Below are 45320 nucleotides of genomic sequence, written 5' to 3'. Positions count from 1 at the left end.
ATCTCGGCATAACCCCATAAACGCACTGTCGATCAGGCGCTGCTGTTGCGCCAGGTTGCTCCACTCATTGAAATCTTTCACTGCAGACTCCTTATTGTTGTTCGTTGCTGCACAGGTACTCGGCCAGACGGTCCATCAGCCGGTCACAGGCCGCCATCTGCTCGACACTGACAAATTCATCCGGCTTGTGGCCCTGGTCCATGCTGCCCGGCCCGCACACCACCGCCGGGATCCCGGCCTGGTCGAACAAGCCGCCTTCAGTGCCGAAGGCCACGGTGCTGAAGGCATCGCTGCCGCACAGTTGCGCGACCAGTTGTGCCGCAGCGCTTTCAGGCGCAGTGGCCAGGCCCGGGTAGGCTGAAATCGGCTCGAAGCGAATCGCTGTGTCGGCCTTTACCGCTTGCATGGCCGGCAGCAACGTTTGCTGCGCATAGGTGTGCAACTCATCTACCACCGCCTGCGGCTCGAAGGCCGGCAACGCGCGTACTTCAAAGTCGAAACGGCAATCGGCCGGGACGATGTTCAGCGCCGTACCGCCCTGGATCACCCCGACCTGCACGGTGGAGAACGCCGGGTCAAAGCGCGCATCCTGATGCTCGGGCGCGGCCAGGCGCTGGCCGATCTCGCCCAGGCAGCCGATCAGCCGCGCCGCCTGCTCGATGGCGTTGACGCCATAGGGCGCGTAAGCCGAATGGCAAGGCGCACCCTGTACATGGCAACGCATGGCCAGCTTGCCCTTGTGGCCGAGTACCGGCTTGAGCTCGGTAGGCTCGCCGATCAAGCACAAGGCCGGCTGTGGGATGCGCTGGGGCAGCACGTGCAACAGGCTGCGCACGCCCAGGCAGCCGACCTCCTCGTCATAGGAGAACGCCAGATGCACCGGCCGGCGCAGGGGGCTTGCGACAAACAGCGGTACCGCCGCCAGCACCGAGGCCAGGTAGCCTTTCATGTCGGCGGCGCCGCGGCCGTACAGCTTGCCGTCGCGCTCGGTGAGGCTGAACGGCTCCAGCGTCCACGGCTGACCGTCCACCGGCACCACATCGGTATGCCCCGACAACACCACCCCGCCGGCCACCGCCGGGCCAATGCTGGCCAGCAGGTTGGCCTTGCTGCGCTCTGCGTTGTAGATCAGCTCGCAGCTCACCCCCAGGCTGTGCAGGTAGTCGCGGACGAACTCGATCAAGGCCAGGTTCGAATCGCGACTGACCGTGGCAAAGCCGATCAGCTTGGCCAGTAACGCACGGCTGCGCAGCTCACTCATCGCCCGGCACTCCGTAGCTGGGCGCAAGCGTCGGGTTGAGGGCGCGGGTCAGGTAGTCCTGCAACTGCGGCTGGTAAGCGCGCCAGAGTTTGTTCAGCTCGCCGATCGGGTTCTCTTCAGCCCAGTCCACGCGCAGGTCAACAATCGGCCAGACCAGCTCGCCAACCACCGACAACGCCGCCGAGTGCACCGCCCCCGCTTCGCCGCCAGCGTCCTGGCCGGCCTGCAAGGCGCTCAACAAACGCGTCGCCAGGCAGCCTTCACTGGTCTGGAAGGCCTCTACCATGCGCTCGATCACGGCGCTGTTGGCCAACAGGTTGCCCGCTGCCACGCACTGCTCGCCGGCCACGGCGTTGTGGATGCCCAGCGCGTGGTTGCCGCTGAACAGTGCCGTACGCCCCTGGGCATCGATGACGGCCACCTGGCGATACTGGCTGTAGCCGTTGCGCGTCAGGGCGTGGTCCAGCGCCTGGTGCGGCGCCAGCCCCTGGTCCAGGCCGTCAAGAATTTGCGGGCCTAGGGCCGGCAAGGTGATGTTCTGGCTCGACACCGCACCCACACCAGTGCGCAGCCACGGGCAGCGAGCGCCGACGGCAATGCTCGAGGAGCTGATGGCAATGCCCAACTGACCGGTTTCGGCGCAGCGGCCAACGATGGAAAAGGTCATGGCAGGCTCCTTATTCGGGGATGACCGCGATCACGTCGATTTCCATCAGCCACTGCGGCTGGCCGAGGGCACTGACCACCAGGCCCGTGGAGATCGGGAACACGCCCTTGAGCCACTTGCCGACCTCCTGGTAGACCGGCTCGCGGTAGCGCGGGTCGATCAGGTAGGTGGTGGTCTTGACGATATGGCTGAGGTCGCTGCCGGCCTCCTCTAGCAGTTGTTTGACGTTGCGCATGGCTTGTTCGGCCTGGGCCCTTGGGTCACCCAGGCCAACCAGCTGGCCGTTGAAGTCAGTGCCCACCTGCCCCCGCACGTACACGGTGTTGCCGGCACGCACCGCCTGGCACAGGTCGTTGTCCAGGGTCTGGTTGGGGTAGGTGTCTTTGGTGTTGAACATGCGGATACGGGTATGAGTAGGCATCAACGAGCTCCCATGAGGCTGACAGGTTGGCGTTCGGCTTGGCGCTGCGACGCGTCGCGGTAATCGAAGTAGGTGCGTTGTTTGACGATGTGTTCGCCGATGTGCCGGGCGTCGTGCCACACGCCCCAGATAAAGGCCGAGCCGCGCCGCGACAACCAGGGCAGGCCAACGAAGTAGATACCCGGCTCACTGGACACGCCGCGCTGATGACGGGGCTTGCCGTTGTCCTTGAAGGCGTCGACCTGCAGCCAGCTGTAATCCACCGAGTAGCCGGTGGCCCAGATGATGGTGCTGACACCGGCCTTGGCCAGGTCGAGTTCGAGAATCGGCTGGGTCAGGCACAGCGGGTCGGGCAACATCACCCGTGCTTCAGGCTCTTGCGGCAAGTCCAGGCCATTGCGGGCAATGTAGGCGTCGGCGGCGTCGAGCAGCGCCAGGTAGTTTTCGTCGCCGCGCGCGATGTTCTCGGCCAGGTTGGCCTCGAAACGCACCACACCGTTGTCAAAGCTCTTGGTCAGGCCGACCAGGGTCATGCCCTGTTGGGCCAGCTTGCGAAAATCCACGGTGTGGCCGCCGCGGGCCCCGCTGACGGCAATGGTCACGTGTTCCTTTCCCGGCTGCATGGCTTCGGCGTCCCACTCACCGAGCACCCCCAGCCACCAGCAAAAGTCGCGGTTGCGGTAGGCCCGCGGCGGGCGGTCGTGAGCACCGACCGAGAGGTACACCTGCTTGCCGGCGCGCTGCAGTTCATCGGCGATCTGCACACCGGAGGAGCCGGCGCCGACCACCAGCACCGCGCCCTCGGGCAGTTGCTGCGGGTTGCGGTAAGCGGCGGAGTGCATCTGCAGCACGCGCGAATCTTGCGGGGCAATCGGCGGGATCACCGGGCGCTGGAACGGGCCGGTGGCGACCACCACTTGCCGGGCCTCGATCACACCGTCGCTGGTGTGTACGGTGAAACCCGGGCGATCGCTGTTGCGCAACACCTGGGTGACTTCGACGCCGGTGCGGATCGGCGCATTGAACTTGCGGGCATAGGCTTCAAAATAGTCGGCCACCTGCTCCTTGGCGGCGAAGGCGTCCGGGTCCAGGCCTTCGAATTCCAGGCCCGGGAAGCGGTCATGCCAGGCCGGGCCGTTGGCCACCAGCGAATCCCAGCGGCCGCTACGCCAGGCTTCGGCAACACGGTTGCGCTCCAGCACCAGGTGCGGCACGCCCAGGCGGCTCAGGTGCTCACTCATGGCCACACCGGCCTGCCCGGCCCCCACTACCAGCGTATCGATCTTGGTTTTATTGATTGTCATGTCTGCGCCCTACTGAGTTGTCCCACGCAGGTGGCCGTGGGAGGGAGTAGGTCGCATTCTGGGAGCGCGCGGGCAAACGCGAAATTATGATTTTTGTAGTTGCTGGATAGTAAAAAACTGGGGTGCAGGATCCTGTGCCGGGACCAACCTGGTCAGTGAAGAAATGATCCAATCCCAACGCCGCTGCTAAGCTTATGGACAGCGTCTGACTCACACCTCAGCGCTCCGCCCCGGCTGACGTTTTCAGCGGCGGCTGGATCAATGTTCCATGCGCACAAACAAGCCCTGCTTGAAGTTTTCTCTGTACCACGGACCGGCGGCCAACCTTGTTTAGCCATGTTGCAACCTCGCTGCCCGCGGCGTGCCTGTGCGTGCTCGTCACAGTGCTCCAGGCCTGAGTGCAGCATTCCGAAATCGGTCTTGGGAGACGAAAAATGGCGGACAGCAAAAAAGGCGCAGTGATCGTACTACTCGGCGATCTGTCGTCCCACATGATGGTCGAGCGCGGTTCAGGCAAAAACGCCGATGAGGCCCCGTCCTACCAATTGCGCAGCAGAGATCATCATGAGCCGTTGCTGCCGACAATGATTGAGCATGCGTTGAAGGACGGCTGGCCCGAGTTCAAGGCGCAGATGATCATCCGGCACACCGACTCGAACGATCGCGGCATGTGCGACAAGCGTTTCAGCATACTTGACCGGTTTGCGCAGTCCTCCAAGAGCAGCAAGGACAGCCCCAAGGCGCTTAGAGTCAGGGAAGACTATATCGTCAGCGAAGAGAGTGGGCCTGGCAACGCGTCTGGCATCAAAAGCCAATCGGATTCCCTGTTCGCCAGCATAAAGGACATCCAGCAACAACTCGAAAAGCACGATGGGCAAAGGCAACACCGGATCACGGTGATCTACGACCAGCATGGGTGTACCCGGCATGCCCTTGACGAGCTGGCACAAGCCAAGCAGTCCAAACGGTTCAAGAACATTCGCGATGTTGTCGGAACCGATGACTTGGTGCTAGCCATCAATAGCGATGCCGAGAAATGGGCATCGACGCTCAAGTCGTTGTCGGACAACATCCTGTTGAGAAAAAAACGACCACACGCAGGCCCCAAAAGAGTCACCATCGTGACAACGGCCGACGCCTTGCGCAAAGCCGGCGTGAACATAAAAAAATATGGTGCATTGGAACACAGCATCCGCGACATCATGAAGGCGATGAACCAGAATCGGGTGCACAACCAGAGTCCCGTTTCAACATTTTTCGACTATGCCGATGAACTGGTGATTGTCTTCCGTGAGACCGGCAGCCTGCATATTCACAAAACAGCAAAGGGCCGCTGTAAGGCGGCACTGCATTACTGTCCGAATTTCGACCGTATCGCGCAATCTGATACTCGCCGGTACGGGCGCGTGCCCGGCAAGTTTGCGATTTTCCTCTGCGCGGTGATCAAGGGGCTGTACACCATTGCCAACGGGCGCAAAGCATCCATCGGCGTCACGTCTTCATCGGCCGATCAGGCTATCTTCCAGGGTGCGCTACGGCTGGCAGCAGTGGCTTTCAATCGCCACTTCAAGAATGGGCTGGCTTACGATGACCCTTTCAAATCCATCGAGCAGGCACTGGCCGATCCACTCGGCAACATGGCCAACGACTGCGAAAATGCGACCTCGCGAGAAGACCTAACGTGCTCGCTGGAGCTTTCGCAAGAGCAGGCAAGACGCCCGAAAAAATGGAGCAGGACCAGCGAATTTCTTGCCAGAGAGACGCTGGAGAGCGACCTGAGAGAAATCGTCATCAATGGCATGGACAGCGTCCTGAGTGTGACCTCACCCAGCGGGCCGAAAAAAAGCACCGGCCTCTACCGTTTCGAAGAAAGACCGTGGTTCCCGCGCAGCTTCATTACTTTTCCGTATGCCACCTTCGGCCAGCTCAAACTGCTGGATACCAAGGAAATCGCCGAACACTTCGAGCTTGCGAAAATCATAGGCAAATATATCCAGACGGCCGACTGGCGCGCGCCGCTGTCAATCGCCGTGTTCGGCAAGCCCGGTTCCGGCAAGTCGTTCGCGGTCAATCAGGTGCTTAAATCCGTCGACCCTGCGCGCAAGAGCGAGCCCTTGACCTTTAACCTGGCTCAATTCGCTAAGGAGGATCAGTTGACCGAGGCATTTCACCAGATTCAGGACCAGGCACTGGCCAGCGACGAAGTGCCGCTCGCCGTGTTTGATGAGTTCGACGCCTGCATAGGTTCGAACAAGAACGGCTGGTTGAAATACTTCCTTGCGCCGATGCAGGACGGGCTGTTTCGAGGCAAAAATGGTGACTATCGGGTGGGGCGCGCCATCTTTCTGTTTTCCGGCGGAACGGCCGCGACTTTTAAAGAGTTTGCCGGCCCCGCCAGTAAAAAAGCCAGCAACGACGAAACAAAACTAAGAGACTTTCTCAGCCGGCTGAGGGGCAATCTCAATGTAAGCGACATTAACACCAACTCGGCCAAAGCCCCGGAACAGCTGAAAACCCTGCGCCGCGCCGCACTGTTGCGAACCTTTCTGCAAGAAAAGGCAAAACCGATCATGGTCGAGTGCTCGGACGGCACGGTACGCGCACGTATTCACCCCAAGGTGATCGATGCGTTCCTGCATGCCAACTATGTGCACGGTGTGCGCTCGATGGAAGCGATCATCCAGATGAGCAACTGGATTGATGGGTACTTTGTCCCAGCCTCCCTGCCCTCTAAAGATCAATTGATGATCCACATCACGGACAAAAGTTTCCTGCGAGAGGATCCGCCAGCAAAGCCTGCGAAGAAATAAGCCCTTGCTCCCACAGTGGCCGCAACTGCGGGAGCGGGCTTGCCCCGCGAAGCGAGCGTCAATACAGCCGCGCCTTGACCAGCGGCCGGAGCAGGTAGTTCAGCACGGTGCGCTTGCCACTGAGGATATCCACCTCGGCGACCATGCCGGGGATGATCGGCAGTACTTCATCGCCGCGCTTGAGCACGCTGCCGTCAGTCTTGATCAACACCTGGTAGTACGACTCCTTGCCGCGCGGGGTGTCTTCTTCGATGGTATCGGCGCTGATCTGTTCCAGGGTGCCCTTGAGGTCGCCATAGATGGAGAAGTCATAGGCGGTGATCTTGACCTTGGCCGGCATGCCAGGCACCAGGAAGGCCACGTCACGGGGCTTGATCCTGGCCTCGACCAGCAGACGCTCCTCCACCGGAATCACTTCCATGATCGCTTCGCCCGGCTGGATCACCCCGCCACGGGTGTTGATCAGCACGGTATTGACCCGCCCGCGCACCGGCGACAGGATCTCGGTGCGGCGCAGCTGGTCCTGGCGCTGCTTGATGATCGGCTCCAGGGCGCTGAGGTCGGCCTTGCGTTGCGAGCGTTCGGTGTAGGCGTCCTGGAAGTAGGTGTTTTTCAGCTCCGTGAGCTTGCCGTTGAGGGTGGCAATGTCCTGGCTGAGCTTGAGCGCCTCCATCTGGCTCACCGCCCGCTTGGCCACCAGCGGCCGCACCAGGTCGAGCTGGCTCTGGGCCAGGCGGACCTGGGCCTGGATCGAGCGGGTGTTTTCCACCAGCTTGTCGCGCCGCGACTTGAACAGCTCGCGTTCGGAGCGTGCCAGCGGGCTGTCGGCATCGACGTCGGCGCCGAAGTCAATGTGCGCCTTGCCCAGCACTTCGGCATCCAGGCGGGCAATCGCTGCACGCAAGCCGTCAGCCTGGTTGGTCGATTCCTGGACCGTGGTAAGAAACCGCGTTTCATCCAGGCGTACCAAGGGCTGGCCGACCTCGACCAGGTCGCCCTCTTTGACCAGCAGGCGGTCGAGGATGCCGCCCTCCAGGCTCTGGATTTTCTGGATGCGGCTGTACGGCACCACCCGGCCATCACCACGGGTAACCTCGTCAAGTTCGGCCCAGGCTGCCCAGGCGATGGCAATCAGGATACAGGCCAGCAACAGCCACAACAGTGGCCGATAGACCGGGTGAGTGACCGCCAGCAGCGGGTCGGCCAGTTCGCGGCGCAGTTTGGCCGCCTTGCGTTCAGAGCCCATGTGCACCTCCTGCGGCCTGCGGCGCCTGTACCTGGCTGCCCTGCACCACTTGCTCGAGCGGACCATCCATGATCACCCTACCCTGGCGCAATACCACCGCGCGTTCGACCAGGGCGAGCATGCTCTTCTTGTGGGTGGTAATGACCAGCGTGCGTTTGCCCAGCCAGTGCTGCAGGTAGTCGAGCACCTGTTTTTCGCTGGTCTGGTCGAACGCTGCGGTGGGTTCATCCAACAGCAGGATCGGTGGGTCTTGCAGCAGCACCCGGGCCAGGCCCACGGCCTGGCGTTGCCCGCCGGACAGGCTGGCGTTGCCCTGGATCGGCAGGTCCAGGCCCAACGAATGGCCGCGCACGAATGCACCCAGGCCAACCCCATCGAGGGTTTCCAACAGTTCATCGTCGCTCAGGGCGGCGTTCTCCAGGTTGAGGTTGTCACGCAGGCTGCCCTGGAACAACGCCACTTCCTGGGGCAGGTAGCCAATGCCGCGCTGGCGGTCGGCCGGGTCGATCTGGCTGAGGCTGACGTCATCGAGCAGCAGGCGCCCGGACTGGGCATCGAGCAAGCCGCTGAGCAAACGCAACAGGCTCGACTTGCCTGCACCGTTGCCGCCCAGCAACGCCACGCGCTCGCCGGCCTGAATGTTCAAGGCCTGGATGTCCACCACCGGCGGGCCATCACCGAGGCTAAGGCGCACGCCTTCAAGCCGATAGTGGCCACGCAGCTGAGGCTTGTGTACGAAGCGCTTGCCCTTGGGCCGTTCCTGTTCGGCGGCCATCAACTGGTCGAGGCCTTCCATGGCCACCTTGGTGTGCTGCCAGCGGCCGAGAATGCCCGCAGCCTGGGACAGCGGCGCGATCGCCCGCGAGGCAAGGATTGAGCAAGCCACCAGGGCGCCGACAGTCATCGCCCCTTCGCTGATACGATAGACGCCGAACACCACCACGCCGACGTAGCACAGCTGCTGGACGATGCTCGAGGCATAGCTCAGGGTCGAGGCCAGGGCGTGGGTTTTCATCGCCGTGCTCGACAACTCGCCGGTCAGGCTTTCCCATTGCTGCAGGCAACGGCCTTCGGCGCGGCTGGCCTTGACCGTTTCCAGGTGTTCGAAGGCTTCCAGCAGCACGCCGTTCTTCATTGCCCCTTCGCGCAGGTTCTGCCGCGACAGCCGGCCGAGCAGGCGCTGGGTCAAAAGCCCTGGCAACACCATCAGCACGCAGGCGACAATCGGCACCCAGACCACCTGGCCGCCGATCAGGGCGATGATCAGCAAGAAAACCACCACGAACGGCAGGTCGCTGATCAGCGCGGCGCTGGACGAGGTAAAAAACTCGCGGACCGACTCGAACTCGCGGACCTGGGTGCTGAACGCCCCCATCGAGGCAGGCTTGGCGGCGATCCGCGTGCTCAGCACGCGTGAGAACAGCAGGCTGGACAGTTGCAGGTCAAGGCGCTTGCCCAGCACGTTGAGCAGGTGCCCGCGCATGATCCGCAGCACACCGTCCAGGACAATCGCCAGGGCCACGCCACCGGCCAGAATCCACAAGGTGTCGAAGGCTGCATTGGGCACCACCCGGTCATACACCTGCATGGCGAACAGCGCCGAGGCGATGGCCAGGACGTTGGCCATCAGGGCTGCGGCAGCCACTTCGGCATAGGAGCGCCAGAGCTTTTTCAGCGGGCCGAAGAACCAGTGTTCGGGCACCGCCCGGGCGTAGTCCCCTACCCGCTCGTCCGGCCGGAAACGACATTTGGCGAACACTGCCGTGCCGCTGTACAGCGCCGCCAGCTCGCTCAGCGCCAGGCACTCGACGCCGCCATCGCTTTGCGGCACCAGGACCTGGGCTTGTTCATCCTCGAGCTTGACCAGCACCAGGCTGCGCCCATCCGTGAGCAACAGCAGCGCCGGCAGCAGGTAGTTGTCCATCTGCGCCAAGGGCAACTGATCGACCCGTGCCGTGATATCGGCGCGGCGCAACGCCCGCGCTACCAGGCGCAACGGCAGGCGCCCGTGTTCCAGCGCCAAGCCATCAACCAGTTCGGCATCGCCCAGCGGGCGGCCCAGTTGCCGGCACAACAACAGCAGACCCTGGCGCAGCGGATCGTTGCCCGGCTCGTGATTGAGCGCGACGACCTTACTGGCAATCCTGTTCTCAGCTTCCATTCAACCGATTCTCCACCAGTGGGCCCAACAAGCCGACCTGAGCGGCCGCCCGGTATTCAATGCGCTTGCGTTCGATGTGCAGATTGATCAATTGCCGCTCGGCCTCGAAGCGTTCGCGCTGCACGCTGAGCAGGTCGATCACGTCACGCCGGCCCACTTCGAACTGCTCGCGGTACAGCTCGCTGACCTGCGCCGACTCCGTCACTTGCACCTGCAAGGCTTGCTCCCGCCAGCCCAGGGTTTCGCCATTGTCGAACAGGGTTTGCAGTTGCCGGCGGATATCGCGCTGCATGGCGTCGGCACTGAAGCGCGCCGACTCCAGGCGTTGCTGGGCAGCCGTCGGGCGGCGGAAGTTGGACAAGCCCTGGAAGGTGTCCATGCGCAAACGCAAGGCCACCACCGAGTCGCTTTCCGGGTGCCCGCCGACCTCCCGGCGCAAGGCTGTGGCCTCGATGTTCAGTTGCGGCAGCAACGCCGACTTGGCCTCGCGGACCTGGGCCTCGGCGACGTTGGCGTCTTCAAGGGCCTTGCGCTGCAAGGGCGCGTCGTGAATCACCCGGGTCAGGTCACTGCTGGCCAGGTAGCGCTTGAGCGACATCGGTTCGGGGTCGCTCAACGTATCCGGCTCCTGGCCGACCAGAATCAGGTACTGGTTGCGCGCGTCCTGCAGGTTGCCCTTCTCCAGTGCCAACTGCTCCTGGGCCCGTGCCAGTTCGAGGTTGGCGCGGTCCAGTTCGCTGCGGTCGGCATAACCATCGCCACCGCGGTCTTCGGTCATTTGGCGGATACCGCCCAGGCGCTGCAGGTGCGTGCGCACCGCCTCGACCCGGCGCTCGGCTGCCAGCACGTCGAGGTAGGTCTCGACGATATCCAGCGCCGCATCATCACGGGCCACCAACACCGCCTCCGACAGCTTGCGCTGGTTAGCGCTGGCACTGTCGACCTTACTGTTGACCCGGCCCCAGTCATAGAGCATCTGCGACGCGGTGAGGTCATAAACCACCTCGCCAAAATCAAACTCCTGGGGCCCGCCGGACATCGACAGCGAGGGGTAATAGCCGCCCTTGGCAATCTCCACTTCTGTGCCGGCGCGATCGGCTTCAGCCATCGCCGAACGCACCTCGGGGTGAATGGCCAGCCCGGCCCGGACCGCCTGGTCCAATGGCATGGCTGGCGTAACCATCGGCAAGCCCAACGCAAGCAGCCCCAAGGCTACTTGCGCGTGCCGCCGTCCCTTGCGCGCGTACTGCTGGCGCGCCGTCATCAAACCACGACCTGAACCGTGTTTTCCTCCACCAGCAGCGTGTTGACGCCAAATGCGTAGACGTCATACACCAGGCCATTGATTGTCTGCGTGGTACCCGTGTTGAGCGCACCCACCACATTCAGTGTGTCGTTGCTTTCGCCAGTGATCTGCAAGGTGTTGTTGGCATCGGTGATCAGCCCCACTTCCGCGGCGGTAAGGGTCAGCACGCTGCCCGCATCGCCTTTGCCCAGGTCGACCCGTTCAATGTTGCTCAGGGTGCCGACGCCGACGGCGTTGTAGTCCAGGTCGATACCATTGGCCAGCAACAGCGTGTCAAAACCTGCCCCGCCATCGATGTTGACGAAGTTGGTCGCGGTGATCTGGATGGTGTCGTTGCCATCACCGGCCGCCACATGATCGCCAGCACCGACGTTGAAGATCAGGTCGCTGCCGTTGCCGCCGTTCAGGTGCTCGGCGCTGCCATTGACCGCCGCCATCACATCGTCGCCTGCGGTGCCGTTGACATTGATCTGGCCGATGATCGACGACAAGCCGTTGGGCAACAGGCTGATGCCATAGGCCGCACTCTCGTTGCCCTGGCTGTCGGTGGCGACAACGTTGAAGGAGATCTGTGAGCCCAGGTTGAGGATGTCGGTGATGTTCAGCCCCAGTTGGGTGAGGATGGTCGGGCTCAGCAGGTTCACGGCAAAATGCCCACTACCGTCGGCGAGAATCGGCAACAACTGCACGTCCAGCGCCGGGGTGATGACGCGAATCAACAGGCTCGAACCCACCTCTGTGTTGCCGCTAAAACCAAAGCGCGGGTTCAACGGGTTGAGGCTGACATCGACGGCAAAACCGCCGATGGTCACTGGCTGTTCGATACCGGTCCCTACCGCAAGGGTCGCAACGTTGCTCGGGTTGCCGGCCGGGTCGCGGCCCACCACCGAGACCTGGGCGCTGAGCAACTGGTTCCAACTGAAGTCGATGTCCAGGTCGGTCAGCAGGTTCAGCGACGCCAGGCCGCTGTTATCGGCGGTCACTATAACCGTGCCGGTCACACCGCCGACAGTCAGGGTCACCGTCAATTCGGTACCGGGATCGGTGGAGATGGTCAGCAGGTTGCCCACCAGCGACAGCACCGGGGTCGCCGGTGGCACGGTGTCGATGGTGAAGGCCACCGGGGTCGACGCGGTACCGCCATTGATGTCGGCGGTGATGGTCGAGGCGCCTTGGGGAAACGGCCCGCCCGACGGGTTGAGGGTCACGCTGACGGTGCCGGCAGTGATGTCACCGGCGGTCAGGGTATGGCTGGCCTGGGCCAGATAGCCGTTCTGCCCGTTAAAGTTGACGGTGATCACCTGGCCGACCTGCAGGGTCGGCCGTACCGCGACACTGACCTGGATACCGTCGGCAACTTCGGCAGCGTTGATCCAGGTGTCGGCCGCTTCCGCCACGCTCAGGGTCGGTGGCGCCAGGTCCGGCGCGGTGACGCTGCTCGGGCCGCTGAGGTTGCCAGCGGCATCCACGGCCACCGCGGACACCGGCTGACCGGCAGTCAGCGCCGGTGCCAGGGGCAAGCTGAAATTGCCGCTGCCATCGACGTTGACTGTGATCGGGTTGGCGCTGTCGCCATTGATCACGATACGCACCTGGCTGTTGGCCTCGGCGGTACCGCTGAGCAAGGCGCCATCGCTGCTGATGTTCAGCACAGGCGCTGCCGGGGCGACGCTGTCGACCGTGGTACTGGCCGGCGGGCTGTCGTTGCCGGCGGCGTCTTCGGCCACCGCGTTGACCACGCTGCCGTTGGCCAACGGGCTGCCCGGGGTGAAGCTCCAGGCGCCACTGCCATTGGCCGTGGTTTCACCAATCGGGTTGCCACTGCCATCGGTGAGGATGACTTTCGCGCCAATCTCGGCGGTGCCGCTAATCACCGCGCCATTGCTGGCGTTGATGACCGGCGCGGCGGGTGCCAGCGAATCCACCGTGGTGCTGCCCGGAGCACTGTTGTTGCCAGCAATGTCCTGGGCCACGGCATTGACCACGGTGCCGTTGGGCAACGGGCTGGCCGGGGTAAAGCTCCAGTGGCCGCTGCCATCGGCGTTGACCTGGCCAATCGGGTTGCCGCTGCCGTCGGTAAGGGTGACCTTGGCACCCGCTTCCGCGGTACCGGCAAGCACGCTGCCATTGGTCGGGTTGACTATCGGCGCGGCAGGTGGCATTGCGTCCACAGTAGCGGTGGCGGGCGCACTGGTATTGCCGGCGGCGTCCTTGGCCACGGCGGTGAACACTTGGCCGTGGGGCAATGAGCCAATACCTGGGAGGAAGCTCCAGTTACCATTAGCGTCAGCAATCGTCCCCCCCATCGGCTGTCCGCTGCTGTAGGTGAAGGTGATGATGGCGCCCGCTTCCGATGTACCGGTGACAAGTGTACCGTTGACCGGGTTGATAACCGGCGCAGCCGGTGCCACCGAGTCCACAGTGGTGCTGATCGACCCGCTGGTATTGCCGGCGGCGTCCCTGGCCACGGCATTGACCACCGTGCCGTTGGCCAGCGGTGATCCTGGGGTGAAGCTCCAGATGCCGCTGCCATCGGCTGTGGTTTCACCAATCGGGTTGCCGCTGCCGTCGGTGAGGATGACTTTCGCACCGATCTCGGCGGTACCGGTAATCACCACGCCAGCGCTGGCGTTGATGACCGGCACTGACGGCGCCAAGGCATCCACCGTGGTACTGGCAGGCCCGCTGGTGTTGCCTGCCGCATCCTTGGCCACGGCATTGACCACGGTGCCGTTGGGCAACGGGCTGCCTGGGGTGAAGCTCCAGTGGCCACTGCCATTGGCGCTGGTCTGGCCAATCGGGTTGCCGCCGCCATCGGACAGGATGATGGTCGCCCCCGCTTCGGCGCTACCGCTGATCTCGGCGCCATTGCTGGCGGCTATCACCGGCGCGCCCGGTGCGACGCTATCGATGGTGGCAACCGCCGCGGCGCTATCAGTGCCTGTGGGATTGCGCGCAATGACTGTGACTACTGTGCCGTCAGGCAACGGCGCGCCCAGGATGAAGCTCCAGTTGCCGCTGCCGTCGACCGTCACCTGGCCGATCGGGGTACCATTGCTTTGGGCCAGGATGATGGTATTGCCCGCATCCGCCGTACCGCTGAGGAACACACCGTTGCTGGGATCGACATGCGGGATCGACGGCAGCGAGGTATCGATGGTGGTGGAGCCTGGCGCGCCGGTGTTGCCTGCCGCGTCAGTGGCGGTGACGTTGACCACGGTGCCGTTGGGCAACTGCGCACCCGGGCTGAAACTCCAGTTGCCGCCGGCGTCGGCCTGGACCTGGCCGATCGGGTTGCCGCTGCCATCTTTGAGGGTGATCGTGCTGTTGGCCTCGGCGGTGCCATTGACGGTATTACCGTTGCTCGGGTTGACCACCGGCGCCGCTGGCGGCAGGGCATCCACGGTGATGCTTGTCGGCGGGCCGATGTTGCTAGCCGGGTCCTGGGCCACGGCATAGACCACGGTGCCGTTGGGCAGCGGGTTGGTGGGCGTAATCGTCCAGTTGCCGCTGCCATCGGCGGTGGTTTCGCCGATCGGGCTGCCCCCGCTATCGGTAAGGAACACCTTGGCCCCGGCCTCGGCGGTGCCGCTGACGGTTGCGCCATTGCTCGGGCTGATCACCGGTGCGCCGGGGGCGACGATGTCGACTGTGGTTGCCGCCTGTGGCCCGGTATTGCCGGTCGGGTCGGTGGCCTTGGCAATCACCACGGTGCCATTGGGCAGCGGGCTTGCCGAGATGAAGCTCCAGTTGCCGTTGCTATTGGCGGTGACCTGCCCGATGGGGTTGCCGCTGCTGTCGGTCAGGGTCACGGTAGCGCCGGCTTCAGTGCTGCCGCTGATGACGACGCCATTGCTTGGGTTGATAATCGGCGCGGCAGGCGCCGAACTGTCGACGGTCACCGTGGCAGGGGCGCTGCTGTTGCCGGCGGCATCCTTGGCCAGCACATTGACCACGGTGCCATTGGCGATCGGTGACGCTGGGGTGTAGGTCCAGTTGCCACTGCCATTGGCAGTGACCTCGGCAATCGGGTTGCCGCTGCCATCAGTGATGATCACCTTGCTGTTGGCTTCGGCCGTACCGCTCAGGCTGCTGCCGTTGCTCAGGTTAACGGTGGGTGCAGGCGGGGCGACAGCGTCGACGATTGCGCTGGCCGGGCCGCTGGTGTTGCCAGCCGGGTCGGTGGCGGTGGCATTGACCACCGTGCCGTTGGGCAGCGGGCTTGCGGGGGTGAAGCTCCAGTGGCCACTGCCATCGGCGGTGGTTTCGCCAATCGGGTTGCCGCCGCCGTCAGTCAGGACCACCTTGGCTCCGGCCTCGGCGGTGCCGCTGACGGTTGCGCCATTGCTCGGGCTGATCAGCGGTGCGCCCGGGGCCACGCTGTCCACGGTCGTCGTCGCGGGCGTACCGCTGTTGCCGGTCGCGTCGCTGGCCGTGGCTACCACGACCGTGCCATTGGGCAGCGGGCTTGCAGGGGTGAAGCTCCAGTGGCCACTGCCATCGGCGGTGACCTGGCCAATCGGATTGCCGCTGCCATCTTTGAGCGTCACCGTGGCGCCGGCTTCGGCACTGCCGCTGATGCTGCTGCCATTGCTCGGGTCGAGCACCGGAGCCGCGGGTGCCGAGCTGTCGACGGTCATTGTGGCAGGCGCGCTGTTGTTGCCGGCCGCGTCCTGGGCCAGCACCTTGATCACTGTGCCATCGGCAATCGGCGTGCCTGGCGTGTAACTCCAGTTGCCGCTGCCATCGGCCGTGACCTGGGCAATCGGGTTGCCACTGCCGTCGGTGATGATCACCTTGCTGTTGGCCTCGGCCGTGCCGCCCAGGCTACTGCCATTGCTCGGATTGACCGTGGGCGCCGCTGGTGCGATTGCATCGACGCTGACGCTGCTCTGGCCGCTGGTATTGCCGGCCGGATCCTGGGCTACGACGTTGACCTGCGCGCCGTTGGGCAGCGCAATGCCTGGGGTGAAGCTCCAGTTGCCGTTGGCGTCGGCAATGGTCTGGCCGATCGGGTTGCCGTCGCCGTCGCTGAGCAAGATTTTCGCGCCAGCTTCAGCAGTACCGCTGAGCAACGCACCGTTGCTCGGATTGACCAGCGGCGCGGTGGGTGCCACGGCATCGATCACCGTGCTGGCCGGCGGGCTGCTATGGCCATTGGCGTTTTCGGCGACCACAACGACCACGGTGCCATCGGCCAGTGAGGTGCTCGGGGTGAAGCTCCAGTTGCCGCTGGCATCGGCCATGGTCTGGCCGATCGGGTTGCCGTCGCCGTCGGTGATTACCAGGGTGATGCCGGGTTCGGCAGTTCCCGACAGCACACTGCCGTTGCTGGCATTGACCTGCGGGGCATCGGGGTAGTCCGGCGCCTGGACACTCACCCCAGGGCTGCTGTTGCCGGCCGCATCGGTGATCACCACCGTTACGGTCTGGCCATCGGTCAGCGGCGGGTTAAGCGGGACCTGGAAATTGCCATCGGCGCCGATCACCAGGGTCACATCGGGCTGGCCATCGCCATTGGTATCGACCCCGACCCGTGCACCCGGCTCGCCCCTGCCGCTGACGCTGGTGCCATCGGCCGCTACTTCGACCTCGGTCGCAGGCGCCGGCGCGCTGGTGTCCGCAGCCTTGGTCTGGACACCCGTACTGCTGTTGCCGGACGGGTCGGTAACCACCACGGTCACGGTCTGGCCGTTGGTCAGCGGCGGCGTCAGCGGGACCTGGAAGGTGCCGTCGGGCGCGATCACCACGCTCACCTCGGGTTTACCATCGCCATTGGTGTCGATACCTGCAGTTGCGCCCGGCTCACCCTTGCCGCTGACGCTTGCGCCATCGGCAGCCACCTGGACATTGGTTGCCGCTGCCGGTGCGGTGGTGTCCGGGGCTTTGGTCTGGATCGCCGGGCTGCTGTTGCCGGACGGATCGGTGACCACTACGGTCACGGTTTGGCCATTGGTCAATGGTGGATTCAGCGGCAACTGGAAGTTGCCATCGGCGCCGACCACCACACTGGCGTCGGCCTTGCCGTCACCGTTGGTATCGACCCCGACCGTGGCGCCTGGCTCCGCCTTACCGCTCAATTTACTGCCGTCAGGGGCCACCTGAAGCCCGCTCGCGCCGGCGGGTGCGGTGGTGTCCGCCGGTGGTGTTCCTCCCCCGCCACCGCCACCGCCGCCACCGCTGCTGTTGGAGATCGCCACGCCCGCGCCGATTACCGCAGCGCCGGCCAGCAACATACCGCCCATCCCCAACCCGGCAACGGTTGCTCCGGCGCCGGCACCAGCACTACCGGCGGCGGTCAGCGAGTCAAAACCCGCTACGCTTTCCTGAGCGACGTAGCTCGCCGCCAGCACACCGTCCGCAGCGACCGGAGGAAGGCTAACCGCCACCAGCTTGCCTTCCTGGACCAGAAACAGCTCGCTGGGCGCTTGCCCAGGCGCGTAGAAATTGGCGACGCGAATGCTTTCGCCATTTTTCAGTTGCACCACCAGGTCCGCATCGCTTTTCGAATAGCTGGCGACCGCTTCGGGGTTGATGTCGAGGGCAACTTCACTGCTTTCGCTGAGCGTGAGAATGCCTTTGTCCGGCACCTCAAGGACGGCAGCTGAGGAGACATTTTGATTGAGAGGGGAAATCTGTGCCTGAATCGACATGCTAGACAGTCCTTTTGCCTATAGTTGACCGAAGGGTCACACTGCTGTCTGAATGAATAGCAGTTCTGCAAAAAAAAACGATTCTGGCTTTAGGCTTAATACCTAAGCGCGCTTAAACGTTTTTGGCGTTAGTCCAAAAGGCTTGCAGCGCGGACGCTGTTGCGCAAAAAGCGGCAATTGGCCACACTGCGGCATCACTTAGCACAGTTGCCATCATGTCCTTGAGCATCCGCCTTGCGCGCACTGAAGAGGCGCCCCTGCTCCCGGCCATCGAGCGCTCGGCGGCGCAGGCCTTCCTCGAACATCCCGGCCTTGAGTGGATTGCCCGTGGCTCGGTCATGAGCCTTGAGGATCATCTGGGGTTCATCGAAGCGGGGCATGAATGGCTGCTGACTGACGAACACGACCAGCCCCAGGGGTTTATCTGTGTTACCCCAGCGGGCACTGACCTGTTCATCCATGAGCTGTCGGTTGCACAGCCGGTTCAGGGCCAGGGGCAGGGTCGCCGACTGATCGCCACAGTCCGCCAGTGGGCAAGCGATCAGGGCTTTCAGGGCTTGACCCTGACCACCTTCGCGCAGGTACCGTGGAATGCGCCCTTCTATGCGCGCCTGGGTTTTGAACTGCTCACTGAAACACAGCTCAACCCAGCCCTGAGCCAGCAGCTCAGGCGCGAACAACTGCAGCTCAAGAGCACCCGCTGCGCTATGCGCCTGCCCCTTCAGCCGTTGTCCTGAGCCTGTGCGCTCGCGCGTTCGGCCTGACGTAAAAGCGCTTCTTGCTTGCCGATCAGTTGCAACTGGCGGCGCAACTCGTGCTTGCAAAGCATTAGGTGCGTATGTGGCACGATTGCCGATCGGTACAGATTGGGTCACGCAACTCAAGACGCTACTGATCGAGCACGTCGGCGTAGTCGTGTGGGTCAACTCCGCCTATCTGGATTACGCGCCGGTCTACAGTACCGCCCCGGGTTACATGCACGGCTACGGTGATCAGCACGTCTCACTTCATGCTGATGCTTATTGCGACCAGCGCGCTTCGCTGCTCTGCAATGCCGAAGCAATCGTCGCCAACTTTCCATCCGGCAACGTATCGGGCAACAAATCGGTGCCCGAGCTTACGTACAACTGCGCATAGGCATTGCGCAACTCGGCGTACGACAGGTCACGTTTCAACTGCGTCTGCAGGTTGTTCAGCTCGCCCTGGATCAACTCCAGCTCACCGATGTTCTGGGTCTGGTAGCGGTTGCGCAACTGCTCAGCGATCTGCCCGTCCAGTGCCGCCAGCTCTTCGCTGGTGCGGAACTGGCGCGCCGCCTCGTTGTAGTTGGCGTTGGCCACATACAACTGCGCCAGCACCGCCATCGACATGGCCTGGCGCCGCGCCGCCGCAACGTCTTCACCGGCTTTGGCGACCTTGATGGCTGCCGGGGCCGACAACACGTTGAACAGGTTCCAGGTCACCTTGACGCCGTAGTCCGCCCAGCTCTGGTTGACCAGGAAGGAGTTGCTGTCGTAGTGCCCACCGGCCGAGAACTCAAGGCCCGGCAGCAAGCGCAGCATGGCCTTGCGGGTTTCCGCAGCACTGATCCGTGCCTGGTAATCCTGTTCGCGCAACTCCGGACGGCTGGCCAGGGCCTGTTGTTCCAGGCGGGTGAAATCACCCTTGAACTGCGGTACCTCATAGCCTGCTTCCGGCGCCAGGGTGAACTCGGTATTCAGCGGCAGGTTGATCAAGGCCGCCAGTTCAGTCTTGGCCAGCGACAAGGCGCGGCGCTGCTCTTCGAGCTGGCGGGTGGCCTCGATCAGAGCGCGCTGGTAGCTGAGCGACTGCACCGGGTCGCCGATGCGCTGGCTGCTCATGTGCTGGCTGTTGTCCCGAGCCTCAGCCACACGCCCCATCAGGCTGTCGATCTGGGTCAGCAGGCGCTGCGCCGCCACGGCCCGCCAGTACGCCGAGCGCACGTCCTGGGTAATGGTGTGAATGACCTTGCGCCGCCGCTCCTGGAGAATCAAGCGTTGGTCGGCCTGCTGCTTGGCGCTGACGTAACTGACACCAAAGTCGAGCACGTTCCACACCATGGTCAGGTCCGCCACTTCGCGGTCGCGGTCCTGGGAGGTCGAAGGTTCCAGGGACTGGGTACCGGTCTGCACGCTCTGGCTGCTCGAGGCGCTGACATTGTTGCGCCCGGCATAACCGGCTTCCATGGCCATGCGCGGCAACATGTCGAAGCTCGCCAGGTCGACCTGGCGCTTGGCCAGGGCTTCTTCCATGACCTTGAGGCGCGACTCGAGGTTGTACTTCACCGCCCGCGCCATGGCCTGGTGCAAGGTCAAGGGACCGCTCAGCGGTTCCTGGTCCTTGAACATGCTGACCAGGTCAGTGCGCGCCCGCGCCTCGCTGAGGCTGCGGTCGATCGGTTCGCTGGTCACCGCACATCCGCTGATTGCAAGCGCCAGCAAGCTGGCACTGAAGAGTTTCTGACTATTTTTCATCCTTGGGCCGCCCCCCTGGTGCGGCTCGATCATCTTTGAATAGGTGCTGAAACTTCAGGCCCGATTGCCGATCTGTGTCGGCTGTGACAGAGCCATGGCCAATTCGCGTACAGGACGCTGTTCGGCGTCCTTGATATTCTGCAACTGCTGCTCCAGCGAGGCGGCGCCAAACACTGCGCGCAAGCCTTGCGCAGGGTCGGTGGTGCGCCACTGCTTGCCGTCGAATACACGCATCGACTCGCCCTCCTGCACCGCTTGCCGCGCAAACAGGCTTGCGAGGGTACTGCTGCCAAAAACGCCACCCTCTCCCCCGGCGAACCCAATGCCGCCAGCAGAACTGGCGCCTTGGTCGCTGCTGGCAAAAACTTGAGCGATGTAGCTCGGTGCACTGATGCCGTTGTTGATAAAGATATTGCCCAGCGTATCGATGCCGCTACCCAAGGTCTCATGCTCGAACAAGCCGCTTGGCACTAACGGCGAGGCTGTGGGTATCGCCGGCACCGGTGGCACCTGCGGCTGCAGTAGAGGGCTGCTTGGAGACCCGCTGTTTACGGGTGGGTTGGTCCGGTATTCCAGATCACCAACGTCCTGGCTCAGTATCTGATAGGACGCACTGCTCAGCGACAACGTCAGTGCATTGCCAGCCGCATCGCGGATACCGCTGCCCTGGGCATTGAGGCTGAGCCCCAGGCTGCCCTGGCCGCTGACGTTAGCCACCGTCACGCGATAGGTCCGCTCGTCCAGCTGCAGCACTGACTGCACCACACCACTGGCTCCGCCATGCAGGCTGAAGTCCGTGACATCCACCGCGCTGACCGGCTCGTCGAAGGTCAAGGTGTAGCTCAACGTCTTGTCCTGGGTTACGGCCGGGCCGTCCAGCACGATCTGCACCGGCTGTGGCGCGCGCGTATCGACAGAAATGCCCGTCGTACTGCCCACGTTGCTCAGCGCCGTCTGCACATCATTGCCACGCACGTCTTGCAGTGTGCCTCCCTGCAGATCGATACCGGTCGATAACCTGAGGCCATTGCTGGCCTGCTGGCCTGGGCTGATGACCAGGCGGAACACCAGGGTATCGCTGCCTGAACCTGACACATAGTCGGCATAGGCAACCTGGCCATTATCCAGGGTTACGCTCAGGCGCGGCAGACCAGGGCCAGGGCCCACCAGAACCACCTCGTCCAGGCGCACGGTGAAGTCGAGTCCCTGTCCGGCCACATAGCTGCCTGCGGCTGGGACTTCTACCCCAGTTACCTTGGGAGCGACCCGGTCGATGCTGTAGGCGCTGCCTTCAATGCCGCCACCTATTGCGTTGCCGGCGGCGTCAATGATACCGGTGCCCACGCCTTTAAGATCCAGGCGTACACTGCCAACACCGCTCAAGCTCTCGACCAGAACTGTGTAGGTGCGGTCGTCAACCTGAGCCACGCTACTGATACGGCCTGCGGCACTGCCCGTGTAGATCAGGGAAAAATCGGCCATGTCGACGCCGCTGACGCCCTCGTCGAACCTAACGGTGTAGCGAACCGAGCTACTGTTGGTGGGGTTGACATCGACTCGAACGATCTCGGTCGCAAGGGGAGCCTGCGTATCGACCCGTACCGACGCGGTACTGTGCACGCCATTCAGGCTCAGGTTCAGATCGTTGCCCGCCGCATCGCGTATCGCACCACCGTTGAGCGCCAGGCTGCTGCCGAGCTGGATACCATCGGCATCGTTGTTGCCCTGCTGCACACTGTACTGAAACACCAGTTGCCCGGTTCCGGAGCCGGAAACGTAGGTGGCATACCGGTTGCTACCGCCAATGTTCAGCAATAGCCCCGGCGTACCGTCGCGGGTATCAACGATGACCGGCTCGCTGGCACTGACGGTAAAACGCAGCAGCTCACCGGCCTTGTAACTGCCGGCCGCCGGCACCTGCACGTCAGTGACCGTAGGGACTGTCCGATCGATCTGCAAGGCGGCGCTCTGCGTGCCAGCGGCCACACTGTTGCCGGCGACGTCAATGATGTCGCGAGCGCTGGCGATGGCCACGCGAATGTCACCAGTTCCCGTCAGCTCGCCCACTTCGACCCGGTAGTTACGCGCGTCCAGGGCAGTGATGCTCAGTATGCGCCCCTGGACGTTGCCACCCACCAGCAAGGTGAAGTCTTCGACACTGACGTTGCTCACATCTTCGTTGAAACTGACGCTGAAAGTGGCATTGCTCGCGTTGCTCGGCCCGGGGGTCAACGGGGTGATAGCACTCACCCTCGGGTCGACAGTGTCGACCACGATTCCGGCCGTGCTGCCTACGTTGTTCAACGTAAGGTCCATCGCGTTGTTGGCCTGGTCATGGAACGACGGCATGGCCATGACCGCTACCACCTGGACGCCAGCGATCAGTGTGGTGTTGTCGTTTACCTGCACCTGGTACTCGAAAACCAAGGCATTGCTGCCAGTACCGGACACGTAGCGAGCGGTGACGTCGCGGCCACCGATATTGACGATGATCCACGGTGCGAAGGTGACGTTGACCACTTCGCTGGTGTTGACGGTAAAGCGCAGCACGTCGCCCGCGTTGTAGGCACCGGCGGCCGGCACGTCGATCGAGCCAATGCTCGGCGCAACTCGGTCGATACTGTAAAGCGTACCGGTCAGGCCTGCGGCCAAGATGTTCCCGGCCGCATCGGTGATGTCCGTGCCGCTGTCATTGAGGTTCAGGCCCAGAGTACCGTCCCCCGTCAGGCCGTTGATCAGCACCGTATAGGTGCGTGCGTCGACCGCCACTACGCTGGCGATGCTACCGCTTACGCTACCGGTGAACACCAGTGTGAAGTCCGAAGTGTCCACACCGTTGACCGCTTCGCTGAAGGTCACGGTGTAGCGGACCGAGCCGGCGTTGGTCGGGTTGCTGTCGATGGCGACGAGCGTGCCAGGCTGCGGCGCCACGCCATCGACGCGCACGCCGATGGTGCTGGCCACGTTGTTGAGCCTAGTGTCCAGGTTGTTGCCAATGCTGTCGCGCACAGCACCACCGTTCAGGTCAAGGCTGCTGCCGACACTGATGCCGTTGCTGTCCAGTTGCCCGCTGGTCACGCTCAGACGGAACACCAGCGCACTGGTGCCCGAGCCCGAGACATAGTCGGCGTAGACCGTACCGCCAGTGTCCAGGACAATCTCCAGGCGTGGTGCGCCGGCGACGGTTACCGCCTCGCTGAGGTTGAGAGTGAAGTCCAGGTTCTGTCCGGCGACATAGGTACCGTTACCAGGCACGGTAACACTGCTGATGACCGGTTCGATCCCATCGATGACAATATTGTTGTTTGCCCCCAACGAGTGGGCCGAGCCCGCCGTCGGTAGCGTCAACAGCGCATCCTGCTGGCTTGCGCTGCGCAGGGTGGTGCCATTTAGCGACAAGGCTGCCGAGGAGGTGTAGTCAAGGTCAGCACTCTGGTCGCCCGCCTGCACCGTGTACTTGAAGACCAGGGCGTTGCTGCCCGAGCCCGAGTAATAGGTGGCGGTGCGGTCGACAGCCCCGGTTTCCAGCAGCAAGGTGGGAGTGTCCGCGCTGAGAAAGACTGCCTGATCGAAGGTCAGGACGATGTAGATGGAATCGCCAACCTTGAAACCGCCGTTCATGAGGGGTGCATCAACGTTGATGACCCGTGGGTTGAGTGCGGCAACAGTAATCGCCAGGGTGTCGCTATCGGTCAGCGCCCCGCCAGTACCGCTGCTGCCTTGGTCGTTGCTGATAACCTGCAGGCTGGCAGCGCCGTTGTAGCCTGCGATCGGCGTAAAGCTCATACCGTTGAGGGCTGCGTTGATGCTGCCCAGACTGCCAACGAACGTCATCGTGGTATCGCCGCTTCCACTGCCAACAATAAAGCTCAAACCGGAAACAGCAGAAAGCGTCAATGTGCCATGGGTGACCAGCAGGGTGACTTGCAGCGAATTACTCCCCGCATCCACATCGCTGATGCTGATCAGGTTGCCGTTGCTGCTGTTGAAGGTCAGGGTGCCATCCTGGTTGACTATCTGGCCCGTCGGCAACTGGTTCACCGGAGCGTCGTTGACTGCTGTAACCATCAGCGTCAGGGTGCTGTTGCCCGATTGCGCGCCCCCCGTCCCGCTGTGGCCACCATCGTCGATGTTCATCGACAACGTCACGTTGGCAGTGGCATTGGCTGCGGGCGTATAGGTCAGACTGCCGGTGCCAATGAGCGTATTGATATCGCTGAGGCTGCCCACTAGCACCAGGGTGCCAGTACCCGAGCCGCTGACCAAGACACCTGCGCCGCTAGTGCCATGAAGCAGGCCGGCAGGCACCGACAACGTCACGGTGACCGGCGAACTGCCGGCATCGGCATCGCTGAACACAATGCCGGTCAGGGCCGTGGTCGTGTCTTCGATAACAGTGATCGAGCCAGGGGCAAGAATCACTGGAGCGTCGTTGACCGCTACGACGTTGACTACCTTGGTAGCGATGTTACTGACGTCGTGGCCGTCATTGACCGTAAACGAAAGGGTCCGCGCCCCGGTATCGGGGTTGCTGGAACTATTGCTGTATTCAACCGAACGCAACGCTGCCTGCCATTGCGCCAGGGTCGCTATCGCCCCTGCAGAGGTCAGCGTCAGCTCGCCGGTAGCAGTGTTGTAACTGGCGCTGATGTTGCCCATGGTCGCCGGATTGTTCAAGAACCCGAGGCGGTCCTGAACGGAGTGGAAATTGCCGGTGATGGCAACGGTGGCACTGGTCAGCGTAGCGCTGTCGAGGTCGCTCAGACTCAGGCCATTGTCCACCCGCACAGGCGCCGTGCTCTCGACATAGGACGTACTGCCAGCGCTTGTGCCGAGTACGGGGGCGTCATTGGTCGCAGTCACGGTGACTACACGCGTGGCGGCCAGGCTGTCCAGGCTGCCGTCGTTCACCACAAAGCTCAGCGTTCGGCTGGCGGTGTTCGGGCTATCGCTCGCGTTGCTGTAGATCACCGAACGCAATGCCTCCTGCCACTGTAGCAAGGTCGCGGTGCCTCCAGCGGAGGTCAGCGTCAGCACGCCGGTGGCAGTGTTGTAACTGGCGCTGATATTGCCCGTGGTCGCCGGGTTGCCGGTGAAGGCCAGGATGTCCTCGCCAGTGTGCAGGTTGCCTGTGATGCTGACGGTCGCACTGCTCAGGGTGATATTGTCGGTGTCGCTCAACGTCAGGCCACTGTCGACTACCACCGGTGTCGAGGAGACATTGTTGCCTTCGATGAACGTCGCGCTGCCACCGCTGGTTACCACGCTCGGTGCATCGTTGGTCGCGGTGACGGTGATGCTTGCCGTATCAGTGCTGGTGGAGAAGGCACTGCTGCCACCGGCAACCGAGGTATCGACCTTGCTACCTTGCTGCCCTGCCGACGCGCCGGTCTGGTCCCAAGCCTTGTAGGTCAAGGTCGCCACGGTGCTCGTTGCACCGTCCGGTACCAAGCGGACCCTGTCGGTACTGCGCAACAGCAAGGCACTGTCGCCGGCCACACTGCCGATATCGTTCCACGAGGTGCCGTCGGTGCTGAACTGCCAGATCCCGGAGCCGTTGCTAGCCCCCGTGATGGCGATACCGCTCAGCGCGCCCGTGTCCACGTCGGTGACCCCGGAGAGGAAACTGCCAACCGTCTGCCCGGCATTGTTGACCTGGCCATCGGTAATACCGCCCAGCACAGGCCCGACCGGGGTAAGGTTCGGCGCATCGTTGACGGCTGTAACGGTGATCTGGGCCTGCGCGATACCGACCGAAAAGCTGCTAGTGCCACCGCTGCTGGTGGTGTCGGCAAAATTACGCACCGCGTTGCTGGATGCACTGCCGCTGGTTTGATCCCAGGCCCGGAAGCTCAGGCTGGCGCTGCCACTATTGAAACCATCGGGGTGGAAACGCACATAGGCGGTAGAGGACAGTAGCAAGCTGGAGACACTGGAGACGGTACCGACATTGTTCCAGGTCGTCCCATCTGTGGAGTACTGCCAAATTCCGTTGCCGCTCGACGCCGTCAGCGCGATGCCCGACAGCGCGCCAGCATCGACATCGTTGTGGCTCAGCCCGGCCAGGATCGTCGAGACCAATTGGCCAGTAGACACGGTGTCTTCATTGGTGCCCGGCAACACGAAAGGCCCGCCCGACAGCAAGGGCGCATCGTTGATCGCCACTACCGCCACCGTAGCGGAAATCGCCAGGCTCGTGGTGTCCACACCACCGTTGGAGGTGCCGCCAGTGTCACTGATGCTGGTCAGGGTCACCGTCCGGCTGCTGGTGTCCGGCGAATGGCTGAGGTGGCTGTACGTCATGCCGTCAATCAGCGTCTGGGCCGTTCCGGTACTGATGCCACCCACCTTGCTCAGGGTTACAGTCGCCAGCGAGCCGCTGAGCGAGACCGTGAAGGCCAGGCCATTCACGGATGTGGTACCGGCATTACCGTTGATTAAATCGACGTTCGTGCCGTCGATCGTCAAGCGCTCGTTGCCGATATTGATCACGTTGCTGACCGTGAAGGTCAACTGCTTGACGGACTGCCCGGCCTCGACGGTAGAAAGGGTCACGCCGCTGAACAGGTCTACCGGCGCACCGCCTTCGGTGAAGGTCGGGGTACCGCCCGTAGCGCTGGCGGTGGGCGCGTCATTGACCGGAACAATGCTGACATTGACACCGGACGCAATGCTGGTGCCGCCAGAGCCGTCGGTGATCCGGATCTCGACCGTACGAGCGAGCGAACCGGTATCGACGCCATTGCTATTGCGGTAGGTCAGGTTCTGCAGCAATGCCGACACCGCGGCAGCGTTCGCCGAGGCATTGAGGCTGATCACAAGGTTAGCCCCTGCGCTGCCACCAGACAGGGTGCCGATCAACACGCCTGCGTAAGTGACATTGCTGCCAGACAGACCAATCTGACCGGCACCAGTGCCCTGGTTGTGCAGGCTCAGAACATCGTCGCCGGCAATGTTGTTGGCGGTGATTGCCACCGTGACCGTGCCGCCATTGAAGTGCGCTGAGTCAACGTCGGTGACCGTGGCGTTGCCGCCAGCATCGAGTATCACGGCGCCGCCGTCCTCGGTATAGGTGACGCTGTCGCCGTTGAGGCCACTGATAACCGGTGCGGCATTGCTGAGGGTGGTGAAGTTCAGCGTAGTGTTGTCATAGATACCCTTGGACACTACGCCATCAGCATCGGCAAACGCCTGCTTGTCATAGCGCACCGCGTAGGCGGTGCCCTGGGCCAGGTCGGTCGGAGGGTTGATGGTCCACGTGGTGCCTGAACCGGTGACCGCCGCGCTGCCCACGGCGATGGTTTGCACCACGGCCCCATCGGAAGTGCGTACGATGTAGATGTTACCGGTGCCTTTGCTCACACTTTCGTTGAAGGTCAGGACAATGTTGGCTGATGGGGAAACGCTCAAGCTGTCATCCGCCGGAGTGGCGCTGACCAGTGTGGGCGGACTGCCACTCTGGTAGAAGACGGTGGCCGGAGTGCTGGCCTTGCTGGCGACAACATCAAGGTCGCCATCGCCGTCGAAATCGCCGGTTCGGAAGTTGAAGCTACTGAAGTCGACCATACTCAGGCCAGCGAAAGGTGACGATGCCCGTGCCCTCACATCGAAGGTCTGGTTACCCAGGTTTTCGGCGTAGCTCCACTCGGTGCCGTTGGCGCCTTGCTGGTAAAAGAAATCGGCGTCACCATCACCGTCGAAATCCCCCACCAGCACCCGTGGGCCGAACGCAGGCGATGGGAAGCCGGTGGTTGAACCCATGGTAAAATTCGAACCGTCATTGCGATAATATTTGCCGCTGGTTCCATTCAGGAAGTAGAGGATGTCAAGATCCCCGTCACCGTCGAAGTCAATTACGCGATAGTTGATTTGGCTGTAGTCGCTGAAGGTGAGGCCATTGAACGGCGATGCACTGAGGTCCATCTCGGTGAAGGTGCCATTGCCACTGTTGAGCGCGTATTTCCAGGGACTGCTGTTGTCGCCGGTCTGGTAAAGGATGTCGGCAGCGCGGTCTCCGTTGAAATCGCCGACCACCATCCGCACACCGCGTAGCGCGCCGGTGATACTGGTCACTTGCTCCGCGCTGAATACGCCATTGTCATTACGGTAGAGCGTGGTGCCTGGCCCGGTGTTCAAGGACGCCAGCACGTCGATGTCGCCATCGCCATCGAAGTCAGCCGTGTAGTAGTTGGTGCTGGTCGCGGTGGCATCGATCAGTGAAACATTGGAAAAAGGCGAGAACGCCTGGTCAACGATGGTGAACGTGCCGTCGGAGTTGCCTGCGGCAAACTTCCAGGCACTGGCGGCGCCGCTGGTCTGGTAGAGAATGTCATCGCGACCGTCATTGTTGAAGTCACCAACCACCATTTTCGGCAAGGTCACCAACGTGGGTGCGGTAGGATTCGGCCCGCCCGTGAAACTGGCCGCCATCAGGCCCTTGTAACCGCTCAGTTCATTGCCTAGCGCGTGGGTCTCAATGACACCATTGCTCACCTCCAGGCTCCAATTGCCGCCAAGGGCCTGGGCGCCGGTGTCGTCAGTCGAGGCCGCGATATCTGCGCCGGTGATGCTCGCCAAGTTATCGATGAATGCCTTACCGCTGTTGTCATCACCGACACGGCAACCGTAGAGCATCAGGTCGCCATCGGCTTTGAGCGCCGAGCCGATTGTTTCAAGTGCGGCGCGGTGCTCAACCAGATTACTGCTGTTGAGCCACAGTTCACCCACCTGCACCGTGCCAGCAGCACCGTGGGACAGTAAGTGAACGGCGTCCAGGCCTTCGCGACCCTTGAGGTAGTCAGCCATCTGCTGCAGGCCGTCCTTGCTTGGATCAAGGATCACTACTTCGGCGTGGCCCGACAGGCCGTCGAGCAGCTCACCGACCTTGCCGACCTGGCCATCGACAAACACCACGTCCTGGCGTTGCGCCCCCTGCTGGCCACGGGAATCGGCGCTGGCCGCTGGTATCTTGCTGGTTTCAACTGCGGAGGTGCTGTCCTTGGCCGGCTCGGCGTCTGCCTGGACCACGGATTCCTGGGCCACGGCGCCCACAGAAGCATCGAACATGATTCGAGGCTCAAGGGCCATCAGCAACGGCGCCTGACTAGAAGCGCTCGTCTGTGGTTGCTGGGCGAGCTGACGCAAGAATCGCTCGATGAACTTCACGTTGCACCTCCTGGTGTGCCACCGTTCTGCCCCAACCGGGCAACACGGCAAAAAAGTGACGCCCCCCGGCTGGGGGCCGCCAGTTACGAGCGTCAGCCACGCATCGGGAAGGTCCCTTCGAGCGCGATAATGAAACTGATGCTTAGGTATGGGTTACGGATATCGAACGGCACTGAACTACCGGTTGTCTCAGTGGTAGTCAATGAACGGGCCAGGTTCATCGAAGGCTTCGCGTCAACATAGATGTTGCTCTTGGTGCCATTGCCGTCGTTTGCAACACCTAGACAGATACCTGGCGCAGGCGTGTCGGTGGTCGCTGCCAGGGTGGAGGCGCCAACGGTGATAGGGGGGAGTACGTGAGCGTGAACTGGCATATTGGATATTCCCAAGGTAACCTGTTCGGTACCTTTCGCTTCACCAAGTTTGAATACCGACGAATCTAAGACACCGGTACCGATAGGCGAACGGCCCTGGAAGTTTGGCAAGCCGCATGTGGTCCTGCCGTCACCGCCGAAAGTAGTGCGCAGAATCGAGGAAAGCGCGATATTCTGGTTGTAAGGTAGTATCTGCCCAGTGCAGAAGGCATAACCACGCGGCGCAAAGTCACCTGCGAACATCTTGATTTCACCGAGAAATGGATCGCTCATCAAAAACTACCTTTGTTGTGTGGTTCGAATTCTGGTTTCAACAGCCCACCGCCTACGGCGCCTGGAGTTCACGATGAATTACCGCTTCAAGGGTGAACAGGCTGCCCGGGCCGGACAATATCGGCGTCATCAGCAAAGTCCATTGCTTGCCGCCGGGGCCGAGCAGGCGATACACCGCCTGAGGCAACGTCGTGCCCGTCGGTAGGCCAAACATCAGCGAATAGCACTCGTAGCGGACGTTCATCGCTACGCCTTGGCAGACCTCCAACAATGTCACCGGCAGGGCTGTATCGGCCGTGACCTGGAGGGCGAAGCCTTCAGCGTCGGCCTGCTCCATTTCAATGCGGGAAGGGATCAAAAAAACACGCTCATCGCTCATTAAACTATCCTGCTGGAAGCATTTCGGGGCGCGCGGCGCATGCGCAGATAGACCCCGGACTCATTGATCACATGAAAGCCGGTGCGGGCGTACAGCCTTTGCGCGCGGTTGTAGGTTTCGACAGACAGCTCGACGGCCAGCCCCAATTCGTCAACCCGTTGCAGTTGCTGGGCCAACAGCGCGCTGCCGATCCCCTGCATCTGGTATTCGGGCACCAGTGCAATGTCGATCAGGTTCAGGGTGGTCGGCCCCCAGAACATATATATACGGCCAATGGGCGTGCCATTGAGCTCTATGATTGAGAACTCACCATCAGGGTAATGGTGTTGGTAATAGGTGTGCTGGGCTTCGAACTGCTGGCGCAGAAAGGTCGCGATTTGCTCGGCGGGCCAGCCGCTATAAGACATTTCCTCGGCTCGCGTGCTGGCATAGAGGCGTTCGGCAAACGCCAGGTCGGCCAGTTCGAGCGCACGGAGAGCCACTGCGAGCTTCAGCATCTACGCAAACATCCTTGTCTACTTAACGTTGGGAAGAACTTCCGTGCCCGGTGGCGAATGCCGTACGTTTGATATGGAATCAAAGTGATGGCAGATTATCGCAACTGCCGACGAATAGCACCATCAAAAAGCACTTTCTCTCACGCCTAATGCTGCAATCCGACGCTAAGCCACACCCAACAGAGACTCTCCCTTTCCGTCCAGGACCACAAGACCGCGTACCGGGTGCGAAACTGGCTCCAGCGCACCCTGCTGTAGCACGAAACGTGCGCCATAGTGAGCCTTCAACGGTTGAGCCGGCGCTCGTCATCGCGGCGCACCGCATCAGCCGGCATCTGGTACAACTGCGCAGCGGCTTGCTGCTAACCCGCCCAACGTTCGCCTGCGGGCAACGAAGGCCTCACCCGCGCTTTTTCGTTGAGCGGTTAGGTCGACTGGCCAAAACCTCGGCGCGGGCTTGGGCAGCGGCGGCCCACTCACGGGCGTCAGCCAAATCATCACGCAGCGCCTGCAAGACGTCTTGCAGACGACTGCTTTGTTCGTCCGCCTCGCTAGCCTGCTGCCGGACCTGCTGCAACTGTGCGGCCAGCAGCTGCGCGTCGGAACGCGCTGCCTGCGCCTGCGCACGGGTATCGGCCAGGCCTGCTCGCGGCTGTCGTGCAGTTGCTGGATTACTTCGGCGAGCTGCGCGCGCGACTCGTCGCACTGCCCTAACAGTTCTCCGCGCTGGGCGTGCAGGTCGTCGACCTGCGCCTGGCGCTGGACTAGCAGTTGCTCCAGGTCCGCCAGCCGGGTTTCGGCGCCCTGCCGCACCGCCAGCGCTTCGGTCGTCTGCTGGCGCGCCTGCTCAACCTTCGCCCGGACTTGTGCTACAGCTTGATCGGCCTTCTGCGGCGCATCCTCGAACGCTGCGGTGTGCCCGCGGCCTTATATACCGGCCACTCGTTGCGTCGCGGCTTCGCCACCTGGGCCAACAGCAACGGCTGGGAGCTCAAGGCCTTGATGGGTTACGTGGGCTGGAAAGATGCCAAGTCGGCGCTGCATTACATCGATGCCGCAGTGTCTTTTGGTGAGCTGGCCGTGCTGGACACAGGGCCGACATTGACCCTGCCCAGCCTGCCTTAGCCTGCCAAGGTTGGCCAGGCCAACGCTGGGCTTTGCATGATCAGCGCTGCCAGGCACGGATCGTTGATCACCGAAGCATGGCTGGTGCCGAGCGCAACGTGGTAGCGATGGCATGCAGCGCGATGCAGTCCCAGCTCCTGGGCCAGTTCGCTGACGCTGCTCTGTGCTGAAAGCAACACGTCGACCGGCACAATCGGCAGCGGTTGGCGCGACAAGTGCGCGAGCATCTGAATGTTGCCCAGCACGCAGTCGCGTTCCACCAACTGGGCATCAACCAGGTCATCGATGTAGGCATATTGCGGGTCAGTTGCCAGGCGCTGGGCGATGCTTTGCAGGCTGTGCCCCTGAACGCTGGCAACCGCAGGTGGATCAACCAGGCACAGACGCTGTGCCGCGCCCTGTTGTGACACACAACAGGCAGCCACCCGGGCACCAAACGAGTAGCCGAGTACCAGATCCATGGCCGCGAGGTCATGGCCGTCAGCAATCCGTTCGGCCAGCACCTCGATGCTCGGATAGGGCCAGTAATCGCTGTAGTTGAGTGTCGTCAGCAGCGCCCTGCCCTTTAGTTGACGCGCCAGCGCAGAGAAACAGATGGGATGGCCGACAAAGTCGGGGAAACAGATCAGCTTCATATCTGCTGTACTCCCGCGACAAAGCATGCAAGGAATGACTCGGCCAGCGCAGCCGGCAAATAGCTATTGAGCAGCACCTCATGGCCCAGCGCAGACTTGATCAGCGTCAGGTCAAGCAGGGTCTTGGGCTTCTCGCTCACCGGGTTGGCGATGTAACGCTGCAGCCATGCTGCATCCTGATTCGTCAGTTCAACCAGATTGAACAGAAACGACGGGGTGAAATCGTACAACTGTAACGCGCCGAGAATCTCCTCATAACCGAGCAGGGCTTGGGCAAGCCTGGCGTTGAGTTGCGCCACCTGCTGCTGCAGCGTGCTGTCCGCGGGCTCCAGGGCAATCGGGACGGTATAGGTGGAAAATCCGCTGGTGACGCTGCTATCGGCCCAGTCAACCAGCACATTGACGATGGCCGCCTCGACTCCCAAGGCAGCGGCGCAGCTTTGCCGGTACACCTGCAGGAACTGCACAAGCCGCTGTGGCCCCTCCAGTGCCAAGCTATCGATCGCCAGTGGTGCGCGCAACTGCAGTGCCTGGGCGCTGGCGAGTGGTGCGGGTAGCCGTGCCAGCCGGGTATAGCGGTGCCTTTGCGCTTCCCAGTCGGCACTGTAAGCGTCGACCTGGCGCTCGTACTCATCGGCCAGCATCAGGTTGTTGCTGACAAAGCTGAAGTCGCCAGGCTGTCCTGTGCCAGGCAGTTGCTGGGCAAGTTGCTGGACACTGCGCAACACGTTGAACTGACCGACATGATTGCCAAGAATGTGATGCAAGCAGGCCCCCAGGTGCAACGTCTCACCAATACGCACTTTGAACAGGTAGAACAGATCGTCTTCGAACAGTGAGAGCGGCTGCTGCAGGAAGTGTTCGACACAATCCTGCAGGCCTTCGAAAGCAGGCACTTTAGTCAGCAGCAAGGTTGAAGGCGGTAACGGGTCCAGATCGAACGCATACTCGCCCTGTACCCGCACAACGCGGCAGGCAATCAGTGGATGAAGGCGTTTGAGTTGCCGGGCTAGCGATGCCAGGTCTACTGACGCTGCGGCCACCTGCTCGGGCTTGAACAGGTACACCACGTTGTTGGCAGTAAGATTCTTGCCCAACAGTTGCGCATACACCATCGACAACTGGCTTTTGTTCAATTCCACTGTGTGTTGGTCGTCGCTATCGTCAAGCCCGCCCGCAGTTGCCCCCAGCCGTTGCCGGGCCTGCTGCTCAGAGGTGGCGCGCAGCACGGCAAAGCGCCCCAGATGAGTCTTGATCGAAAACACCTCGGATGACTCAGTCATTGATCGCCTCCTGCTCCAGTGCAATCACGTAATAGCGCTCGACACTTGCCTGCCGCCATGCGGCCAGCCCCGGCTGACTGTCCAGCACAGCCAGCAGTTCACCCAACGTGGCCAACTGGTAGAACTGCGCGAGACTCAGCCACTCCCAACCCAACTGCTGGTTAACCCTGCCGACCAACTTGATCGCCGCCAGCGAGTTGCCACCGTTGTCGAAAAAACTGGCCGCCAGATTCCGGCTGTGCAGGCCAAAGCTCGCCAGAAAGTCCGAGCCCGAGTCGCCCGCCCGCTCGCTGGCGCCGCTCACGTGCTGTTGCAGGGCGTGGGTATCGAGCTTGCCCGAGGCGCGCAGGGGAAACCGCTCGATCGCAACAAAGCGCTGAGGGACCATGAACGGCGGCAAATGAGTCCGGCCATAATCGGCCAGGTCCGCCGGCAGAATTACCGACCTGCGCAGATAAACCAGTACCAATTGTTCCACGCCGCCCGGATCATCTAGCACAACGGCGCAGTCGAGCATGCCCGGGTATTGCTTGAAGGCCGCAGTGATTTCGCTCAGGGATATTCGCTGGCCACGCAGCTTGATCTGGTCGTCGCGACGCCCGTGAAAGCGATAAAGGCCATCGCTGTCACAAGACACCAGGTCGCCGCTGCGATAGCAACGCAGCCGTGTGCCCTGCCAATCCAGTTCGACGAACTTTTCCCGTGTCTGCGCCGCATCGCCCAGGTACCCCGGGGACAAACCAGCACCAGCGATCAACAGTTCGCCAGGCTCATCATCAGCACAGGCACTACCATCGTCACGCACCACCAATAAGGTGGCGTCTGCCACCGCATGGCCGATAGGAATGTCGCGGTGGCCGTCGAAGGTTCGAGGAATGGCGTAAACACAGGTGCCCATGGTGTTTTCCGTAGGCCCGTAACCGTTGTAGATCGTCATTTCCCAGGTTGCGTCATACGCCTGACGAATGTGCGCAGGTGACAATGTCTCGCCGCCGACCATCAAGCGCTTTACCCCTTGCAGGCACTGCGGGTCGATGTCTATGAAGGTGTTGAACAGCGTCGAGGTCAACCACAAGCTGTCGACCTGCCCTGCCCTGACGTAGCGCTGCAAGGCGCTGAAAGTCAGTGGCCCGGGCGGATGAATGCACAGTTGCCCGCCATTGAGCAGGCTGGTCCAGATCTCGAACTGCGACGCATCGAAAGTCAGGTTCGAGGCATAGAGCATGGCAAAGCCCGGGGTCAGCGCGAAGTGCTGCGGCCGATCACAGAAGCCAAGCACGCCCTTATGGGTGCAGGGGATGATTTTCGGCGCACCGGTGGTGCCGCTGGAGAAATTCACATACACCGCTTCCTCGCCACCCAAGGCCGGCCAGTGCGACGGCAGCGGCGCCGGCGCGAGCAGGTCGGCGAGCAGCAGGTTTGCCGAAGGTACTTCGCTGACGGTCCAGTCGATGCCACTGCGCGAGACGATCGCCGCATTCCACTGCGCCGGGTTGCCTGGGTCCAGATAGCAGTACGACAAGCCCGCCCGCACCATCCCGACGATCAGCACCACCTGCTCGATCGAGCGCTGCACATCAAAGGCCAGCGTGGTGCCCGGTGCCAGGCCCAAGCCAAGCAAATGCGCGGCCACAACCGCCGAGCACTCCTGCAACTGGGCATAGCTGATTGCCTGTCCATTGCAGCTCAGGGCGATGTCGTGCGCATGGCGGGCAAATATTTGCTCCAGGCGCTCAGGTATCGATACACACGTCATGCCGTCAACCTTCCTGGTGATTGATCAGTTGAATGCCCGGGGCAAAGAATGCCGCCGAGTTGTAGCTGAGCAACGCTTGCGTAACAGGCTGCTGCTCGCGTCGCAGGCAGTCCAGCCACAACTGGCTGTGCACCAGGTCGTCCAGGCAGCGTGCAATGTTGTGATCGACCGTTGATTCACCCGGCACGCTGCGCAGGCTCTTGCGTCCATGGTGGTAGTCGTCATCGCGGTAGCCTGTGCCACAGCGCGATGCATTGACGATATCGACATTGCCCAACTGCGGGGACAGTTCAAGGGACAGGCTGACGCGCCCGACGTTGACCAGCCGCGAACGGCCGCGACCCTTGCCCTGCGGGTTCAGCAGGCTGATCAAGCGCGGCAGCAGCGCTGTGATGTCGGCGTCAATACACAGGAATATCGTGCTGAAGTGCCCACTCAGCGCCTGCAGGTCGCCCTGCAGGTCAAGGGTACGCAGCGGCAGGCCGGCCTCGATGGCGTGCGGGTTGAGGTCAGCCGCCCAGACCTGAACCTTGCGCCGCGCGGCCACCAGGCTCAGCAACTTACCGACCGGTCCCATGCCAACCACCAGAATCTGCTCGCCCTCCTCCAACTGGCCACGGTCAGCGGCATGTACCGCTGTGGCGCCAAGGGTGGCGAGTACTGCCTGGTCCAGGCTGAGTGCGTCCGGTACCCGGCAGACCAGCCGCTGCGGTACGTTGATCCAGTTGGAGTGGGTGGCGATGTTCCAGCCCATGGCCACCACCCGGTCGCCGGGGGTGAACTGATCGACCTGCGCACCCACCCCGCTGACAACGCCCGCAGCACAGTAACCGAGCGGCAGTTGCTCACCGCTCCGGGCAACCTGGCGAATGTAGTGTCGCTCAGTGCCCGGGCTGACCAGCGTGTAGTCCACGGCTACTTGCACCTCAGTCGGTGCGGGCGCGCGCAGCGACGCCTGCAAGCGTTGCACACCGTCAGCACCGCAGGCCGTGAGGGTGTATCGAAGTCTGTTCATAAGCCACGGCGTCCTGTGAGGGTGTCCAGGCATTCGGCAAAGCCCGGGAATGAGGTCTTGTAGCAATGCCCTTCGAGAATGCTGCCCTGTAACCCGTGGGCCAGCAGCAGCACGTGGGCGGTCATCGACAGTCGATGGTCGCCAAAGGTTGGCACGGCCTCGGGCGCATGGGGGACTTGTGCGCCGTCTACACGAACGTCATAGCCGTGTACCTGGTAGTCCAGGCCGAAGGCATTGAGCGTACGACGGGTCGCCGCGATGCGATCGGACTCCTTGAAGGTCAGTTCGTACAGGTCGGTGAAGCTCGCCTGTCCCGGCAACAAACAGGCAATGGCCAGGGCCAGCGGCACTTCGTCGATCATCGCGTGAAACAGATCCTTGTCACGCAGGTCGTGAGCCCTGGGTTCACCGCCGCCTTCAAGGATCAGCCGACCGATGGGTTCGCCATTACGCTCGCTGTCCACCACCACGGTCAGCTTGAAGCCGCACAGGCCAAGCCAGGTGAAAAAGCCCAGCCGTGTGGGGTTCAGGCAGACATTGTCGAAGGTCAACTGCTGCTGCGCGCGGCCCCGGTTACACAGCAGGAACAGCGCAGCCGGATAGGCAATCGCCGAGGGGTCTCGTGGGATGCAAATCTCCTCGGGCACCGTGCACTGGCGTGGCTGATATTCGATGTGGTGATGGCGTTCGAGCAGGCTGTCGCCAAAGCTGTTGACGATTCGCTGGGTGTGGTCCCGAGACACCACCGGGTAGCTGATCGACAGGGCCTTGCGGGCTGCTACACCGGCAAACAGCAAGGTGCTGATGGCCTGGGCACTGCCGATGCGGATCAAGGCATGGCCGCCGTTGAACTGCGCCTTGTTGATGCGCACCGGCAGCGAGCCGGGCTTGCCCAGGTAGTGCAGGTCAGCGCCCATCTGATTCAACGGCTCGACGATCCAGTCGAAGGGGCGATTGCGCAGGGTTTCATCGCCATCAACGATGCACGGCACATTCAAGCCTACCAGCATGCCAATCAGCATCCGTGCAGCGGCGCTCGAAGGGCCCAGGTCAACCACTGTCTCGTGAGTATCAGCAGCGAAGTCGCCGCTGATACTCACGCAGTCGCGGGTTTCTTCTTGCGTCACCTGCAAACCCAGTTGTTGCAAGGCATCCAGCAACAGCGTCACGGCTTTGCCGCGGTTGAGCGAGCGCAGCTTGACCGGGTGCGCCGCCAGTGCCGCGAACAGAATCATCCGGTGGCTGATGGATTTGTCCGAAGGCAGGCGCTCATCGACATTCGCCCAGACCTGATGTTCGCCATCGAGTTTGAAATCTATCTGTCGGTCCGGGTAATCGATCATTGTGCACTCCTGTAGTTGGCGGGGTTGATCAGTTCGGCGTCATCCACTAACGCCATCTCGTCGAAAAGGTCACCGATGCCTGGGCCGGCGGGCAGCACCAGATCTTGCGTCTCGTAGAAACGCCGACGGTTTTTCTTGCGTTCAAGGCCCAGGTTGAAGCCGCTCAGGTCAATCGCCCAGGTTTCCAGGCGACCATGGGCAATCGCACTGTCAACCAGTAACTGGCCCATGTCGGTACGCACCAGCGCACGGCCATGCTTCTTTTCTTGCGAGCCGTTGAGGCTGGCTTCGAAGATATTCGGGTCACCATCACAGACGCTGACGTCCGCCAGGCCGCTCATCCAGTCGCCGCAGCTCAGGCAGCGAAAAGTCTTGTTGTCCTTGAGCTTGCCGAGGATTTCCCAGAAATCGATGCCCAAGGTCTGGTTGTCGATCAGGGTCACCTGCAAGCGTCCGGGGTACTCGCCTTCGCGGTACTTGATATCCGTGACCTGCTGCGGGTCCTGGGCCAGCACATCACTGATGATGCTGCGGGTACCGGCCGGCAAGGTGTTGGACGAACAGGCGGTTTCAATCACACAGACAACCTGGCTTTTCGCCCAGCGGCCAATGGTCGTGTCCCGACGCTGCAGCTTGCGGATAGCCTGCACATGGCACGCCAGGCCAACCAGGGCGATACGCGCTTCAGGCGTTTGCTCGAAGCACTCGCGCAAGGCATTGAGGTACGGCGCCAGTTGATAGGTGGACTGGGCGTTGTTGATAATCGCTTGCTCAGCACCGCCCACTTGCGCAGCACTGCGCCAGCCTTGCTGTGCATCGCGGCCCATGGTCAACGTCAGGTCCACGCCTAAATGCGCCCGCGCAGTCAGCAGCAAGGTGGTTGCGGTACCGCCGCTGGCCGAACGCCGAACGATGTGCGCGTCAGTCGAGCGTGCGCCGATTGCCGCCCGATTGATCCCCAGCCAGCGCTCCTGGGCGGTGCGCGTACGGCCAAACAGCTCCTGTTCGGCGCGGTCCGTGTCTGGCTGCAGCCCTGGGCAGACTGCCAGACATTCACCACAGGGCTCGCAGTGATCACCCGCAAGGTCCAGCACCGGCGTGACCGTGTCGGGGTCGAAGCTGATCAACTGCTCCGGACAGACCAGGGCGCAAGCACCGCAGCCTGCGCAAAGGTTCTGGTCAAGAACGGTGAGTTTCAACAACATCCCTGTCATTTTCAGTAACCTCAAGTGCCGATTTTCGGGTGCAGGAAGCCACGCCCTCGAAAAGACTCAAGGGCGGCGACTAAAACGCTGTGTTGTCAGTAAGCAGCTGTCAGATCAGAGGCTGCGCTGCATTTTTACGATCTCCAGCGAGACCGGGCTGTTCCCTCGGCTGAAGGTGCCCTCGCCGATTTTCTGAAAACCATGCCGGGCGTAAAAGGGCTCGGCGGTGAGGGTGGCTTCCAGGTAGGCGCTCTGCGCACCGCCATTGCGCAGGTGTTCGATAGCCACCTCGAGCAATCGGCTGCCGATACCGCGGCGGGCGCCGTCACCGCAAATGAACAGCTTGCTGATCTCGTTGCCCTCGACCTCGACGAAACCCTGAATCGAATCGGTCTCGGCCAACCACAGCAAACCCTTGTCAATTGCTTCGCGGTAGGTCTGCGCTGAGCGCCCGTCGAGCCACATGCTGATCTGCTCGGGGCTGTAATCCTGGGTGCAAAGGCGCTCCACCGAGTTGCGATGGGCGTTGAAAATGCCACTGGCGTCGTCCGCAGTGGCCAAGCGAATCTGCAGGTTGTTCATTCAGGAAAACTCCAGTTTCTTCAGTCCAGGGTTGTATCGACATTTGAAGTTGATCAGGCTGCCAAGCATTACCAGCGCACTGCCAATCATCATGTGCAGGCCCAAGGGCGTTTCGCCCAGCCACACCGACAGGTAACTTGCGCCGATCGGATACAGCACGCCGACATAGCCGGCGTTCTCTGCCCCTACCCGCTTGATCAGGTCAATGAACAGCACGAACACCAGTGCTGAGCAGATCACCCCCAGATACAACAAGATGCTGGCATCGACCAGGGTCGAAGGCAGTTGCAGGCCCTTGCCGGTCAGCAGCAGGCTGAGTGCGTAGAGGGCACAGGCCCAGCCGGCAGCCACCTTGTTGATGTGCAAGGTGCCCAGGCCATGGCTGCGCTGAATGTGCTCCGAGAGCACCGAGCCAAGGGCCACGCCAAGAAACGACGTCAGGGCCAGCACGGTACCGGGCAGGGACAAGGGCCGGGCATCGTCGCCGAGCATGAACAGCCCCAGGCCAAGCAGGCTCACCAGGCCGCCAACCAGGCTGTGTATGGCAACCGGCGCTTTGAACAGCAAGCGCTTGAGGCCGATGATGTAGAAAATCACCAATGCACTCAGGCACGCCATCTGCGCACTGCCCAGATAAGCGGTGGCCAGATAGGCCAGGCCGATACCTGCATAAAAATACACCGCCCCCACGCAGGCCATCTGCAGGTAAGCGCTACGCGTCACCTTGGCCTGCACTGTGCCAAACAACCGCTGGCACAGCCACAACACCAGGTAGGCAATCAAAAACCGCAGCATCAGCGAAGAGCCGATGTCGGAGCGCTCTACCTGTAGCGAGATGGCGATCCAGTTGGTCGACCAGATCATCAGGCAACCGACGAACATCAGCGGTGCGATCAGTGAACGGGGTTTCTTGTTGTTGTGATCAGCGTTCATGCTTGTTCTCTACTCCAAGGTTGCTCTGATCCTGTCGAGCACAGTGTCCAGGTCCTGGCGGGCGTATCGGTCGGGGTCATAGTCGACTTTGAGCAGCAACTCGCCATCGACCAGGTAGCCGGTGAACTCCAGATGGTGACTGGGGCTGCCGTGCAGCAACTGCACACTCAGCGGATGGACATTGACCCGGCTACCGATGTGGCTCTGCAGTGCGCCGAGAAAGTTGTAGCTGTAGTCGCAGTCAAGATCGCCCGTCAGACGCTCGGCCCGGGGAGTGCCGAAGTACTGGTTGCCGAAACTATGGGCAAAGCCTTGTGTTGCCTGCTGGTAGGCCTTGATCCGCTCGGCCAGTGCATACAGCTCTACCCCGCCAACCTGCTGCACCATCGGGTAGATCAGGGTCAACCAGCCAAACACGCTGTTGAGATCGGCACCTTGCTTGTCCAAGGCGCGGCCATGATCGAGCAGGTGGACTTTCTGTACCGGCTTGTCGTCGTGCTCACTCATCGCCCCGAGAATTGCAGCCAGCAGCAGGTTGCTGATCTCGGCCATTCCCTGTGCCGAGGCTGGCAGGCGCGAAATCGCCCCCAGTGACAGCTCGGCACGGACAAAGGCTTCGCGACGCGGGAACGCCACACTGCGATGACTCGACGTAGCACACTGCTGCCAGGGCAAGGCTTGCCAGAAGTCGGTGTTGCGCACCTGGGCGTGCAACGCTTGGTAGCTTTGCAGCCACTCGTCAAAGCGCAAGGCCCGATGCCATTGGCTGATGCAGTGCAGGCCCTGGCTCAGGCATTCGTCGAGTTCGGCAACCAGCAGCATCCACGAATAACGGTCTACCTCGAACTGATGACAGGCGATGATCAGTTGGTGGCTATCGACCTGTTGTAGCTGGCTGAAACAGACGCGCTGTTGATTGCTCAAGGAAATGGCGGCGCACGTTTGGCTAACGGCCTGCGCAAGGTCGGTCGATGCGCCCAACTGACCCAAGTCGTGTATGCCCTGTTCGATTGCATGATGGCCAAGCACCGCGCGCAGCGCCTGGCTTACGGCTTGGGTAGGCAAATCGCCGCTAATGTTCAGGACGATTGCCTGATTCCAGTGGTCCAGATCGCTGATACCCCGGCTTTGCAGGAAACGCCGGTTGGGCAAGCTGGCCTCACTTGCAGCCTGTCGCTTGCCACGGGCTTTGTTCATTGCCGGCTGCACCTGCAATTGCTCAAGCGCACTGTCTGAAAGCAAGGCCTCCAGATCCAGCACCAGGCCCTTGCGCTTTAGTGCAGCAACCACCTGCAAGGCCCGTAGCGAATCACCGCCGTTGTCGATAAAACTAAGCGTCGGATCAGGCTGATGCCCACCGAGCACCTGAGCAACTGCCTGCCATAACGGCTCAGCCTGACCCGCATCGATAGATTGCTCCGCCATGCCGGCGGCAATCTCGGCCAATGCCTGACGGTCGATCTTGTTGTTCCTGTTCAGCGCAAAGCGCTCCAGCAGCATGAACCGCGCCGGAACCTGCTGGGCTGGGAGTTGCGCCTTGGCCGCCTGACGCACAACGCTTTCGTCAATCTCAGGGGCACTGGCGATGACAAAGGCGACCAGTGCGGTATTACCCTGGACCACAGTGGCAATCACGCAGACTTCCTGCACCTGGCTCAGGCGCTTGAGCTGGGACTCTACGTGCACCAAACTGACTTTCTGGCCGTTGACCTTGACGATCGAGTCCTTGCGCCCAAGCAGGCGAATCGCGCCGTCCGGCTCGCGGCAGGCCAGGTCACCGGTAAGGTAGCACTGGCGTTGCGGATCAAGCGGGCTGGGTTGGGTAAGCGCAACGATCTGGCCACTGGCACTGTCCAGGCGCCGAGCCACCCACGGCGAGTAAAGCAACAACTCACCGATTCCTTCGCCATAAGGCTGCTGCGGCTCGAGGGTTACTGCCACCTCGACACCGTCAACCGGACGGTCCAGAGCCCAGGTTACCGAGCGTAGCTGTTCGCCCTGATTGATACGGGCGTGCAAAGCGGTGGTGCACTCAGTAGGCCCATAAGCGTTGAACAGTTGCGAGCCGACTGCAAAGCACTGGTTGAAACGTTCGATGTCCGAGGGATGAATGATCTCGCCGCCAATCACCAATTGCTTGGCAGCGGTATACGCAGTCGAGGCCGGACTGTAGAACGCGCGCAGGTACGGCACGGTCATGTGCAGTACATCAAGATCATGGGCAACAATCATTGCGTCGATGGCTGCGAAATCCATCTCCCGCGGGTTGAGGCTGCACAGCATTGCGCCGGTCTTGAGGCTGGCAAAGATATCCATCAGGCCTGCGTCCCAACCCGCCGAGGCCAATTGCAGCAAGCGATTGCGGGCTGAGATGCCGACGTATGCCACATAGTTGTCGATATGCTGGTTCAGCGCGTCGATACGCTGGACGATGGCCTTGGCTTCGCCGGTCGAGCCGCTGGTGAAGATGACATAGTCTTCACAACACAGTTGCAGCGGCTCGCCAGTTGGCACCGGAGCAGGCTCGAACAGTCCCAGGTCGATCACCGCAAGATCGGTGGCCAAGTTTTGGCCCGACTGTACCGAACCGTTGAGGATCACGCTGACACCCAGTGACGTGAGCGTGGCCTGCAGGCTTGCCAAATCACTGGCAGGATCGATGAACACCAATCGTTTAGCACTGGCCAAACCGGCAACCAGCGCGGCATACATGAGGTGCCCGTGGCTGGCGTAGAGCGCCACCGCACCCCGTCCAGTCCGGGTGATTTCGGCGCTGAGTGCCGCCCGCAACCGCTCGATTGATGCAAACGAGTGGCTACCACTGGAATCAATTACGCCAACCACATCAGAACCCGCAGCGCGAACATAGGCCTGCAACATGATGTCCCTTTCCTGTTGTTGTTATCAGAGGGCTTGGCAAACGCCTTGCAGCGTCTGCATGAATGCCTGGATTTCGCTTCCAGACATGACAATCGGTGGGGTCAGCTTGACCGTGTTCGGATTACACCCACCGGTGCGGACGATGACGCCGTGATCGAGCAGGCCATTGCGCAGCGCCAGCACATCGCCGGCAAAATCGAAGGCGAGCATCAGCCCGCGGCCCCGCACATGGGTCACTCGCTCATCGTCCCGACCCAATTGTTCAAGTGCCTGGCGCAAGTGCGCGCCATTACTGGCCGCCAGTTGCCACGGTTGTTCCTGATCGAAGATATCCAGCACTTTGGAGGCTACCGCACAGGCCAGAGGCATCAAGGTAAACGTCGAAGAGTGCTCGGCGTAGCCCAGGCAATCGACCAGTTCGGTGCGTCCGACCACCGCCGAAATCGGCAAACCATTGCCCAGCGCCTTACCCAGCACCAACAGGTCGGGCAGTAGCGTCGCATCACTGACAAACGGCTTACCGGTTCGCCCAAAACCGGTGTAGATCTCGTCGAATATGCTGATAACGCCGAAGGTTCTGGCCAGTTCGACGATCGACTCTAACAATGGCCTTGGCACCGGATACATGCCTTCGGCCGCCTGGATCGGCTCGATGATCATCGCAGCTGGCAAACTGCCCGCCTGTTTGGCTTGGGTCAGGTAGGCGAACAACTGCTCATGCCATTGCGCGGCCCTGGCCGGGTCCTGTTCGGCCGCGTAGTCCAGGGCCAGCGCGCTGACCTGCAGGCCGCCGAGTGCCAGGTGTTTGCGAAAGTTGGGGTTGGAGGTAACCGACAGGGCCCCTTGGGTCTTGCCATGGAAGGCGTTGTCGAAGTACACAACGCCTTGCCGGCCGGTGGCGGCACGGGCGATTTTCAGGGCGACTTCGATGGCTTCGGCACCGGTCACGGCGCCAAATACAGAGGCTTGAGGGTAAGGCACCAACCGTGCGAGTTTCGCCACCACCTCGTGGCGATGCGGGTTGTCGATGTTCCAGCCGGTGTGCACCAACAGTTCGGCCTGGCGCTGGGTGACCTCGATCAGGTCATCGCGTTGATAACCAAGGTTGGCCGCCCCGCTACCACCGGACATATCGAGAAAGGCACGACCGTCTGCGTCGTAAAGAAAGCAGCCCTTGCCTCGAACGATCGAAGGGCTGCTGGGCGTGTTGCGTTTGACCGAAATCGAAAGCGCTTCTGTGAACATCACTGTCAACCTTGAGTGTCATGCCATTAACACGCACACATACTCAGGGCGAAATCGCTGACGCGCAGTAAAACCGGGCGCTGCGAGGCTACCTTCCCTGGTATGCATCTTCCTTTTGCCAGGGTCGCAAACCCCTACCGGCAATATGGTTTTCAGTGAGCCATCAGCCGCTCACAACTGTCAACGTTCTGTGTAAATTTTATTTAACATGAGAAAAAACACCTGTTTCAGCCCGTAAAAACAGTTTAATTTCCTGATTTTATGAATAAAGCAATAGCAAAAAGACGCTAGGGATGCTCCGAACAA

26 protein-coding genes are annotated in these 45320 nt (G+C 61.9%); 3 read left to right on the top strand and 23 right to left on the bottom strand.

What is annotated here, in order from left to right; all coding sequences use genetic code 11:
• Positions 1-91: 91 nt before the first annotated feature.
• Genes argE through M5G17_RS03335 form a run of 4 tightly spaced genes read right to left on the bottom strand, consistent with a single transcriptional unit; the run spans position 92 to position 3653 of the window.
• Positions 92-1261, bottom strand: a complete 1170-nt coding sequence (gene argE / locus M5G17_RS03350; RefSeq protein ID WP_273891596.1) for an acetylornithine deacetylase — start codon at positions 1259-1261, stop codon at positions 92-94.
• Complete coding sequence (locus M5G17_RS03345; protein ID WP_273891595.1) at positions 1254-1928, bottom strand: DUF1028 domain-containing protein; 675 nt, start codon at positions 1926-1928, stop codon at positions 1254-1256. Before M5G17_RS03345 ends, argE begins: the two co-directional genes overlap by 8 nt.
• Before the next feature lie 10 nt (positions 1929-1938).
• Entirely contained in the window at positions 1939-2349 is a 411-nt protein-coding gene (locus M5G17_RS03340) for a RidA family protein (RefSeq protein WP_003201555.1), read from the bottom strand.
• Positions 2349-3653 (bottom strand): flavin-containing monooxygenase, encoded by a 1305-nt coding sequence (locus M5G17_RS03335; RefSeq protein ID WP_273891593.1) that lies wholly within the window; start codon positions 3651-3653, stop codon positions 2349-2351. Before M5G17_RS03335 ends, M5G17_RS03340 begins: the two co-directional genes overlap by 1 nt.
• Positions 3654-4087: 434 nt before the next feature.
• Here M5G17_RS03335 and M5G17_RS03330 point away from each other — a divergent pair, with 434 nt between their 5' ends.
• Complete coding sequence (locus tag M5G17_RS03330; RefSeq protein ID WP_273891592.1) at positions 4088-6463, top strand: hypothetical protein; 2376 nt, start codon at positions 4088-4090, stop codon at positions 6461-6463.
• 58 nt (positions 6464-6521) lie between these two features.
• Here the strand turns inward: M5G17_RS03330 and M5G17_RS03325 are convergent, their stop codons facing one another.
• Genes M5G17_RS03325 through M5G17_RS03310 form a run of 4 tightly spaced genes read right to left on the bottom strand, consistent with a single transcriptional unit; the run spans position 6522 to position 17829 of the window.
• Positions 6522-7709 (bottom strand): beta-barrel domain-containing protein, encoded by a 1188-nt coding sequence (locus tag M5G17_RS03325; RefSeq protein ID WP_273891591.1) that lies wholly within the window; start codon positions 7707-7709, stop codon positions 6522-6524.
• Positions 7699-9870: a type I secretion system permease/ATPase gene (locus tag M5G17_RS03320; protein ID WP_273891590.1), complete on the bottom strand. Its 2172-nt coding sequence runs from the start codon at positions 9868-9870 to the stop codon at positions 7699-7701. The genes M5G17_RS03325 and M5G17_RS03320 overlap by 11 nt, the downstream gene beginning before the upstream one ends.
• Positions 9860-11134, bottom strand: a complete 1275-nt coding sequence (locus M5G17_RS03315) for a TolC family protein (RefSeq protein WP_273891589.1) — start codon at positions 11132-11134, stop codon at positions 9860-9862. The genes M5G17_RS03320 and M5G17_RS03315 overlap by 11 nt, the downstream gene beginning before the upstream one ends.
• Complete coding sequence (locus M5G17_RS03310; RefSeq protein ID WP_273891588.1) at positions 11134-17829, bottom strand: Ig-like domain-containing protein; 6696 nt, start codon at positions 17827-17829, stop codon at positions 11134-11136. The genes M5G17_RS03315 and M5G17_RS03310 overlap by 1 nt, the downstream gene beginning before the upstream one ends.
• A gap of 215 nt (positions 17830-18044) precedes the next feature.
• Here M5G17_RS03310 and M5G17_RS03305 point away from each other — a divergent pair, with 215 nt between their 5' ends.
• Complete coding sequence (locus M5G17_RS03305; RefSeq protein ID WP_273891587.1) at positions 18045-18566, top strand: GNAT family N-acetyltransferase; 522 nt, start codon at positions 18045-18047, stop codon at positions 18564-18566.
• 282 nt (positions 18567-18848) lie between these two features.
• Here the strand turns inward: M5G17_RS03305 and M5G17_RS03300 are convergent, their stop codons facing one another.
• The 5 genes from M5G17_RS03300 to M5G17_RS03280 form a co-directional block, all read right to left on the bottom strand.
• The gene (locus M5G17_RS03300; protein ID WP_273891586.1) at positions 18849-20324 is read right to left on the bottom strand and encodes a TolC family protein; all 1476 of its coding nucleotides are present in this window, start codon (positions 20322-20324) and stop codon (positions 18849-18851) included.
• Between the two features lie 54 nt (positions 20325-20378).
• Entirely contained in the window at positions 20379-29489 is a 9111-nt protein-coding gene (locus M5G17_RS03295; RefSeq protein ID WP_273891585.1) for a DUF4347 domain-containing protein, read from the bottom strand.
• A 92-nt stretch (positions 29490-29581) separates the two neighbouring features.
• Positions 29582-30136 carry a phage tail protein gene (locus M5G17_RS03290; protein WP_273891584.1) on the bottom strand — a complete coding sequence of 185 codons (555 nt, stop codon included), beginning with the start codon at positions 30134-30136 and terminating at the stop codon, positions 29582-29584.
• A 52-nt stretch (positions 30137-30188) separates the two neighbouring features.
• Positions 30189-30515 (bottom strand): DUF6916 family protein, encoded by a 327-nt coding sequence (locus tag M5G17_RS03285; RefSeq protein WP_273891583.1) that lies wholly within the window; start codon positions 30513-30515, stop codon positions 30189-30191.
• Positions 30515-31012 carry a GNAT family N-acetyltransferase gene (locus M5G17_RS03280; protein WP_273891582.1) on the bottom strand — a complete coding sequence of 166 codons (498 nt, stop codon included), beginning with the start codon at positions 31010-31012 and terminating at the stop codon, positions 30515-30517. Before M5G17_RS03280 ends, M5G17_RS03285 begins: the two co-directional genes overlap by 1 nt.
• Positions 31013-31783: 771 nt before the next feature.
• On the opposite strand from M5G17_RS03280, the gene M5G17_RS03275 reads away from it, so the two are divergent.
• A complete protein-coding gene (locus tag M5G17_RS03275; RefSeq protein WP_273891581.1) occupies positions 31784-32137 on the top strand; it encodes a tyrosine-type recombinase/integrase in 354 nt (117 codons plus the stop codon).
• On the opposite strand, the gene M5G17_RS03270 is transcribed toward M5G17_RS03275, so the two are convergent.
• The 10 genes from M5G17_RS03270 to M5G17_RS03225 form a co-directional block, all read right to left on the bottom strand.
• A complete protein-coding gene (locus M5G17_RS03270; protein ID WP_273891580.1) occupies positions 32134-32772 on the bottom strand; it encodes a thioesterase domain-containing protein in 639 nt (212 codons plus the stop codon). The two genes, M5G17_RS03275 and M5G17_RS03270, sit on opposite strands and share 4 nt — an antisense overlap.
• Positions 32769-34055: a hypothetical protein gene (locus tag M5G17_RS03265; protein WP_273891579.1), complete on the bottom strand. Its 1287-nt coding sequence runs from the start codon at positions 34053-34055 to the stop codon at positions 32769-32771. Before M5G17_RS03265 ends, M5G17_RS03270 begins: the two co-directional genes overlap by 4 nt.
• On the bottom strand, positions 34048-35811 hold the full coding sequence (locus M5G17_RS03260; protein WP_273891578.1) for a non-ribosomal peptide synthetase: 1764 nt from the start codon (positions 35809-35811) through the stop codon (positions 34048-34050). Before M5G17_RS03260 ends, M5G17_RS03265 begins: the two co-directional genes overlap by 8 nt.
• Positions 35812-35815: 4 nt before the next feature.
• The gene (locus tag M5G17_RS03255; RefSeq protein WP_273891577.1) at positions 35816-36826 is read right to left on the bottom strand and encodes an alcohol dehydrogenase catalytic domain-containing protein; all 1011 of its coding nucleotides are present in this window, start codon (positions 36824-36826) and stop codon (positions 35816-35818) included.
• On the bottom strand, positions 36823-38169 hold the full coding sequence (locus tag M5G17_RS03250) for a 3-phosphoshikimate 1-carboxyvinyltransferase (protein ID WP_273891576.1): 1347 nt from the start codon (positions 38167-38169) through the stop codon (positions 36823-36825). Before M5G17_RS03250 ends, M5G17_RS03255 begins: the two co-directional genes overlap by 4 nt.
• On the bottom strand, positions 38166-39374 hold the full coding sequence (locus M5G17_RS03245; protein ID WP_273891597.1) for a Coenzyme F420 hydrogenase/dehydrogenase, beta subunit C-terminal domain: 1209 nt from the start codon (positions 39372-39374) through the stop codon (positions 38166-38168). The genes M5G17_RS03250 and M5G17_RS03245 overlap by 4 nt, the downstream gene beginning before the upstream one ends.
• Positions 39375-39488: 114 nt before the next feature.
• Positions 39489-39956 carry a GNAT family N-acetyltransferase gene (locus M5G17_RS03240; RefSeq protein WP_273891575.1) on the bottom strand — a complete coding sequence of 156 codons (468 nt, stop codon included), beginning with the start codon at positions 39954-39956 and terminating at the stop codon, positions 39489-39491.
• Positions 39957-40889: a DMT family transporter gene (locus M5G17_RS03235; RefSeq protein ID WP_273891573.1), complete on the bottom strand. Its 933-nt coding sequence runs from the start codon at positions 40887-40889 to the stop codon at positions 39957-39959.
• A 9-nt stretch (positions 40890-40898) separates the two neighbouring features.
• Complete coding sequence (locus M5G17_RS03230) at positions 40899-43769, bottom strand: AMP-binding protein (protein ID WP_273891572.1); 2871 nt, start codon at positions 43767-43769, stop codon at positions 40899-40901.
• 24 nt (positions 43770-43793) lie between these two features.
• Positions 43794-45014, bottom strand: a complete 1221-nt coding sequence (locus tag M5G17_RS03225; RefSeq protein ID WP_273891571.1) for a class-III pyridoxal-phosphate-dependent aminotransferase — start codon at positions 45012-45014, stop codon at positions 43794-43796.
• Positions 45015-45320 lie beyond the last annotated feature (306 nt).

The sequence above is a fragment of the Pseudomonas rubra genome (genome assembly GCF_028656935.1).
GTDB classification, from domain to species: domain Bacteria; phylum Pseudomonadota; class Gammaproteobacteria; order Pseudomonadales; family Pseudomonadaceae; genus Aquipseudomonas; species Aquipseudomonas rubra.
This window is presented reverse-complemented; position numbering and strand designations above follow the sequence as displayed.

Bases quoted from the DNA above. Each gene is read 5' to 3' on its own strand.
- M5G17_RS03325 (WP_273891591.1), bottom strand. From the start codon at position 7,709: ATGGGCTCTGAACGCAAGGCGGCCAAACTGCGCCGCGAACTGGCCGAC.
- M5G17_RS03260 (WP_273891578.1), bottom strand. From the start codon at position 35,811: ATGACGTGTGTATCGATACCTGAGCGCCTGGAGCAAATATTTGCCCGC.
- M5G17_RS03225 (WP_273891571.1), bottom strand. From the start codon at position 45,014: ATGTTCACAGAAGCGCTTTCGATTTCGGTCAAACGCAACACGCCCAGC.
- M5G17_RS03235 (WP_273891573.1), bottom strand. From the start codon at position 40,889: ATGAACGCTGATCACAACAACAAGAAACCCCGTTCACTGATCGCACCG.
- argE (WP_273891596.1), bottom strand. From the start codon at position 1,261: ATGAGTGAGCTGCGCAGCCGTGCGTTACTGGCCAAGCTGATCGGCTTT.
- M5G17_RS03285 (WP_273891583.1), bottom strand. From the start codon at position 30,515: ATGAGCGATGAGCGTGTTTTTTTGATCCCTTCCCGCATTGAAATGGAG.
- M5G17_RS03240 (WP_273891575.1), bottom strand. From the start codon at position 39,956: ATGAACAACCTGCAGATTCGCTTGGCCACTGCGGACGACGCCAGTGGC.
- M5G17_RS03335 (WP_273891593.1), bottom strand. From the start codon at position 3,653: ATGACAATCAATAAAACCAAGATCGATACGCTGGTAGTGGGGGCCGGG.
- M5G17_RS03270 (WP_273891580.1), bottom strand. From the start codon at position 32,772: ATGAAGCTGATCTGTTTCCCCGACTTTGTCGGCCATCCCATCTGTTTC.
- M5G17_RS03290 (WP_273891584.1), bottom strand. From the start codon at position 30,136: ATGAGCGATCCATTTCTCGGTGAAATCAAGATGTTCGCAGGTGACTTT.
- M5G17_RS03230 (WP_273891572.1), bottom strand. From the start codon at position 43,769: ATGTTGCAGGCCTATGTTCGCGCTGCGGGTTCTGATGTGGTTGGCGTA.
- M5G17_RS03255 (WP_273891577.1), bottom strand. From the start codon at position 36,826: ATGAACAGACTTCGATACACCCTCACGGCCTGCGGTGCTGACGGTGTG.
- M5G17_RS03345 (WP_273891595.1), bottom strand. From the start codon at position 1,928: ATGACCTTTTCCATCGTTGGCCGCTGCGCCGAAACCGGTCAGTTGGGC.
- M5G17_RS03340 (WP_003201555.1), bottom strand. From the start codon at position 2,349: ATGCCTACTCATACCCGTATCCGCATGTTCAACACCAAAGACACCTAC.
- M5G17_RS03250 (WP_273891576.1), bottom strand. From the start codon at position 38,169: ATGATCGATTACCCGGACCGACAGATAGATTTCAAACTCGATGGCGAA.
- M5G17_RS03310 (WP_273891588.1), bottom strand. From the start codon at position 17,829: ATGTCGATTCAGGCACAGATTTCCCCTCTCAATCAAAATGTCTCCTCA.
- M5G17_RS03330 (WP_273891592.1), top strand. From the start codon at position 4,088: ATGGCGGACAGCAAAAAAGGCGCAGTGATCGTACTACTCGGCGATCTG.
- M5G17_RS03245 (WP_273891597.1), bottom strand. From the start codon at position 39,374: ATGTTGTTGAAACTCACCGTTCTTGACCAGAACCTTTGCGCAGGCTGC.
- M5G17_RS03280 (WP_273891582.1), bottom strand. From the start codon at position 31,012: ATGCTGAAGCTCGCAGTGGCTCTCCGTGCGCTCGAACTGGCCGACCTG.
- M5G17_RS03315 (WP_273891589.1), bottom strand. From the start codon at position 11,134: ATGACGGCGCGCCAGCAGTACGCGCGCAAGGGACGGCGGCACGCGCAA.
- M5G17_RS03305 (WP_273891587.1), top strand. From the start codon at position 18,045: ATGTCCTTGAGCATCCGCCTTGCGCGCACTGAAGAGGCGCCCCTGCTC.
- M5G17_RS03265 (WP_273891579.1), bottom strand. From the start codon at position 34,055: ATGACTGAGTCATCCGAGGTGTTTTCGATCAAGACTCATCTGGGGCGC.
- M5G17_RS03300 (WP_273891586.1), bottom strand. From the start codon at position 20,324: ATGAAAAATAGTCAGAAACTCTTCAGTGCCAGCTTGCTGGCGCTTGCA.
- M5G17_RS03320 (WP_273891590.1), bottom strand. From the start codon at position 9,870: ATGGAAGCTGAGAACAGGATTGCCAGTAAGGTCGTCGCGCTCAATCAC.